The sequence below is a fragment of the Novosphingobium lentum NBRC 107847 genome (assembly GCF_001590965.1).
In the GTDB taxonomy this organism is placed as follows: domain Bacteria; phylum Pseudomonadota; class Alphaproteobacteria; order Sphingomonadales; family Sphingomonadaceae; genus Novosphingobium; species Novosphingobium lentum.
Genome location: NZ_BCTW01000023.1, coordinates 1 through 56,402 on the forward strand (window position 1 = coordinate 1; position 56,402 = coordinate 56,402).

General features: G+C 65.5%; 55 protein-coding genes. 29 read left to right on the top strand and 26 right to left on the bottom strand.

Annotated features, from left to right (window positions below; genetic code table 11):
• Nucleotides 1-72: 72 nt before the first annotated feature.
• From rfbA to ung, 5 genes are all read right to left on the bottom strand, one after another.
• Nucleotides 73-939: a glucose-1-phosphate thymidylyltransferase RfbA gene (gene rfbA, locus NL2_RS17505; RefSeq protein WP_068077154.1), complete on the bottom strand. Its 867-nt coding sequence runs from the start codon at nt 937-939 to the stop codon at nt 73-75.
• 19 nt (nt 940-958) lie between these two features.
• Complete coding sequence (rfbD, locus tag NL2_RS17510) at nt 959-1,849, bottom strand: dTDP-4-dehydrorhamnose reductase (RefSeq protein ID WP_068077156.1); 891 nt, start codon at nt 1,847-1,849, stop codon at nt 959-961.
• A gap of 7 nt (nt 1,850-1,856) precedes the next feature.
• A complete protein-coding gene (gene rfbB, locus NL2_RS17515; RefSeq protein WP_068077158.1) occupies nt 1,857-2,915 on the bottom strand; it encodes a dTDP-glucose 4,6-dehydratase in 1,059 nt (352 codons plus the stop codon).
• Between the two features lie 6 nt (nt 2,916-2,921).
• A complete protein-coding gene (gene rfbC, locus NL2_RS17520; RefSeq protein ID WP_068077160.1) occupies nt 2,922-3,485 on the bottom strand; it encodes a dTDP-4-dehydrorhamnose 3,5-epimerase in 564 nt (187 codons plus the stop codon).
• 153 nt (nt 3,486-3,638) lie between these two features.
• Nucleotides 3,639-4,322, bottom strand: a complete 684-nt coding sequence (ung, locus tag NL2_RS17525; RefSeq protein WP_068077162.1) for a uracil-DNA glycosylase — start codon at nt 4,320-4,322, stop codon at nt 3,639-3,641.
• A 58-nt stretch (nt 4,323-4,380) separates the two neighbouring features.
• On the opposite strand from ung, the gene NL2_RS17530 reads away from it, so the two are divergent.
• The 4 genes from NL2_RS17530 to NL2_RS17545 all read left to right on the top strand — a co-directional run bounded on the left by NL2_RS17530 (nt 4,381) and on the right by NL2_RS17545 (nt 8,707).
• Nucleotides 4,381-4,998 (top strand): ribonuclease D, encoded by a 618-nt coding sequence (locus NL2_RS17530; RefSeq protein ID WP_068077165.1) that lies wholly within the window; start codon nt 4,381-4,383, stop codon nt 4,996-4,998.
• A gap of 10 nt (nt 4,999-5,008) precedes the next feature.
• Nucleotides 5,009-5,650, top strand: coding sequence for an LPS export ABC transporter periplasmic protein LptC (gene lptC, locus NL2_RS17535; RefSeq protein WP_068077167.1), 642 nt, complete (start codon nt 5,009-5,011; stop codon nt 5,648-5,650).
• A 271-nt stretch (nt 5,651-5,921) separates the two neighbouring features.
• Nucleotides 5,922-7,205, top strand: coding sequence for a glycoside hydrolase family 99-like domain-containing protein (locus NL2_RS17540; protein ID WP_068077169.1), 1,284 nt, complete (start codon nt 5,922-5,924; stop codon nt 7,203-7,205).
• 86 nt (nt 7,206-7,291) lie between these two features.
• Entirely contained in the window at nt 7,292-8,707 is a 1,416-nt protein-coding gene (locus tag NL2_RS17545; protein WP_169799538.1) for a lipopolysaccharide biosynthesis protein, read from the top strand.
• A gap of 18 nt (nt 8,708-8,725) precedes the next feature.
• Here the strand turns inward: NL2_RS17545 and NL2_RS17550 are convergent, their stop codons facing one another.
• On the bottom strand, nt 8,726-9,478 hold the full coding sequence (locus tag NL2_RS17550; protein ID WP_084356186.1) for a class I SAM-dependent methyltransferase: 753 nt from the start codon (nt 9,476-9,478) through the stop codon (nt 8,726-8,728).
• A 230-nt stretch (nt 9,479-9,708) separates the two neighbouring features.
• Here NL2_RS17550 and NL2_RS17555 point away from each other — a divergent pair, with 230 nt between their 5' ends.
• The 7 genes from NL2_RS17555 to NL2_RS17585 all read left to right on the top strand — a co-directional run bounded on the left by NL2_RS17555 (nt 9,709) and on the right by NL2_RS17585 (nt 16,761).
• Nucleotides 9,709-10,314, top strand: coding sequence for an LptA/OstA family protein (locus tag NL2_RS17555; RefSeq protein ID WP_068077175.1), 606 nt, complete (start codon nt 9,709-9,711; stop codon nt 10,312-10,314).
• A 222-nt stretch (nt 10,315-10,536) separates the two neighbouring features.
• Complete coding sequence (gmd, locus tag NL2_RS17560; protein ID WP_068077177.1) at nt 10,537-11,616, top strand: GDP-mannose 4,6-dehydratase; 1,080 nt, start codon at nt 10,537-10,539, stop codon at nt 11,614-11,616.
• 123 nt (nt 11,617-11,739) lie between these two features.
• Nucleotides 11,740-12,687, top strand: a complete 948-nt coding sequence (gene fcl, locus NL2_RS17565) for a GDP-L-fucose synthase (protein WP_068077179.1) — start codon at nt 11,740-11,742, stop codon at nt 12,685-12,687.
• Complete coding sequence (locus tag NL2_RS17570) at nt 12,684-13,973, top strand: WcaI family glycosyltransferase (protein WP_174522629.1); 1,290 nt, start codon at nt 12,684-12,686, stop codon at nt 13,971-13,973. Before fcl ends, NL2_RS17570 begins: the two co-directional genes overlap by 4 nt.
• Nucleotides 13,970-15,004: a glycosyltransferase family 2 protein gene (locus tag NL2_RS17575; RefSeq protein ID WP_068077181.1), complete on the top strand. Its 1,035-nt coding sequence runs from the start codon at nt 13,970-13,972 to the stop codon at nt 15,002-15,004. The genes NL2_RS17570 and NL2_RS17575 overlap by 4 nt, the downstream gene beginning before the upstream one ends.
• Before the next feature lie 66 nt (nt 15,005-15,070).
• Nucleotides 15,071-16,003, top strand: coding sequence for a glycosyltransferase family 2 protein (locus NL2_RS17580; protein WP_068077183.1), 933 nt, complete (start codon nt 15,071-15,073; stop codon nt 16,001-16,003).
• Nucleotides 16,004-16,275: 272 nt separating this feature from the next.
• Nucleotides 16,276-16,761 (top strand): hypothetical protein, encoded by a 486-nt coding sequence (locus tag NL2_RS17585; RefSeq protein ID WP_068077185.1) that lies wholly within the window; start codon nt 16,276-16,278, stop codon nt 16,759-16,761.
• A gap of 43 nt (nt 16,762-16,804) precedes the next feature.
• Here the strand turns inward: NL2_RS17585 and NL2_RS17590 are convergent, their stop codons facing one another.
• Together NL2_RS17590 and NL2_RS17595 are read right to left on the bottom strand one after the other, a co-directional pair.
• Nucleotides 16,805-17,092, bottom strand: a complete 288-nt coding sequence (locus tag NL2_RS17590) for a hypothetical protein (RefSeq protein WP_068077187.1) — start codon at nt 17,090-17,092, stop codon at nt 16,805-16,807.
• A 52-nt stretch (nt 17,093-17,144) separates the two neighbouring features.
• Nucleotides 17,145-18,386: a glycosyltransferase family 4 protein gene (locus tag NL2_RS17595; RefSeq protein WP_068077189.1), complete on the bottom strand. Its 1,242-nt coding sequence runs from the start codon at nt 18,384-18,386 to the stop codon at nt 17,145-17,147.
• 146 nt (nt 18,387-18,532) lie between these two features.
• Between NL2_RS17595 and NL2_RS17600 the strand changes: the two genes are divergently transcribed.
• From NL2_RS17600 to NL2_RS17615, 4 genes are all read left to right on the top strand, one after another.
• The gene (locus tag NL2_RS17600) at nt 18,533-18,961 is read left to right on the top strand and encodes a hypothetical protein (RefSeq protein WP_157083232.1); all 429 of its coding nucleotides are present in this window, start codon (nt 18,533-18,535) and stop codon (nt 18,959-18,961) included.
• A complete protein-coding gene (locus NL2_RS17605; protein ID WP_157083233.1) occupies nt 18,877-21,156 on the top strand; it encodes a restriction endonuclease subunit S domain-containing protein in 2,280 nt (759 codons plus the stop codon). Before NL2_RS17600 ends, NL2_RS17605 begins: the two co-directional genes overlap by 85 nt.
• Nucleotides 21,157-21,253: 97 nt before the next feature.
• On the top strand, nt 21,254-22,444 hold the full coding sequence (locus NL2_RS17610; protein WP_157083234.1) for a glycosyltransferase: 1,191 nt from the start codon (nt 21,254-21,256) through the stop codon (nt 22,442-22,444).
• Nucleotides 22,444-23,421, top strand: a complete 978-nt coding sequence (locus tag NL2_RS17615) for a UDP-glucuronic acid decarboxylase family protein (RefSeq protein ID WP_068077198.1) — start codon at nt 22,444-22,446, stop codon at nt 23,419-23,421. Before NL2_RS17610 ends, NL2_RS17615 begins: the two co-directional genes overlap by 1 nt.
• Nucleotides 23,422-23,482: 61 nt before the next feature.
• Here NL2_RS17615 and NL2_RS17620 read toward each other — a convergent pair whose 3' ends face one another.
• Both NL2_RS17620 and NL2_RS17625 read right to left on the bottom strand, forming a co-directional pair.
• The gene (locus tag NL2_RS17620) at nt 23,483-24,157 is read right to left on the bottom strand and encodes a sulfotransferase family 2 domain-containing protein (protein ID WP_068077200.1); all 675 of its coding nucleotides are present in this window, start codon (nt 24,155-24,157) and stop codon (nt 23,483-23,485) included.
• Nucleotides 24,158-24,443: 286 nt separating this feature from the next.
• Nucleotides 24,444-25,673, bottom strand: a complete 1,230-nt coding sequence (locus NL2_RS17625) for an acyltransferase family protein (RefSeq protein ID WP_068077202.1) — start codon at nt 25,671-25,673, stop codon at nt 24,444-24,446.
• Between the two features lie 579 nt (nt 25,674-26,252).
• Here NL2_RS17625 and NL2_RS21265 point away from each other — a divergent pair.
• Genes NL2_RS21265 through NL2_RS17640 form a run of 3 tightly spaced genes read left to right on the top strand, consistent with a single transcriptional unit; the run spans nt 26,253 to nt 29,457 of the window.
• Complete coding sequence (locus NL2_RS21265) at nt 26,253-27,767, top strand: O-antigen polymerase (protein WP_157083236.1); 1,515 nt, start codon at nt 26,253-26,255, stop codon at nt 27,765-27,767.
• Nucleotides 27,764-28,894: a glycosyltransferase gene (locus NL2_RS17635; RefSeq protein WP_068077206.1), complete on the top strand. Its 1,131-nt coding sequence runs from the start codon at nt 27,764-27,766 to the stop codon at nt 28,892-28,894. Before NL2_RS21265 ends, NL2_RS17635 begins: the two co-directional genes overlap by 4 nt.
• Nucleotides 28,891-29,457: an LbetaH domain-containing protein gene (locus NL2_RS17640; RefSeq protein WP_068077208.1), complete on the top strand. Its 567-nt coding sequence runs from the start codon at nt 28,891-28,893 to the stop codon at nt 29,455-29,457. The genes NL2_RS17635 and NL2_RS17640 overlap by 4 nt, the downstream gene beginning before the upstream one ends.
• 44 nt (nt 29,458-29,501) lie before the next feature.
• On the opposite strand, the gene NL2_RS17645 is transcribed toward NL2_RS17640, so the two are convergent.
• Nucleotides 29,502-30,905 (bottom strand): MmgE/PrpD family protein, encoded by a 1,404-nt coding sequence (locus NL2_RS17645; RefSeq protein ID WP_245647744.1) that lies wholly within the window; start codon nt 30,903-30,905, stop codon nt 29,502-29,504.
• Between the two features lie 501 nt (nt 30,906-31,406).
• On the opposite strand from NL2_RS17645, the gene uvrB reads away from it, so the two are divergent.
• The 5 genes from uvrB to NL2_RS17665 all read left to right on the top strand — a co-directional run bounded on the left by uvrB (nt 31,407) and on the right by NL2_RS17665 (nt 34,840).
• Entirely contained in the window at nt 31,407-33,593 is a 2,187-nt protein-coding gene (gene uvrB, locus NL2_RS17650; RefSeq protein WP_068077270.1) for an excinuclease ABC subunit UvrB, read from the top strand.
• An 86-nt stretch (nt 33,594-33,679) separates the two neighbouring features.
• A complete protein-coding gene (locus NL2_RS17655) occupies nt 33,680-33,931 on the top strand; it encodes a type II toxin-antitoxin system HicA family toxin (protein ID WP_068077211.1) in 252 nt (83 codons plus the stop codon).
• Complete coding sequence (locus NL2_RS17660) at nt 33,931-34,152, top strand: type II toxin-antitoxin system HicB family antitoxin (RefSeq protein ID WP_068077213.1); 222 nt, start codon at nt 33,931-33,933, stop codon at nt 34,150-34,152. Before NL2_RS17655 ends, NL2_RS17660 begins: the two co-directional genes overlap by 1 nt.
• 8 nt (nt 34,153-34,160) lie before the next feature.
• The gene (locus tag NL2_RS21270) at nt 34,161-34,310 is read left to right on the top strand and encodes a helix-turn-helix domain-containing protein (RefSeq protein WP_157083238.1); all 150 of its coding nucleotides are present in this window, start codon (nt 34,161-34,163) and stop codon (nt 34,308-34,310) included.
• Nucleotides 34,307-34,840: a hypothetical protein gene (locus NL2_RS17665; RefSeq protein WP_068077215.1), complete on the top strand. Its 534-nt coding sequence runs from the start codon at nt 34,307-34,309 to the stop codon at nt 34,838-34,840. The genes NL2_RS21270 and NL2_RS17665 overlap by 4 nt, the downstream gene beginning before the upstream one ends.
• 4 nt (nt 34,841-34,844) lie before the next feature.
• On the opposite strand, the gene NL2_RS17670 is transcribed toward NL2_RS17665, so the two are convergent.
• From NL2_RS17670 to tsaD, 5 genes are all read right to left on the bottom strand, one after another.
• Nucleotides 34,845-35,435 (bottom strand): helix-hairpin-helix domain-containing protein, encoded by a 591-nt coding sequence (locus NL2_RS17670; protein ID WP_068077217.1) that lies wholly within the window; start codon nt 35,433-35,435, stop codon nt 34,845-34,847.
• A gap of 185 nt (nt 35,436-35,620) precedes the next feature.
• Complete coding sequence (locus NL2_RS17675; RefSeq protein WP_068077219.1) at nt 35,621-36,364, bottom strand: OmpA family protein; 744 nt, start codon at nt 36,362-36,364, stop codon at nt 35,621-35,623.
• 70 nt (nt 36,365-36,434) lie between these two features.
• Nucleotides 36,435-37,901, bottom strand: coding sequence for a lipopolysaccharide biosynthesis protein (locus tag NL2_RS17680; RefSeq protein ID WP_068077272.1), 1,467 nt, complete (start codon nt 37,899-37,901; stop codon nt 36,435-36,437).
• A gap of 10 nt (nt 37,902-37,911) precedes the next feature.
• Nucleotides 37,912-38,910, bottom strand: coding sequence for an NAD(P)H-dependent glycerol-3-phosphate dehydrogenase (locus tag NL2_RS17685; protein WP_068077220.1), 999 nt, complete (start codon nt 38,908-38,910; stop codon nt 37,912-37,914).
• Nucleotides 38,907-39,965: a tRNA (adenosine(37)-N6)-threonylcarbamoyltransferase complex transferase subunit TsaD gene (gene tsaD / locus NL2_RS17690; protein ID WP_068077223.1), complete on the bottom strand. Its 1,059-nt coding sequence runs from the start codon at nt 39,963-39,965 to the stop codon at nt 38,907-38,909. Before tsaD ends, NL2_RS17685 begins: the two co-directional genes overlap by 4 nt.
• Nucleotides 39,966-40,010: 45 nt before the next feature.
• On the opposite strand from tsaD, the gene hemC reads away from it, so the two are divergent.
• Genes hemC through NL2_RS17705 form a run of 3 tightly spaced genes read left to right on the top strand, consistent with a single transcriptional unit; the run spans nt 40,011 to nt 42,580 of the window.
• Complete coding sequence (gene hemC, locus NL2_RS17695) at nt 40,011-40,940, top strand: hydroxymethylbilane synthase (protein WP_068077224.1); 930 nt, start codon at nt 40,011-40,013, stop codon at nt 40,938-40,940.
• Complete coding sequence (locus tag NL2_RS17700) at nt 40,937-41,620, top strand: uroporphyrinogen-III synthase (RefSeq protein WP_068077226.1); 684 nt, start codon at nt 40,937-40,939, stop codon at nt 41,618-41,620. Before hemC ends, NL2_RS17700 begins: the two co-directional genes overlap by 4 nt.
• Before the next feature lie 30 nt (nt 41,621-41,650).
• Nucleotides 41,651-42,580, top strand: a complete 930-nt coding sequence (locus NL2_RS17705) for a hypothetical protein (RefSeq protein WP_157083239.1) — start codon at nt 41,651-41,653, stop codon at nt 42,578-42,580.
• Between the two features lie 39 nt (nt 42,581-42,619).
• Here the strand turns inward: NL2_RS17705 and NL2_RS17710 are convergent, their stop codons facing one another.
• Both NL2_RS17710 and NL2_RS17715 read right to left on the bottom strand, forming a co-directional pair.
• Nucleotides 42,620-43,882 (bottom strand): UbiH/UbiF/VisC/COQ6 family ubiquinone biosynthesis hydroxylase, encoded by a 1,263-nt coding sequence (locus NL2_RS17710; RefSeq protein WP_068077228.1) that lies wholly within the window; start codon nt 43,880-43,882, stop codon nt 42,620-42,622.
• A complete protein-coding gene (locus tag NL2_RS17715) occupies nt 43,882-45,588 on the bottom strand; it encodes an alkaline phosphatase family protein (RefSeq protein WP_068077229.1) in 1,707 nt (568 codons plus the stop codon). Before NL2_RS17715 ends, NL2_RS17710 begins: the two co-directional genes overlap by 1 nt.
• 174 nt (nt 45,589-45,762) lie before the next feature.
• Here NL2_RS17715 and NL2_RS17720 point away from each other — a divergent pair, with 174 nt between their 5' ends.
• Nucleotides 45,763-47,778 (top strand): protein-disulfide reductase DsbD family protein, encoded by a 2,016-nt coding sequence (locus NL2_RS17720; protein WP_369405474.1) that lies wholly within the window; start codon nt 45,763-45,765, stop codon nt 47,776-47,778.
• Nucleotides 47,779-47,833: 55 nt separating this feature from the next.
• On the opposite strand, the gene NL2_RS17725 is transcribed toward NL2_RS17720, so the two are convergent.
• Nucleotides 47,834-48,610 carry an SDR family NAD(P)-dependent oxidoreductase gene (locus NL2_RS17725; protein WP_068077231.1) on the bottom strand — a complete coding sequence of 259 codons (777 nt, stop codon included), beginning with the start codon at nt 48,608-48,610 and terminating at the stop codon, nt 47,834-47,836.
• The gene (gene parC, locus NL2_RS17730; protein ID WP_068077232.1) at nt 48,607-50,937 is read right to left on the bottom strand and encodes a DNA topoisomerase IV subunit A; all 2,331 of its coding nucleotides are present in this window, start codon (nt 50,935-50,937) and stop codon (nt 48,607-48,609) included. The genes NL2_RS17725 and parC overlap by 4 nt, the downstream gene beginning before the upstream one ends.
• Before the next feature lie 108 nt (nt 50,938-51,045).
• On the opposite strand from parC, the gene NL2_RS17735 reads away from it, so the two are divergent.
• Nucleotides 51,046-51,573, top strand: a complete 528-nt coding sequence (locus NL2_RS17735; RefSeq protein ID WP_068077233.1) for a type 1 glutamine amidotransferase domain-containing protein — start codon at nt 51,046-51,048, stop codon at nt 51,571-51,573.
• Between the two features lie 34 nt (nt 51,574-51,607).
• Here NL2_RS17735 and NL2_RS17740 read toward each other — a convergent pair whose 3' ends face one another.
• From NL2_RS17740 to NL2_RS17750, 3 genes are read right to left on the bottom strand one after another with little or no spacing between them, the layout of a single operon-like run.
• Nucleotides 51,608-51,940, bottom strand: a complete 333-nt coding sequence (locus NL2_RS17740; protein WP_068077234.1) for a 2Fe-2S iron-sulfur cluster-binding protein — start codon at nt 51,938-51,940, stop codon at nt 51,608-51,610.
• Nucleotides 51,941-53,023, bottom strand: coding sequence for a cysteine desulfurase family protein (locus NL2_RS17745; RefSeq protein WP_068077236.1), 1,083 nt, complete (start codon nt 53,021-53,023; stop codon nt 51,941-51,943).
• Nucleotides 53,020-54,084, bottom strand: a complete 1,065-nt coding sequence (locus NL2_RS17750) for a cysteine desulfurase family protein (RefSeq protein WP_157083240.1) — start codon at nt 54,082-54,084, stop codon at nt 53,020-53,022. Before NL2_RS17750 ends, NL2_RS17745 begins: the two co-directional genes overlap by 4 nt.
• A 123-nt stretch (nt 54,085-54,207) precedes the next feature.
• Between NL2_RS17750 and NL2_RS17755 the strand changes: the two genes are divergently transcribed.
• Entirely contained in the window at nt 54,208-54,864 is a 657-nt protein-coding gene (locus NL2_RS17755) for an alpha/beta hydrolase (RefSeq protein WP_068077240.1), read from the top strand.
• 193 nt (nt 54,865-55,057) lie between these two features.
• Here NL2_RS17755 and NL2_RS17760 read toward each other — a convergent pair whose 3' ends face one another.
• The 3 genes from NL2_RS17760 to NL2_RS17770 form a co-directional block, all read right to left on the bottom strand.
• Nucleotides 55,058-55,255, bottom strand: coding sequence for a hypothetical protein (locus NL2_RS17760; RefSeq protein WP_068077243.1), 198 nt, complete (start codon nt 55,253-55,255; stop codon nt 55,058-55,060).
• Nucleotides 55,256-55,263: 8 nt separating this feature from the next.
• Nucleotides 55,264-55,824, bottom strand: coding sequence for a DUF937 domain-containing protein (locus NL2_RS17765; protein ID WP_068077245.1), 561 nt, complete (start codon nt 55,822-55,824; stop codon nt 55,264-55,266).
• 85 nt (nt 55,825-55,909) lie between these two features.
• Nucleotides 55,910-56,272 carry a hypothetical protein gene (locus tag NL2_RS17770; protein ID WP_068077247.1) on the bottom strand — a complete coding sequence of 121 codons (363 nt, stop codon included), beginning with the start codon at nt 56,270-56,272 and terminating at the stop codon, nt 55,910-55,912.
• Nucleotides 56,273-56,402: the final 130 nt, after the last annotated feature.

Sequence of the window (56,402 nt, forward strand, 5' to 3'; positions counted from 1 at the left end):
AGGACGGCCCTGATCCAGACGGCCGGGCAAGTCAGGGCAGCGTTATGGTGGCGCTGCCCCCTTGCGTCTGGCTCAATCTTCGGGAAGCTGCCGCAAGTAGCGGGCGTAGTCGCTCTTGCCGAGCCGCACGGTGGCGCGTTCCAGACCCGCATTGTCGATGAAGCCCATGCGCCATGCGATTTCCTCGGGGCAGGCGATCTTCATGCCCTGGCGGCGTTCGAGCGTGGCGACGAACTCGGCCGCTTCGAGCAGGCTGTCGGGCGTGCCGGTATCGAGCCAGGCATAGCCGCGCCCCATGATCTCGACCGACAGCGCGCCGCGTTCGAGATAGACGCGGTTGATGTCGGTGATTTCCAATTCGCCGCGCGCTGATGGCTGCAGGTTGGCGGCGATGTTCACGACATCGGCATCGTAGAAATAAAGACCGGTGACCGCCCAGTGCGACTGGGGCGCAACCGGCTTTTCCTCGATGCTCAATGCGCGCATGGCCTTGTCGAATTCGACCACGCCATAGCGTTCGGGGTCGCTCACGCGGTAGGCGAACACGGTCGCGCCATCTGGCCGGGCCCGCGCGTTGACCATCGTTTCGGACAGGCCGTGGCCGAAGAAGATGTTGTCGCCCAACACCAGGCACGACGGCCCGCCGGCAACGAAATCCGCGCCGATGGTATAGGCCTGTGCCAGCCCTTTGGGCTCGGGTTGCACGGCAAAGCTGATCTCCATCCCCCATTGCGAGCCATCGCCCAGCAAGTTGTGGAAGCTGGCCGCATCGTGCGGCGTGGTGATGACCAGCACCTCGCGGATGCCGGCAAGCATCAGCGTGGTCAGCGGATAATAGATCATCGGCTTGTCGTAGACCGGCATGAGCTGCTTGGAGACCGCCAGCGTCATGGGATACAGGCGCGAGCCGCTGCCTCCGGCCAGGATGATGCCCTTCATGGTTCGGATGCTCCGTAGGTCAGGATGAAGTTGCGGTCAGCCGGGCGACGATCGGTCCGACCGAGCTGTGCCACGCGGGCAGCCGCACGCCGTGCGCGGTCTCGATCAAGCGGCAGTCCAGCCGCGAGTTGGCCGGGCGCGGCGCCGGGGTGGGATATTCAGCGGTGGTGATCGCGCGCACGCCGGCGGTCGGGCCGCCGAGCCGCACCGATTCGGCGAGAATGGCCGACGCGAACTCGGCCCAGCTCGCCTCGCCGGCGCTGGTCATGTGGAATACGCCGCGCAATGCGGGATCGCGGTTCGCCAGGAGGTTGGCCGCCACTGCGATCACGCCATCGGCGATGTCGAGCGCGCTGGTGGGGTTGCCCAGCTGGTCACCCACCACGCCCAGTTCGTCGCGCGTCGCGGCAAGCCGCAGCATCGTCTTGGCGAAGTTTGCGCCGAACGGGCTATAGACCCACGCAGTGCGCAGCACGGCGGCATCGGGCTGCGCGGCCAGCACCGCGTGCTCGCCCGCCAGCTTGGATGCGCCATAGACGCCGACCGGGCCGGTCGCGTCGCTTTCGGCATAAGGTGCGGGTTTGGTCCCGTCGAACACGTAATCGGTCGAAAGATGCACCACCGGCACGCCGAGCGCGCGCGCCGCCTGCGCCACGGCGCCTGCGCCGCTGGCGTTGATCGCGAATGCGAGATCGCGCTCGCTCTCGGCTTTGTCGACCATGGTGTAGGCCGCGGCGGACACGATGGCGTCGGGCCGCGCATCGGCCAGCGCTTTGCCGATGGCGTCCGCGCTGCCGGCAAGGTCGAGTGCTGGCCGCCCGACCGCGACGATGTGATGCCCCGCAGCCGCGCCACGCTCCATCAGCGCGCGCACGACCTGCCCCTCACGCCCGGTGACGACGATTCTCACGCGCGGCTCAAGCGGTCTTCTCGGCGATCAGGCCCAGCCGTCCACCGTCGTAGCTTTCGCGCAGCGGCTGCCACCACCACGCGTTGTCGAGATACCATTGCACGGTCTTTTCGATGCCGCTGTCGAAATCCTCCTGCGCGCGCCAGCCCAGCTCGGTTTCGAGCCGGGTCGCGTCGATGGCATAGCGCGCATCGTGGCCCGGCCGGTCGGTGACGAAGCTGATCAGGCTTTCGCGCGGGGCATCGGCGGGCACCAGCCGGTCGAGCACCTGGCAGATGCGCCGCACCACGTCGATGTTGCGCCGTTCGTTGCGCCCGCCGACGTTGTAGGTTTCCCCCGCGCGCCCGCGTTCCGCGATCAGGTCCAGCGCGCGGGCGTGGTCTTCGACATAGAGCCAGTCGCGCACGTTCTCACCCTTGCCGTAAACCGGCAGCGACTTGCCATCGAGCGCGTTGAGGATGGTCAGCGGGATCAGCTTTTCGGGGAAGTGATACGGTCCGTAGTTGTTCGAGCAGTTCGACACCACCACTGGCAGGCCATACGTGCGGTGCCACGCCTTGGCGAGGTGATCGGACGAGGCTTTCGAGGCGGAATAGGGCGAACTGGGATCGTAGGGGGTGGTTTCCTCGAACAGGCCTTCATCGCCCAGCGATCCGTACACTTCGTCGGTCGAAACGTGGAGGAAGCGGAAACCGTCTTTTGCCGCGCCTTCCAGCCCGGCCCAGTAATGGCGCGCCACTTCCAGCAGGGTGAACGTGCCGATCACGTTGGTCTGGACGAAATCGGCGGCGCCGGTGATCGAGCGGTCGACATGGCTCTCGGCCGCCAGGTGCATGATCCGGTCGGGCCGGAACGTGGCGACGGCCTGATCCATCGCCGCGCGATCGCAGATGTTGGCGTGGAGGAAACTATAGCCGTTGCGGCCCTCGATCGCACGGAGCGACGCCAGGTTGCCCGCATACGTCAGCGCATCGACGTTGAGCACTTCGTAGCCCTTGTCGAGCACGAGGTGGCGGACCAGAGCGGAGCCGATGAAGCCGGCGCCTCCGGTAACCAGAACACGCATCGTCAATCAGTCCTTGGTCGAAAAACAGGCAGGCAGGTCGCGGAACGCAGGTTGCGCGCGGTCCTTGGGCGAAAGCGAATCGGGACTGGCCACATCGGGCCAGACGACCGCGATGTCGGGATCGTCCCAGGCCAGCCCGCGGTCATCGTCGCGGCTGTAGTACGCGGTGACCTTGTAGCTGACGACGGTATCGGGTTCGAGCGTGCAGAAGCCATGCCCGAAGCCGGCCGGGATCCACAACTGGTTGCCCGTCGCGTTGGACAGCGTCGCCGCCACCCATTTGCCGTAGCCGGGCGAATCGCGGCGCAAGTCGACCGCGACGTCGAACATCGAACCGGCGATGCAGCGCACCAGCTTGCCTTGTGCAAACGGATGGGTCTGGAAGTGCAGCCCGCGAATGGTGCCGGCGCGCGTGCTGAGCGACTGGTTGTCCTGCACGAAACCGATCGGCCCGACTTCCTCGCGAAAGCGATCGTCGCGAAAGGTTTCGGAAAAATATCCGCGATCATCGCCGAACCGGCTGGGTATGATCTCGATCGGTCCGGGCAAATCGAAGCGCCGAAATTCCATCTGTCTTCCTGAGCTGATCGACCGACCTGGCCTGAAACGGATCGCGGACGCTCACTAAGCCAAGCACCGGGCCCGTCCAAGCGAAGAATGCCGCAATGCACAAATTCTCGCAAGGAGCCACAGGTCGTGCGGCACGCCAATGTTGCCGGTGCATCACTGCGCCCAGTCGATCAGCGAAACCCCATGCTGCGCCAGGAAGGCATTGGCCTGGCTGAACGGGCGGCTGCCGAAAAAGCCGCCGTGTGCCGACAGCGGGCTGGGGTGCGGCGCGGTCAGCACCAGATGCCGGGGCCCGGCCAGATGCGGTATGCGCTCCGCCTTCTTGCGCGCATGGCTGCCCCACAGCAGGAACACCGTGGGGACGTCGCGGCTTGCCACCGCTTCGACAACGGCGTCGGTGAACGCCTCCCAGCCGCGTTGCTGGTGCGATCCGGCCTTGCCGTCCTCGACCGTCAACGCGTTGTTGAGCAGCAGCACGCCCTGCCGCGCCCAGCCTTCAAGATTGCCGTGGGCGGGGCGGGGCACGCCCAGATCGCTGGCCAGTTCCTTGTGGATGTTGATCAGCGACGGCGGAATGCGGATCCCGGGCGGCACCGAGAACGCGAGGCCATGCGCCTGTCCCGGGCCGTGGTAGGGGTCCTGCCCCAGAATAACCACCTTGACCGCGTCGAGCGGTGTGAGTTCCAGCGCTCGCAACCGGCTGCCGCGCGGCGGATAAATGATCGTCCCGTGGGCTTCCTCGCGCACCAGGAATCCGCCGAGCGCGCGCATGGCGGCGGTGGCGAGAACGGGCTGCAGCGTTGCGCGCCAGCTATCGGGCAAGGTCGGATCGGTCACGTTCCCCGATGGTTAGACGGGTTGCCGCCGCCCGGGCAAGCGCCTAAGCGTCGCCGGTATGGCCGTATATCTCCACGAAGAAGATTTGCCCGAAGGCGCGCTCGCCCCCGGGATCCTCGCAATCGACACCGAAACCATGGGTCTCGTCACCACGCGTGACCGGTTATGCCTGGTGCAGATATCCGATGGCGGCGGCGATGAGCACCTCGTGCGCTTCAACGCCGGCAGCCGCTTTGCCGCGCCCAACCTCAAGGCCGTGCTGGCCGATCCGGCGCGGCTGAAGCTGTACCACTTCGCGCGGTTCGATCTGGCGGCGGTGCATCATTACCTGGGCGTGATGGCGGCGCCCGTGTTCTGCACCAAGATCGCCAGCAAGCTGGTGCGCACCTACACCGATCGCCATGGCCTGAAAGACCTCGTGCGCGAACTGCTGGGCAAGGAGATTTCCAAGCAGCAGCAGTCGAGCGACTGGGGCGCACCGGCGCTGAACGATGCGCAGCAGGAATATGCGGCGTCCGATGTGCGCTATCTCCACGCCATGCACGCCATCCTGGTCGATCGCCTGGCGCGCGAAGGCCGCACCGAGATCGCGCAGGCATGCTTCGATTTCCTGCCGACCCGCGCGCTGCTCGACGTGGCCGGCTGGGCCGACCGCGACATTTTCAGCCACGAGTGACGCCGGCGTCGTGACCGTCCAGGCCGATATCATCCGGACGCGACGGCGGCGGTTTGCTGCCCCCGGCGGTTTTCACGACAAGCTCGTCCGGTTCCTAGCCGCAGCGCTGCCCGCCGGCGTCGGCGTGCTGGCCGCCGTGATGGTGCTGACCCCGCTCGGCCCGCGCGGCGAGATCAGCTTCCTGCTCGATCGCAACAAGGTCGCCATCGTGCAGGACCGGCTGCGCGTGGCCAGCGCGATGTACCGTGGCAAGGACAACGACGGCCGCAACTTTTCGGTCACCGCCGGCAACGCCGTCCAGCATTCCGCCAAAGTTCCCGTGGTGGAGATGAACGACCTCGAAGCCCGGATGATGCTCGACGATGGCCCCGCCGTGCTGACTGCGGGGTCGGGGAACTATGACATGAGCCGGCAACTGGTGGAGGTGCTGGGGCCGGTCAATGTCCAGTCATCGAACGGTTATCGCATGACCGCTACCAACATCAACATCGACATCGGCGCGAAGAAACTGTTCAGCCGCGGACCCGTCGAGGGCCGAATTCCCGCTGGCACATTTTCCGCCGACCGGATACTCGGCGATCTGGCGTCGCGAACGGTTGTCCTTGACGGACACGCACGATTGAGAATGGAGCCGGGGGCCTTGCGGCAATGAAACGCTGCAGCGTCATCGCGGCATATACCGCCGACCTGCGTGTGCGGCAGCGAGGCGCGCGGTGACAAAATTTATCCCTCGCAAGGCTCGCCTTGACCGCTGGGTTGGTCAAGGGATTAGGCGGTTCTTGCCCAGCCGCTGCGCCGGAATATCCGCTAGACAGCGCATGCTGCATCTGCGAAGCGACGAGGCTGCTGGCTTCCAATCGCCTGACATCTAGCATTGGGGACGGCGAAAGCCGGTCCGAAAGCCGCACGAGAGAGACCAGCACATGCGCCTTCTCTACGATCAGTATAAATACAATATCAGCAAGTCGCCCGAATTCGTCGATGAGAGCGCGCTGCCCACCGATCATCCTGCCAAAGTAGATGTGCGCTTCATCGCCTATTACCTGCCGCAGTTTCACGCCATCAAAGAGAATGACGCGTGGTGGGGCGCGGGTTTTACCGAATGGACCAACGTCAGCAAGGCGCTGCCGCGCTACGTCGGCCATGAACAGCCGCGGATGCCCGCAGACCTTGGCTTCTACGACTTGGGGAACGTGGACGTGTTGCGCCGACAGGCCGAACTGGCCAAACGTGGCGGTGTTCATGGATTCTGCATCCATCATTACTGGTTCAGCGGTCGACGCATCCTCGAGACGCCGCTGGAACTGTTGCTCGCTCATCCCGATATCGACCTGCCGTTCTGCCTCAACTGGGCGAACGAAAACTGGACGCGGCGCTGGGACGGCGCAGAGCATGATATCCTGCTCGAGCAGCGTTATGCTCCCGGCGACGATGTCGCTTTTGCCGAATCGTTGCTGCCGGCGCTGCGTGACCCGCGTTACATTCGAATCGGCGGACGTCCGCTGATCATGGTTTATCGTCCCTCGATCGTCCCCGAGATGCTCGACGTGGGCGCGAACTGGCGCACGCATTTGATCGCCGCCGGGGTGGGTGACCCCTATCTGGTCATGTCGCAGGCGTTCGGCGATCAGGATCCGCGGCCCTATGGGCTCGACGCGTCGGCCGGCTTTCCTCCTCACAACGGCGGACTGGGCCTGCCGAACGAAATCCATACGTTGCAGCTGATCGACAAGCAGTTCGATGGGAAGGCCGTGTCCTTTGACAAGATGGTGCGCGCAACTCTTGCCAATGAATCGAGCGCATACCGCAGCTTTCCAGGCGTCTGCCCGCGCTGGGACAATGAACCCCGCAAGCCCGGCCGCAGCGTCAGCGTCTTCGGAACCAGCGCTGCGGGTTACGGCCAATGGCTGCGGGTCGCCGCCGAGCGCGCGATGAAGGCACCGATCGCCGATGAGCGGATCGTGTTCATCAATGCCTGGAACGAATGGGCTGAGGGTGCCTATCTGGAGCCCGACTTGCATCATGGCTATGCGTACCTTGCCGAGACCCGGCGGGTGCTGGATGGCATCGCAGGAAACGTCCGCGCGGCGCCGGCGGTGCACAAAGGCAGCCGGTTGGCTGCGGCCCGACCGTCCAAACTCAACCTTTTATCGAGCCTGGCGCGGCGTGTTCGCGCCAAGATTGCCCGGAAGTTGCTGCGCCGATGACGACATCACCCGGTCCCGCGCCCATCGATCATTTCGGTGTAGCGCTGGACAACGCGGGCCTGAAACATCGATCGATCCGCGGATCGATGGTCACGGCGCTGTCGCAGGTGTTGAAGCTGGTGATCTCGCTGGGTTCGCAAGTCGTCATCGCGCGATTGCTGTTCCCATCGGATTTCGGCCTGCTCGCGATGGTCTATCCGATCATCGGATTCATTCAGGTGTTCAACGACCTTGGGCTGGGGCAGGTAATCATCCAGCGTCCCGCGCTGGAGCAGGCGCAAGTGTCCGCGCTGTTCTGGATCAATATCGCGCTGAGCGGGGCGCTGGCGTTCATCGTCATTCTGCTCTCTCCGCTTGCAGCGTGGGTTTATGGCGAACCGCGCGTTACGGGAATCATGGCATCATTGGCACTGATCCTCCCGATCGCGGCGCTGGGTATCCACCCGGTCGCACTGCTGACACGCCAGATGAAATTCGGTCTGCTGGCTCGCAACGAAGTGGCTGCGGCGCTGATCGGGGTAATCGTCACCATCGCCACAGCCTGGCTTGGCATGAGCTATTGGTCGCTCGTGCTGGGGCAACTATGCTCGACCGTGAGCAGCGATATTCTGGGCTGGGCCGCGTGCAAATGGCGACCGTCGCGGCCTGCGCTTCATAGTGAATCCAAGGCCGATCTCAAATTCGGTGGCAATGTCACCGGCGCCAATCTTGCAAACTACATTACGACGTCCAGCGACAACATCATCATCGGTGTAATGAACGGCAAAGTGCCGCTCGGTCTCTACGATCGGAGCTATCGGCTCGTCGTTCAGCCGGTCAGCCAGATGATCGCACCGATCAGTCGCGTCGCGCTGCCGCTGCTGTCGCGGCTGGCGGACAGCCCGGATGCATATCGAGTAGCCTATCTCCGGATCGCACGTGCGTTGATGCTTTTGACGGTGCCCGGCATGCTGGTATGCATCGCCAACGCCCAGACCATGATCGACGTGTTCCTGGGTGATCGGTGGCACGATGCCGGACCCGTATTCGGGTGGATCTGCGTCGGCGGGCTTACATCGGCAATCTACAGCAGTGCGGTGTGGCTGTTCATCTCACAAGGCCGAACGCGCGACATGCGCAATGTCCTGACCGTGGCATCCGTATTGAATCTGGCGTCATTTCTGGCGGGATCATTCTGGGGTATCGTCACCGTGGCCGCCGCTGCGGCCATCGTCTTCGTGCTGGTGACAACACCCTTGGTTGTGTTCGGAGCCACCCGATCCGGCCCAGTCCGGACCCGCGACATGGCAGCGCTGCTGGCAACTTTCTCGATCGGGGGTGCACTGGTCTATGCGATGCTCTTGGTAGAAGCCCATGCGTTTCCGCTGCGCGGCCTGGCCCAGATCATAGTGGCCACCCTGGTCGCCTATGGTGGGTTCGCGATGCTGACGATGGCGATCCCGGCAGAGCGCCGGGCGGCCTTGTCAGCGATCAATGCGGTCCGGCCTGCGCGCAACAACTGATTCGCGATCATCCTTCCGTCAGGCCGGGGTTCGGGCTTTCACGACGTGTTGGCATCCGAACAGCAGCGGCAACGCCTTCGTACCCGCCTTTATCACTGCGTTCCGCAATGTGCCGGGAATGTGCCGGGCCCGTCCACCCACATAGATGGGTAGCGTAAATCCTGCGGTCTGGGACATTTCGAGCATCGTCAGGTGTTGGTGATCGAGCAATGCTTTCAGCGACTTCTCGGTGAACCAGCGCAAATGCGTCGCGTCCATGATCCCGACAGCCTGATAGTCGAAACGCCCCACGAGCAAGTTGAGACGAACCGTCCAGTGCGCGACGTTCGGGACCGAGAGCAGGATCAGTCCGCCCGGCTTCGCCGCACGGATCATCGCACCGAGAAATTCGGCTGGGGCCGGAGTGTGTTCCAGCACGTCTGACGACATCACGACGTCGAACCGCTCGTGACCAGCCATGAACGTGTCGTTGAGAATGCCGTTGTGCACGATCAGCCCCCGCGAACGGGCGATCGCGGCGCGCTCCGCATCGGGCTCGATCGCCACGACGTCATTGTTCCGGTCACGGTTTGCGATCAGTGTGACGGACCCGGTGCCGCAGCCAACGTCTAGCACGCGCACGGAACTGGGCATCATGGCGTGCAGCTTGCCAGCGACTTCCAGCGGATCGTCCGACTGACCGTCATAGCGCGACGCATCGATCGCCTCTCCGGTCAATCCACCGGCGTGTGTATCGGGATTTAACGCTAACATCCCAGCCGCCGAAACCATTGCTGTTCTCCATTGAGCCCGTGTTGTTGGCCGGTGATTGCAAAAACCAGTCGGGTCCCCAAAAGGTCCCAGAACTTTCAACGTCTCGGCTTGCGATCAGGTGTCTACCGGGCCGTTCGATATAGGTTATCGACCAACGTTGCGACAACTGAATGAGTTGATAGGCCTGCCGGGATAAAACTGCCGACAGGCCTTCCACCGTCGACCCGAACCGAATATGGCGGCAGGCAATGAGCTCCTCTTCCCCGTCTCGCCCGTCGCTGTCTCGCCCTTCGCTGTCCCGCGTTGCCGTGCGCTCGCTCGTGGCCGGCTTCCTCGCTGGCGGGATCGTCGTGTTCGGCTTCAACCCGTTCGCGGCCGCGCAGGCCATCCCGGGCTTCAACAGCAACGCCCCGGTCAACTATGCGGCCGACCGCATCGAATTGCAGGACAAGCAGAACCGTGTCGTCCTGTCGGGCAACGTCGATATCAGCCAGGGCGAGCTCAAGCTGCGCGCGGCGCGCACGACGGTGGCCTATACCAACGCCGGATCGCTCAAGATCCAGCGCATCGATGCCACGGGCGGCGTGTTCGTCTCGCGACCGGGCGAAAACGCCAGCGGCGATGTGGCGGTCTACGATTTCAACCGCCGCGTGATCACCATGCTCGGCAATGTCGCGCTGCGGCGCGGCAGCGACAACCTCAACGGCGGGCGCCTGGTGATTGATCTCGATAGCGGCATTTCGAGCGTTGACGGCCGGGCCGGCGGATCTTCGTCCGCGGTCGGCGGTGGCGTCGTCGGCACAACGTCCGGCGGGCGCGTCAGTGGGACTTTTTCGGTTCCCAAGCGCAACTGATCACCGATCGGCCAAGCGACGGGCCACGGCGCGACCGGCCGATTTCGCAACTTTGTGTGCAGCCGCACAATCGGGATGATCATGCGATCATTGCCGCGCCGCGCCGGTTCTTTTGAGGCTCCTCGGTGTTCAGCCGTTCCGCCGGTCCGAGTTTTGCCTTGCGAAATTCGGGGCGCCCACTAGGAATTGCGGCACTGCAACAAAGAGCGACTTCGGATATTTATGACATCGTTGAACGGTACCGGAAAAGTTGCACTCATAACCGGTGTGACCGGTCAGGATGGAGCCTATCTCTCCCGCCTGCTGCTCGAGAAGGGCTACGAAGTCCACGGCGTGAAGCGGCGGTCATCGTCATTCAACACCGGGCGGATCGAGGAAATCTACGAAGATCCGCACGTCGAACATCAGCGCTATCACCTCCATTACGGTGATCTGACGGACTCGACCAATCTCATCCGGATCATGCAGCAAACCCAGCCCGACGAGGTGTATAACCTTGCGGCGCAAAGCCATGTCGCGGTGAGCTTCGAAACGCCGGAATACACGGCCAACGCCGATGCCATCGGCACCTTGCGGCTGCTCGAGGCGATCCGGATCCTCGGCCTGGAAAAGAAGTCGCGGTTCTACCAGGCTTCAACCAGCGAACTGTACGGCCTGGTGCAGGAAGTTCCCCAGCGCGAGACGACGCCGTTCTATCCGCGCTCGCCCTATGGCGTGGCCAAGCTTTATGGGTACTGGATCACGGTCAACTACCGCGAGGCCTATGGCATTCACGCCTCCAACGGCATCCTGTTCAACCACGAAAGCCCGCTGCGCGGCGAGACGTTCGTCACGCGCAAGATCACGCGCGCGGCGGCGGCGATTTCGCTGGGCCGGCAGGACAAGCTGTTCCTCGGCAACCTCGATGCCAAGCGCGACTGGGGCCATGCCCGCGAATATGTCGAAGGCATGTGGCTGATGATGCAGCAGGACGAGCCGGACGATTACGTGCTGGCCACCGGCGAAACCACCGAAGTGCGCCAGTTCGTGTCGTGGGCTTTCGAAGATGCCGGAATCGACCTCGAATTCCGTGGCACCGGGGTCGAGGAAAAGGGTTTCTGTCGCAAGACCGGCAAGTGCCTGGTCGAGGTCGATCCCCGGTATTTCCGCCCGACCGAAGTGGAACTGCTGATCGGCGATCCTTCGAAAGCCAACCAGAAGCTGGGATGGCGCCACACCACGACCGTACGCGAACTCGCGCGCGAGATGCTGGAAGCCGATCTGGCCGTCATGCGCGACGCGCCGATCGCAAAGGATAATTGATCGGATGGAGCCCGCGCAGGTTGGCGCCATGGCCGTAGGCCGCTGCGGAGTGCTGCGAAACTCGCTGGGCAAGAAGGCCCGTGACGGCATCCGCCGGGCGACCGCCAAACCTGGATTGAGAACATGAACGCGCCGATTTTCTCGCTCAAGGACAAGCGCGTCTACGTCGCGGGCGACCGCGGCATGGTCGGCTCGGCGGTGGTTCGCCGGCTGGCGCGCGAGGGTTGCACCATGGTGTCTGCCCCGCGCGGGGTGGACTTGCGCGAACAGGCGGCGGTGCGCGCATGGTTCGCGGCCAACCCGGTGGACGTGGTCGTGGTGGCCGCAGCCAAAGTCGGCGGGATTCTGGCCAACGACAGCTACCCGGCTGACTTCCTCTACGACAACCTGATGATCGAGGCGAACCTGATCGAGGCGTCGCGGGTGGCAGGCGTGGCCAAGCTGCTGTTCCTGGGATCATCGTGCATCTATCCCAAGTTCGCGCCCCAGCCGATCCACGAGGATGCGCTGCTGACCGGCCCGCTGGAACCGACCAACGAATGGTACGCGATCGCCAAGATCGCCGGGATCAAGCTGTGCCAGGCCTATCGCCGCCAGCACGGCTGCGACTTCATCAGCGCGATGCCGACCAACCTTTACGGGCCGGGCGACAACTTCGACCTGCAGTCGAGCCACGTCATGCCCGCGCTGATCCGCAAGGCGCACGAAGCCAAGACGGCCGGCGCGGAGTCGATCACGATCTGGGGCAGCGGATCGCCCCGGCGCGAATTCCTCCACGTCGACGATCTGGCCGACGCCTGCGTGTTCCTGCTCCAGCACTATTCAGCCGAAGAACACGTCAATGTCGGCTTCGGTGACGATCTCACGATCGCGGACCTGACCGCGCTGGTGGCCGATGTGGTGGGGTTTGCCGGCCGCATCGAAAAGGACGCGTCAAAGCCCGACGGCACCCCGCGCAAGCTGATGGACAGCGCGCGATTGCGTTCGCTCGGCTGGGCGCCGCGCATCCCGCTGCGCGAAGGGGTGGCAGACGCCTATGCCTGGTTCTGTGCGCATCACGCGAATACATGACCGACGCCGTGTCGCGTAACGGTACGGCCTTGCAGGTCTGCATCGTCGGGCTCAATTACGCGCCCGAACCTGTGGGCATCGGGCCTTTTACGACCGGCATGGCCCGGGGCCTTGTCGAGCAGGGTTTTGGCGTTTCGGTGATCACCGGCAATCCCTATTATCCGCAATGGCGTGCGGTGCCGGGCTATACCATGCCGTGGAAACGGACCGACGAGCACGGCGTGGAGGTTGTCCGCTGCCCGCACTACATCCCGGCAAAGCCAAGCGGACCGAAGCGGATCATGCATCTCGCCAGCTTTGCGCTGGCGGCGCTGCCGGTCGCCCTGCGCCAGGCTTTGCGTCCACGCGGCCAGCGGCCCGACGTGGTCATCTGCATCGCGCCGGCGCTGTTGAGCGTGCCGGTCGCTTGGCTGGCCGCCAAGCTTGCGGGCGCGCAGTTGTGGCTGCACATCCAGGACTTCGAGATCGAGGCCGCGTTCGCTACCGGGCTGGTCGACGCGACCAGCCTGCCCGCCCGGTTTGCACGCTGGCTCGAACGGCGTCTGTTGCACCTGGCGGATCGCATTTCGACGATCAGTCCGCAGATGTGTGCCAAGTTGGTGGCCAAAGGCATCGCGCCCGACCGCGTGCTCGAAATACGCAACTGGGCCAACGCGCCGCCCCCCGATCCTTCGGGCGGTGCGGCCTATCGCGAACAATGGGCGCTCGGCAATCGGCACGTCGCGCTCTATTCGGGCAATATCGCCAACAAGCAGGGCATCGAGATCATTCCGGCGACGGCCCGTCTGCTCAAAGATCGCGACGACCTGATGTTCGTGATCTGCGGCGAGGGGCCCAATCGCGCCGCGCTGGAAGCGTTGAACACGGATCTGCCGAACATCCGCTTCTACGATTTGCAACCTGCAGCCCGGATGGGTGAATTGCAGAGCCTGGCCAGTGTTCACCTGCTGCCGCAGATCGCCGGGGCAGCGGACCTCGTGCTGCCTTCGAAGCTGTGCAACATGCTGGCATCGGGCCGCCCGGTCGTCGCTACGGCACTGCCCGGCACGGGGCTTTACGATGAAGTCGATGGCTGCGGGCTGTGCGTCGCGCCGGGAGACGCCGCCGCGATCGCTGGCGCCATCGAGCAACTGATCGGCAATCCGGCACAGTCGGCGCAATTCGGGCAGGCGGCCGTTGTGCGCAGCATCGAGCGTTGGTCGATGGGCAGCATTCTTGCGCGACTGGCAGGCGAGCTGGCATCGTTGGCTGATCGGCCCGCGTCGGCGAATCGGGACAGGCCATGAGCGAATCGCTCAACTCCGCACAGCCAAAGCAACCGCCGCAGCGGGTGTCGATCGCGCTTGCGACCTATAACGGCGCGCGGTTTCTGCGTGAGCAGCTCGACAGCTTTGCGACGCAAACGCATCAGCCCGACGAGCTTGTGGTCGGCGACGATGGATCGAGCGACGAGACTCTGGCCATCCTCGAACAATTCGCCGCTACCGTCGCCTTTCCGGTCAGGATCACGGTCAACGCTCCCAACCTCGGCCCGTACGTCAATTTTGCCAGAACCATCCAGCGCTGCAGCGGCGACGTCGTCATGCTCAGCGACCAGGACGATCGCTGGCATCCCGACAAGATCGGGCGGATGCTGGATTTCCTTGTCATGCATCCGCGCTGCTGGCTGGCCGTCCATGATGCCACTCTGGTCGATGACACGGGGCGACCCTTGGGTGCCACCTTGGCAGACCAAATTCGGTCGGCCGGCGACAATCCGGCCCACGGCCTCATTCACGGTTGCTGCATGGCGATCGATGCCCGTTTGTCCAGGCTGTTTGATCCCGTCCCCGCAATGCGATCGCACGATTCGTGGATCGCGCTGGTGGCTGTTGCGCTTGGACTGCGGTGTTACCTCGATCAGCCGCTGATTGATCACCGCCGTCACGGCAGCAATGCTTCCCGCTCCTACATGGGCGATCTGGCCAAGGCATCGCGGTGGTCGCGGTTTCGCCATCGCGCCGTCAATGCCTTTACCGAGCCTGTTACCACGTCGTTGCGCTCCACTATGGCGGGGCTCCAATCGGGTATCGATGCGCTGACGGTGCATCGCGCGTTGCTATTGCAAGTCGTCCCGGCGGAGCAGCTTGACGGTGCCATCGCCGGCTTCGCAGCCAACCTGGCGCACCACCGACGGCGCCTTGCCGTGAACGAGGCCCGGGGGACAGACCGCGTCCGGCTGGTGCTGCGCGGACTTGGCAACGGCGATTACAAGGGTGGGAGCGGCGCGCTGAGCATGTTGCGCGATTTGGTGCCCGCCCGCACACAACCGGATTGAGCAGGACATGACGACAGCAATCCACCATATCGCCTTCGGGCACGAAGCGTTCCGGAGCAGCGCAACATGACGCACGACACAGGCTTCGCGCTCGATCAGCATGGCCGGCTTGCCGACAAGCCGGCGCTCGCAACGGTCCTGTTCACCGCGCACAACCGCAAGGACATGGTACTGCGCGCGATCGAACTGGCCCTGCAGCAGACGATCCCGGTGCACATCATCGTCGCCGACGATGCCTCCACCGATGGCACGCAGGACGCCGTCAAGGCGGCTTTTCCCGGTGTAACCTACTTGCGGACCGAGCAATCGCGCGGGCCGTGCCATCAGCGTAACAACGGTCTCGCCGTCGCGACGACCGACATCGTCTTTCCGCTCGACGACGATTCGATGCTGGTGTCACCGCAGACACTCGCCCAGGCCATGGGCGCATTTGCCGCAGCTGACGTGGCGATCGTGGCGATGCCGTTCCAGAACATCCTGCAGGAAACGCGCGTGTTACAGGCTCCCGATTGGGGCAAAGGCGTACAGTTCTTCGATTTCGTCGCCTGCGCACACGGACTGCGGCGCGCGCCCGTGGTTGAGGCCGGGGGGTTCTTCGAAGGTTATTTCTACATGGGCGAGGAAACCGACCTGGCTCTGCGGATGCAGGATCGCGGATGGCGTACGGTGATCGTCGATTCGGATCCGATTCATCACATGCAGCCGCCTGCGCGGCGCAGCTATCGCCCTGATTTCTATGGCCGCCGCAACGATATTCTGTTCACATGGCTGCGCGCGCCGATGCCTGGTCTGCCATGGGAACTGGCCCGGGCGCTTGTCAGGGGGCTGTTGTTCGGCGCACGCACCGGGCGGTTGAAGGCTGCATTCCACGGCTATCGCGCGGCCGTTCGCGAGATTTTCAGTGGCCGGTATGCCCGGCAGCCGGTCAAGCGCGAGGTTTACCGCGCACTGATGGCGTCGCGGCGACGGCGGCGGGCAATTCCCGCAGAATATGGATGAGCGGGCTTCGGCGCCTGTGCCGAGACGGCGTTGGGACCGTCCTATCGCGCGAGACGGCCGGCGGCTTGGTCCAAATTCCGCTTGAGTGCGCGCGCAGTGCGATTATCCGGGCACAGGAAGCTATTTGATGCACACCGGTGGGGGATGGCGCCGTGTCGGCAACAGTTGAATCCTCCGGTCCAGCGGAAAGGCGTCGCCGGCGCCGGCGAGGCCGAGCCAAAAACAAGGGCTTGCGCGGTTATATGCGGAGCGTCGCAGCAGGGTCGCATCTGATGCTGCTCATGCTGGGCTTGCTGGCACTTTTCATTGTAGTACAATACCGGCGCCTTGAGGCGACTACGCTGGCCTACGGCGGGGTGGTCTTGGGCGCGAATACCGAAGAATTGCGTTCGCTGCTGGGCGACCCGCAGCGGATAGAACGGCGGCGGTGGATCTACGACATCGGCGGTGCTCGACTGTACGTGGATTTCGACGGGAGCGCGCGTGTGGCTTCGGTGACCTGCAGCCGCGATACGTCGACCCTGGGATCGTGTCCTTACGCTTTTGGTCGCACGGTTGGCGCCAAGGAAACGGATCTGACCAGCCGGGTGGGGCACCCGCAGATTGAACATGCCACGGCGCGGACGAAGCTGATGATATATACTGGCGTCGGATTCACCTTTCTACTGCGGGATGGGCGGATCGACGCCATCAGGCACACTGCACCACGAGGCGGCGCAGCTTATTGGCAGGTGTTTGCGCTTCAGGCCTTGCCTTGAGCGTAGCGAACCCAAGCTCGCCATCGACGACAGTCATCAGGCACTAGGCCTCGGCCGCGGTACCCGGCAGATTGCGACGAATACGATCTATCAACAGCCAGAAAAGTTGTGCAGAAACAAGAAAAATAATCCGACCCAGCGTGAAATCGGCGAGTGGGGCACGAAGCATGCCAATCCCGACCAATATGATGGTCGCGGAAATTGCGTGTGCCTGAAGTAGCCCGGCAAAGTTCGCTCGCAGCAACGGAAAGCGCATCGTGAGCCGGCTGACGAAGTACGTCGCCAACAATCCGGCGAATAGCTGATAGAGGATCGGCAGCAGGGTCATCATGCTGGGTCGGGACCTTTCCAAATCAACGCAGGTTGACTTTAGCGACGCTGTCTCAAATTCCAAGCTCACCAAGCATCGCCGCGATATTATCGCGGTAGCGCCCGAACGTGTAATTCTGCGCTTCGACCGGTGCCGCAGCGCGCCAGCAATCCAGCCGGTCCCGGTCTTCGATTGCCGCCATCATTGCCGCGTAAACCGATTCGGTATCGATAGAATCGAGCATGATGCCCGTTCCGGGGGTAACAGCCTCGGCGCAATTGCGTGACTGGATCAGTGCGCAGCCTGAGGCCAATGCCTCGTAAAGCACGATCCCCGCGCCCTCGAAGTAGCTGGGGAGCATCAGCACGTGGTGGTCGTGCATGATCTTGGGCACGTCGGCCCGGGCGACGGTGGGGATGTGGGTGACGCGATCGGCGTAGGGCGCGAATGTCTTGCGGGGGATCATCATGTCGCCAACGATGGTCAAATGGGCTGCCGACGGCGGAATCCTGGCAATCGCCTCGAGCACATGCTGGATGCCCTTGCGCGGAATCACCAGTCCCATGAACAGGAATTTGACCGGCCCGGACCGGTCGACGGGACGGGGCGGCGTCAGATTCGCGAACAGCGCTTCATCATAACAGTAGTTGAGCACCCGCAGCTTGGCGGCGGTGACCGGATCATCGACTGCCTCGCGGATGGTTGCTGCGGCGAAGGGGCTGCCGACCAGGATCGTGTCAGCCAGTTCGTATTCGCGGCGGCCGTGCGCGATGGTGGAAGCGGCAATTTCAAGTTCAGTCGGCAGAAACCATGCGCCATAAGCGTCGCGGATCTGCGCCATCTTTTGGTTATATATTGCGAAATCGCCATTGGTGCGGTCGAGGATGCAGCGCCGCCCATTCGCACGGGCAAGCTCGAACGATTCGAGCGAGCTGCCGTTGTAGCCCCACATCGCGAACGGCCTGGATGACGTCAGATCGGCGGCGATAGAGGCTGAAAAGCGCTTGTTGCCCAGTTCATCCAACTGCACCGCCAGCCCGCGCAGGTTGGCGCGTCGGGCGATGCGCTCGATCCATTCGATCACACCGGCTGTGCGGACGAGCGCCGGATCCAGTTGCGGATGGCTGAAGCGCCGAAACTCCTGGTGAAGGCGAGGACCGATCGGCGCGGGCAGGATGCGTTCAAGCCGGTAGGGCAACCGATTCGGCTGGTAAAAAATCGACGTGGCGTACCATTCTAGCCGCTGCAACTGCTGGAGGGCGAGCGCGGTCTGCCAGCTGTGCTGGGTTCCCGGGTGAAAGACGGCAACGTTCATGCCGCCGTGGGTAGCCGATGGTCGTTGGCCTGCCACCCAAAAAAGGCTGGGGCGCGCCGAAATCTCGACCGCAACAAAACTGCTTTCCTACAAATAACCGTATAGGTTAGTGTATCAGAATAAATAGCCCTGATAGGAGATTCGCCTTGACTGCATTTCCCCCGAAATCTCCGGCAGGTTATGTTCCCGAAATGGCGGTGGCCTTCGCCAATGCCAATGGCGATGCCGACCTAGTGGCGGTTGGCAATCCGCTACCCGTCGCGTTGCAGGCCTTCGCCGCGTCTCCGCCGGTGACCGGATCCACCGCTACCTCCACCGTTATTGGCCCCTTTGTCGCATTGCCGGGCCGACCGGTGATCATCACGCTGACGGGCACGTGGTCGGGCCAGGTCCGGCTGACCCGATCGACCGACGGCGGCGCCACGCGCCAGCCGCTCACCGCCAACGGTGCTGCATACGGTGTCTTCAGCGCCAACATCTGCGAACCTGTTTGGGAAGAAAGCGAAGCAGCCGCAAAACTTTATCTCGACATCACGGTGGCGACCGGAACGCTTGGCTACAGGATGGGGCAATAACCATGGGCTTTGACCTGATCGCCAGAGCGACTGCCTCCGCAGCCCGCACCGACGCCGACAGCGCGCTTGCGCGGATCACCACCGTCGACTTGTTCGCGAACCTTTCAAGCCGCACAATCGCCCCCTCCGTCACCTGCGTCCATACATCGGGCCATGCCGCCGGCACGGCCGGCGCCGGCACATATGCCAGCGATGCGCTTGCGACACCGGCGCTGGCGACGGCGTACCCGGCATTCTGCAAGGCGACCGCGAACGGCCGCTATTTTCGGCTGATCGCGGTCAATGGTGCGATCACGGTGGAGCAGGGCGGCGCGGTCGGGATTGTCGGCGTCAACGACCAGCCTGCATTCCAGGCCACACTGGACTATGCCAATGCGACGGGCGTCCGCACCGTGCAGCTGACGCTGCCAGCTTACGAATTGTGGGCCCCGCAGCGTACCGCGACGGGCCTCGATCTCACCGACGACGGGCACCTTGTGGCGCTCAAGGGCAGCGTGACACTGGAAGGTGTCGGGCTCAGACCCGTGCTGACGCGCAAGGGTTTCGGCGGGGTTGTGCCATCCGATTCGCTGTCGAGCGTGCAGCAGGTCCCGGTGTCGGGCAATTACTGGCGCGGTGGCGGGATCTACTGGTCCAACAACTCGGCCGGGATCAACCAGAACACCGTCGTGATCCTGCGCAACTTCGTCCTCGACGGCGGTCTCGAGCGTACGGCCGATCATTCGCCGATTTATCCGCCGGGTACGCTGACGGGATGGGACATCACCGACAAGGGCATCTGGATTCAGGATGTCCGCAGCGGCACGCTGGTCATGGAACACGTCACCATCAAGCGGTTCCGCGGTGAAATAATCTACTTCGCCGGCATCAAGGATGCGACGAGCACGAATACACTCATCATGGATCACTGCCACGTCCACACGACGTGTGGCGACGTGCTGAATGTTCAGGGCGGCGAGCGCTATATCGCCAATTCGCGCTTCGGCAATGGCTTCCAGGCGGGAGAAGAGCTTGGTCGCGGCGGCGGACGGTATTCCAACTGCGAATTCTACGATTGCGTGTCGATCGGCTTCCAGGGGGGCCCCGACATCGGCTTCACGCCGGGCAACTACTTTGTGTCAACGCGGCAGGCGACGGTTGCGCCGTTCATCGAACTCGACAACTGCACATTCCGCAATTGTGGCAACGTGCTGGTGGGATCCTGGCTGCGCGGCAATATCCGCACGGTCGATACCAACGTCTACGCCGATTCCTCGACCGGCTACATGCAGGATATCAGCCTGACGATCGACGCCTGGGCCGATCAGAACAACTTCAACATCGGGTTCAACTTGCGCGGCCCGCAAACCCTGACGCAACAGATTAGTGGACTTCCCGCCGGAACGTATTTCGATCGACCTCGCTCGATCAATGTGAAAGTGACGGCGCAGAGAACTGCCGTGGCGGCAGCCAACGGTCGATCACTCGCTTCGGTCTTCGCGTTTTCGGGCTACGTCGATGCGACTTCGTGCATGCTGGAGGCCGGACCGTCGATCGCGCAGCGCGTTACGGGTTCCGCAGGCGGACTGCAGCCCACGTTGCCGTTCATCGTGCGGTCCCGGTTCGACACCACCAACCTGCTCCGCGGCGGCCTAGTGCAAGCGATTGCTGTCAACACCGCCATTTCGCCATTGCACATCGACTATGCGCTCGATCCATCAACGGCCGGGCCTTGGGACATCACCTTCGGCACCGCCGTGGAATTCGCGCACGAGCAGGAAGTCACGTTCACCTTCTATGATTTCGGGACGGAGGACCGCCGGGTTCGCTTCCCGGTGGGGGGTGCGAACCTGAAGGTGCCGTGCGGGCTGGTACTGTCGCGCAAGAACGAATTCGTGACGTTCCGGTACAACAAGTATCTCGGGACCGGAACGTGGGTGGCGGTGGCCCACAACGTCTTCCGGCTTACCGGATCAATCGCCTATGATGCGCCGGTTATCGCCGCGGGTGCCTCTACGACGACAAACGTCACCGTCGCTGGCGCCCAGTTCGGGGACAAAGTGGAGGATATCGCGCTAGGATTGGATGCCGCCGGCCTGACCATCACCGGGTACGTCTCCGCACCAAACACGGTCACGGTCGTGCTCGCGAACCTGACCGGTGGTGCCGTTGACCTTGCTTCGACGACACTGGCTGTGGAAGTTGTGAAACGATGAACCTCGACCGCCACAGGCCCGGAATTCCTTGTAAAAGCATAATGGCGCGTTAAGGCAAGCAGCTTGTGCTGCAGTGCGGTAGCGCGCGAGGGAACGAGTGGCGTCGGACAAATCACCTTCAGTCGGTCTCGTCTGGGCGCAGTTCGCGGCCTACCACGTCGATCGTTGCGAAGCCGTTGCCCGACGATTGGCCGGACGCGTGGAGGTGGTCGCGGTGGAAGTCGCGACAACGTCCGAGGCTTATGCTTGGGAACCTTCGGGTGATGTGCCCGGCGCGCGCAAGGTCACCCTGTTTCCGGGCCAGTCGTACGATTCGGTAAGCGCATTTCGCCGATTTCGCGCCTTGTTCGCGGCGCTGCGCCGATGCGACATGGTGCTGGTCGGCGTGAGTTATTCGAACTGGGATGCGATCATGCTGTCGTGGCTGTTGCGCGTGATTGGCGTGCGCGTGGTCGTGATGAGCGAATCCAAGTTCGACGATTTTCCGCGTTCATCCGGGTTCGAACTGCTCAAGTCGGTCGTTCTGTGGGCTTACGGTGCCGCGATCGTGGGATCGCGCCGTCATATGGAGTATTTCCGCTTCCTGCGCTTCCGGCGCCGGCGAGTCCTGCCAGGCTACGATTGCGTGGGTGTCGAGCGTGTCCGCACGCAGGGCGGTGGCGTGCTGGCACCGGATGGGCGCGCATTCGCCGAACGCCCGTTCACCTATGTCGGACGTTTCGTCGCGAAGAAAAACCTGCTCTGTCTGGTCGAAGGCTATGCCGCCTATGTTGCGCTGGCAGGCAAGGACGCGCGGCGGCTGCTACTGATCGGGTCGGGCGCGGAAGAACCCGCGCTGCGCGCCCGCATTGCGGAACTGGGCGTCACCGATCTGGTCGATCTGCCTGGCTTCCTGCCCGCGCACGAAGTGTCGCACATGCTGGCGGGATCGCTCGCGCTGCTGCTGGTCAGCACCGAGGAGCAGTGGGGCCTGGTGGTGAACGAGGCGCTTGCGTTCGGCTTGCCCGCGATCGTCTCGACTGCGGTCGGGTCGCGCGACGCGCTGGTCCGCAATCTGGTCAACGGTTACGTGATCGAGCCTGAATCGGTGGATGGCATCGCCCGGGCCATGTTCGAGCTGTCGGATGAGCCGACCTGGACGCGCATGGTGGCCGCATCGCACGAACGCGCCTGGATGGGCGATACCGAACGGCTTGCCGATGCGGTGGAACTGCTGCTGTACCCCGACAACGACGCGGCCAAGCGCCGCATTACCGATTTCCTGGCACAAATGGAGCTGCACGGCTGATGGCGACGCAACATATTTCCCGGTATTCGACGCGCAAGCGGGTTCTGGTCACCGGTGGCGCCGGGTTCATCGGCTCGCACTTGTGCGCGCGGCTGATCGAACAGGGTCACGAAGTGCTGTGCGTCGACAACTTCTTCACCGGCACGCGCGCCAATATTGCGCCGCTGCTCGATCACGACAGCTTCGAGCTGATGCGCCACGACGTGACGTTCCCGCTCTATGTCGAGGTGGACGAGATCTACAACCTCGCCTGCCCGGCCTCGCCCGTGCACTACCAGTTCGATCCGGTGCAGACGACCAAGACCAGCGTCGTCGGCGCGGTCAACATGCTGGGCCTGGCCAAGCGGCTGCGCGCGCCGATCCTGCAAGCCTCCACCAGCGAGGTCTACGGCGATCCCTCGGTCCATCCGCAAGTCGAATCGTACTGGGGCAACGTCAACCCGATCGGCCCGCGCAGCTGCTATGACGAAGGCAAGCGCTGCGCCGAGACGCTGTTCTTCGATTACAACCGTCAGCACGGCATCCCGATCAAGGTGATCCGGATTTTCAACACCTATGGCCCGCACATGCACCCCAACGACGGGCGGGTGGTGTCCAACTTCATCGTCCAGGCCCTGCGCGGACAAGACATCACCATTTACGGCGATGGCCAGCAGACGCGCTCGTTCTGCTATGTCGATGATCTGGTGCGCGGGTTCATGGCGATGATGGCCACCCCCAACGAGGTGACCGGGCCGATCAACCTGGGCAACCCGGGCGAGTTCACCATGCTCGAACTGGCGCAGATCGTGATCGAGCTGACCGGCAGCACATCCAGGCTGGAACATCGCCCGCTGCCGCAGGACGATCCCAAGCAGCGCCGGCCCGACATCAGCAAGGCCAAGGAAACGCTGGGCTGGGACGTGACGATCCCGCTACGCGAAGGTCTGGTCAAGACGATCGACTATTTCCGCGGTGTCGTCGCCCGCGAGGGGTGACGACACCCGGCCCGCCTGCGAACTGAAGCTGGAGCCTGATGGCTCCAGCAAGTGGACCGGCTCAGAATGAGTAGTCGAGCAGTGCGATGTCTCTCGCATAGATCCGGCCGATCTCATCTCTGAGTTCGGGGGTGTAGTATGACTGGTAGTCAGTGCGGTCGGTCCGGTTCTGCCATGAAAATTTGATCGGGCGCGCCAGTGTTGCGGACAGCCAATCGCTGGTCAGGTCCAGGTTTTCGAGACGACCAATGTGATCGAACGATAGCTCGCCGTTCATGTCGAGCATGTATTCGAATTGCGGCCTGAAAATGCCATCCGCTCGACTGAGGTTCTGGCGGGCCAGCCATTCGAGCACGAACGTGTCGAATCGGTCGAACGCGGGAACCGCGTAACGCGCCGGATTGAGCACCTTGACGGTGTTGCGCGAATTGCGGATCTTGCCGACTTTGGCAAAATGCCACGCCGATACCGCCCTGTCCCATGGATTGCGCGCAATTGTGAACCGGGGCAGGTGCCAGGCCTCTTTTGATGCGACGGCCTGAAAATCCGCGAGGCCGAAATGGCCGATAAAACGGCCAAAAATGTCATCGCAGATGCTGGTGCCCGCGGTCCGCGGCACATGCACGAACACGACGCCCTTGTTGATGAACAGCGAACTGCGGCGGCGCGCACGGATTTTCTGTAGAATGTGCTCGGGGGTTATCTTGACGACGGATTGACGGAACAGGTCAGTCATGCGCACAGGTACACGCGCAAACCAGATCGACGCAGGCCGGATTGAAACAATTCCACTGACGCGACCCCCACTAACTTTCGATAAAATCATGACAGGTCTGTAATTATTGGTCCACCGAAATGGTGCGGATTTTTGAGAAATCTGCGATTTTTGGGGCATCTGAAATGAAACAGGCGCCAGATAAGCCACTGTCGGATCGCACGCGACCGAAGCGCCTGAACACAATGCCCTACCAGCTAAAGGCAGGCCATCGACGGCGGCGCGAGTGATCGCCCCGCATGCGGGGTCAGTCCGCAGGTGCGACTGCGATGATGCCTGATGGCGCGATAGTGGCCTTGGGCTCCGCTTCCTCAACGACGGGCTTCGTTTTGGCAAAAACCGTCCGAAGCGACAGGGCCGGTTTTTCGATGAAGCGCCATGATGCGGCGGCAAATGCCAGAGTGGTCGACAAGCCGAGCACGACAATCGTGACAAACTGCACAATCAGCGGCACGCCTTTGAACACGGGGCCAAGGAAGTACATGTACGCCTGCAGGATCGGGAAATGGTACAGGAACAGTCCATACGAATAGTCCGACTTGACGAGACGATCCCACCACGGGAACCGAACGAATCCGATGTAGACCATGCAATACGTCAAAAATATGCCTGCCAGTGGAGTGAGCACACCGAAAAATACTATTGCCCAATAAATGACAATTGACGCCAAGAACATCCACAATCGCAGCTTTACTTTGTCAGCATGCAGGAAAAATATGACGCCGAACCAGAATATCACGACAATATACCACGGTGTGAAGAAATTTTGGTGCTTGGGATTGTAGTGAACGGGATCGTGATAAAACAGCACGACCATCAATATCACGCCCGCGATCCCGATGCCGAGAAACAGATTTCTGCGGTTGATGATACCTGTCGCCAGGCAAACCAGCATGATCAGATAGCAATAGAATTCCGACGGCAGCGTCCAGAGCTGACCATTGACCACCCTCGGATCAGGATTGTTGAGGAACACACCAGGCAGATAAAAATACACCCAACCGACGATGTTGCCAAAATAGCGGAAGAATTCCGGGTCGGTGAAATAGGCGCCTAGCGGCAAGGCCGTAACGAGCGGGCCGAGGATGAACGCCGACAGCAAGGTTTCCACCGACAATGCCGGAAAGATCCGCAGCACGCGGTTGGCAAAAAACTTAGGAATGCTGCCGGTGCGAAGGGCACTGCCGGCGATCAGGAAGCCACTGAGCGCAAAAAACAGGCCCACCATCGAATGGAATGCCGGGCGTATCATTTCCTGAAGCGTGAAATGCACTGGCCCGGCCTGGGATGCTTCTGCAGCGGCGCCGGCAGCACCAGCATTGGTGATGCCGGCCGCGGCCAGCAGGTCTGCGCTGTGCGCCCAGTAGACCACCTGGCGGCAGTGAAACAGAACGATGGCGATCGAAAGCGCGTGCCTCAGAAAATGGAAGCCGGGCCCAATGCCCCTGTTCTGGTCGAGAGCATTCTTCAAAGTCATTGAGCTTCCCTCGACGTTCGCAGATGCAATAGCAAGCTACGGCAACCAAGGTCAACCGAAGGCCGGACCCGTCCGGCCCTCGTCATCCGGCGCTCCCTTCTGGCAAGACCCTCGGCCGATGGTGCAGATTTCCTTGCCTGCAGCAAACCGTCCGCATAAAGGTTTCGCATGCGCACAACCCCGCTCGAGGATGATCGTGGCCGACCACCGCCTCGGATGGGTAAAATGGTGGCGCACCCTTTTTGAACACCGCTGCAATTGGGAAGTTGGCGGCTGGGCAGTTGTGGGAATGGTTTGATGACGAATGGGGCGACAGGCACTCGGATGGCAAACCCCGTGCGATGGGATGGATCCCCCACACATGGCACATTTGTAGCGATCACCGGGGTTTCAATGGCAGCAATTGAGCGCGGGATATCTCGACGTGTACAGCCATATCCTCGCGGTATCCAGGCGTGGCCGACGACGGCCCGAAGCGTCTCCGTCGGGTTTTTGTCGGACGAGCAATGATGGAACAGTGCATTTCCGTGTTGGTGACGGCGTCGCCACTGTGCGATCTAGGACGCTGAAAGGTCAGCTATGTATTTCGTCACGATGTGCCTGTCCTTGCTGACATTTATTTTGGTTTCAGCCTATTTTTTAAAATCCGACGCCTTTTCCCTGCATCACCCGTTGACGTTTTATACCGCATTTCATGGGCTGACCTTTGTAATAAGGCCATTTCTGGCTTATTTTTATGACTATAGTATGCTGTACTATGCCTATGGCTTTCACCCCACTATCGACGACAAGATAACTGTCATTTTGGCATCGAACCTTGGCTACATATCTTTTGCATTTTTCTGCCTCAGGTCCGGGTCATTGAAACTTCAGTTTAAACAAGATGAGTTCGCCGAGGAAGAAAAACGACGTTTGGCGAGCTCTTTTATTTGGGTTCTCGCCATTTGTGGGCCATTTGCGGTATATTCAGCTGTTCACCTCTACTCTTATGGTTTTGAAAACATGGTACTCGATAGAGGTACCGGTATATCGATCAACACAACAGGGAATGGTTATCTCACGGATGGGCAGCTTATGCTTATCCCACTTTGTGCCATTTTTGCCTGGGTAAATCGATTTAGGCTTTATTCGCTGATTCCACTGATCATCTACATTGCTTTGCTGGGAGGGACCGGTCAACGGGGTCCGTTCGTCGCCGCAATGGCAACGACCGGACTGCTGTTCCTCTATGAGAAACAGCTGCGATTTCCCGGCATTCGGCTAATTCTCCTGTTGATACCGATTGTCGTGCTCTTTCGCGTCGTAGGCGATGATCGCGGCGCATCGATCAAAGCGTATTTGACGCTGGACAGTCGCGAGATTTCCGCAGTTGCGGCAGAACGTCAGGATAAAGGCCTGCGTCCGCTCGAGAGCATGGACTACGCGAACATGGAGTTTTTCGAATACCTCGTGTACGCTATTCCCCAGCGGACCAAGACCTACGGCTACTTCCTCGACAATCTGCAGATTTTCACCGAGCCAATCCCGCGGAAATTCTGGACGGGAAAGCCGATTGGTGAGCCGATCAAACTCTTCGACCTCTTGGACTATGGTTATCCGATTGGCATGACACGATCGCTTCCCGGCGAAGGCTGGTATGCGTTTGGCTGGGCCGGTGTGGTGATCTGGTGCGGGTTGTTCGGCCATGTCCTCGGCCTGTTCTACCGCAAATTCGTCGAAGGATCGCAATCGACGATGGTAGTGGCAACGTACATGGTGTTCGTTACCAGTTTGATTGTGGGCTTTCGCGATGGCGTTCTTCTCACCATTATTCGTCAGACGGCATTTTTCTTGCTCCCGATCGCGGTGTGGTATGCTCTGGCGAAGACGCTGCAAATTCCCAGCGCCGGGGAAATGCGCCGTCGCGCCGTGTTGAAGATGCGGCGGACCTTCGTGACGAATGGCGCAGAGGCGGCGCAGTCTGCGCAACCGCTGCTGCCGGGGACGGCCGCATCGACCGTCCCGCAAACCGCCCAGGTCGTGTTCGTGCCACCAGCCGTGCGCCGCCGGCGCGAGGCGCTGCGGCGGATGAAGCTGGAACAGGGCCCGACGTGAGCGGACCGCTTGCGGGGCGCCGCGTCGGGCTGCTGACAGCATCGGCCTCGCGATCGGGCGGCGGCGTGTTCGAAGCGGTCGTGGCGCACGCCGCGCTGATCCGGTCGCTGGGCGGAGAGGTGCGGGTGTTTGCACTCGACGATGCCGACGCCGCCCATGACAAGGACCGGCTCCAGGGGTGCGCGGTTGATCTGCTGCGCATCGTCGGCCCGCGCCAGGTCGGATATGCCCCGGACATGGTCAAGGCGCTGTGCGCCGCCAACCTCGATATCCTGCACCTGCACGGGATCTGGATGTACCCGTCGCGCGCGGGCGCCGCATGGGCGGCGCGCACCGGGCGGCCCTATTTTGTCTCGCCGCACGGCATGCTCGACCCGTGGATCACCGCGCGGGGGCGCTGGAAGAAGCGGATCGCGCGGATCGGCTATGAGCGCGCAAGCTGGGCCCGCGCCGCCGCGCTGCATGCGCTGACCGCGCGCGAGGCGACCGACATCGCGCGCGAGAGCGGGCGCAGCGACAGCCTGGTGATCCCCAATGCCGGGCCGGCGCTGGCCCCTGCCACCGCCGCGCCGGCCGGCCGGAACGTCGTCTACATCGGCCGCGTGCATCCCAAGAAGAACCTGGTGGCGCTGGCCCAGGGCTGGCTGCAGGCCAACCGACCCGCTGGCGCGCGGCTGCTGATCGCTGGCTGGGGCGATCCCGCCGACGTCGCCGAGCTGGAAGCGGCGATCGCCACCGCCGACGGCTCGGTCGAATTCCTCGGGCCGGTGTTCGGCGAGCGCAAGGCGAAGTTGCTGGCCGAAGCGCGGCTGGTGGTGCTGCCGTCGCACAGCGAAGGCCTGCCGATGGCGATGCTCGAAGCCTGGGCCAGCGGCGTGCCGACGGTGATGACCGAGGAATGCAATCTGGCCATCGGGTTCGATGCCGGTGCCGCGATCCGCTGCGGCTACGATGCGCCCGCCATCGCCGCCGCGCTTACCGCGGGGCTGGGACTGAACGATGCGGGCTGGAGCCGCATGTCGGACGCGGCCCGCGCGTTGGCCGATACGCAGTTTTCGCAGGCCGCCGTCGCGGCGCAATGGGCGCAGGCCTATGGCGCGGCGCTGAAGGCGCAGGCGGCGGCATGACGCTGCTCGACGCGCAGGCGACACGCCCGCTTGAGGGCGGCGCCAGCTTTTCGCTGCGCAACAGGATGCTGCGCGTGGTGTGGATGGCGACGTGGCTGGTGCTGGCGCGGTTCACCCCGCCGCCGCTGCACCGCTGGCGCCGCCGGATCCTGCGCCTGTTCGGCGCGCGGATCGCACCCGGCGCGCGCGTGCATGCCAGCGTCATGATCTGGCTGCCCGCCAACCTGACGCTGGGCGAGCATGCGCTGATCGGGCCGGGCGTGCGGATCTACAACCAGGGCCACATCGCGATCGGTGCGCGCACGGTCATCTCGCAGCGCGCGCACATCTGCGCCAGCACCCACGACGTGCGCGATCCCGCGTTCCAGCTGGTGCTGCGCCCGGTCACGATCGGCGAACGCTGCTGGGTCGCGGCCGAGGCGTTCGTCGGCCCCGGCGTGATGATGGCCGACCGCGCGGTGCTGGGCGCACGCGCGGCCCTGTTCACCGACGTGCCCGAAGACGCCGTGTTTTCGGGCAATCCGGCGGTGTTCGTGAAGCAGCGCGGGTTGCGGGCCGAGTAACCCGCCGTCGGGCCGTCCGCCGCAGTCGGGTCTGTCCGCCTGCGTCAGGCCCCGCGACCGGGCGTGAGCACGTCGACCACCGCCTGCATGTCGGGCACGTGTTCCAGGTCGCCGCACAACCGCACCAGTTCCGCGAGGCGTTCGTCCGCAAACGGCACGGCGGCGAACCGGGCGCAGGCCGCCAGCTTGGCGATCTGGTCTTGCGTGCTGAACGGATTGTCCGTGTGGCCCTTGGTGAACGGCGTCGTGCAGCGGTGCACGGTGCCGTCGCGCAAGGTGATCGCCACGGGAAAGCCCTCGAACTCCTGCGGATTGGCGGCATCGAACGTGATGTGGATGCGCTCCATCAGCGCGCGCTTGTCGGCGCGGGCGATCTCGGCGGGATGCAGGTCATCAAGGAAGAAGCGTTGCTCGATCGCGGCAGTGGCGATCGCATAGGGCGCGCTGAACATCGCTTCGGGCACGGTCACCGGGTGCCACTTGGCCTGCGCCGGCTCGAACGTCATGCGGGCGCCGTTGCTGCCCACGGCATCGATCCGCGCGATCATGCGGTGGTCGATGGCGTGGCGCTGCATCAGCGTGATCGTGCTGGCGATGAACGAGTGGGTGAATTTGCACGCCGGGTACGGCTTCATCGACAGCCCTTCGGCCAGGTGCCAGCGCGTGCCCAGCCCATCGGTCAGGCGTTCCGGATTGACGTCGTCCCAGCCGACGTGGCGCAGGATGCCCGCCGGTTCGCCGCGAAAGATGCCGCGCGGTCCGGTGACGCCGCGCCGGGTCAGCAACACCGCCTTGATCGCGGTATCGCCCGCGAACGAATGTTGCACCCGCGCCATCTGCGTGCCCTCGGCATACTTGGAGTGTTCCGACAGGCTGTGCACCGAATAACAGATGCCCAGCGCATTCCACGTCTCGTCCACGCTGCGGCCCAGCATGCGTGAGACCGACGCGGCGCTGCACAGCGATCCGTACCATTCGCCCGGAATGCCCGCGACGGGCTGGTAGCGCGGCATGTTCAGCGCCGCGCTGCACCGCACGCTCAGCTCCGCGCCGGTGACATAGGCGGCGAGGAATTCGCGCCCGGTCACCGGCCGGTCGGCCAGCCCCAGTGCGGACAGCATGGTCGGCACATTCCATTCGGTGACATGCCCGCCGGTTTCGTGGACATCGCCCATGTCGATCGCGCGCGCCATCACCCCGTTGGCGAACGCGGCCATCGGCGCGGGCACGCGGTGGCCGTAGACCAGCACCGTGCCCTGCTCTGCACCGCCCCATTCGGCGACCAGATCGACGATGCCGGGCACCACTTCCCAGCTCGACCCCGCGATCAGCACCGACAGCGTATCGAGGATCGCGCGCTTGGCCAGCGCGATCACGGCTGCGGGAATGGCCTCATACGGCGTCTCGATGACCATCCGCGCCAACGCTCCCGCCGGATCGTCGGCCACGCCGGCCGTCACAGGAACGGGGGATGTCACAGGAAAGGGGGATGTCACAGGAATCGGGGATGGCGCGGGCGCGGGGATCGCACCGGCCGGAGCCTCGCCCGCAAGGATCAGATTGTCGGTCATGGCAAAGCCCTCCGCAAGATGGCCGGCTTCCCGCCCGCTCGCGGGCCAGTGTGGCACAATTCGCGGCAGAAGCCAGCAGGCCCGGTTCGACACATGCGATCGCCCCGCCACCAACCTCGCATCGCACAAGTCGCGCTGTGCAATCGGGCAGGGACGAGCCACAATTTCCCCTGTCCTACACGCCCCGTCCGCGTCTAGACTCGCCGGGTTCTTTGCCATCGTTGCAACCTGTTGAAACGCCACGGCATTTCCGCCGCCTGCGCGACTCGCGCTCGAAACCATTCGCAGGCCACTCGGGCAAAGTTAGTGAAGCTGGCGAAGGCCGATTGTGCCCGCCAGCGCATTGCGCCGGGGCGCGATGTTCCCCATATGTCGCGGATGGCCGAACTCGTTATCCGCCGCGGGCTGGCAGAGCCCGATACTTCCGGCGCCTTCACCCCGCACAAGCCGGCGCGCCCCGACAAGTCGGACGGCGGCAAGCCGTTCGTCATCAGTTCAGAATACGAGCCGGCGGGCGACCAGCCGACCGCGATCGCCGATCTCGTCGCCGCCGCGCGCGAGGGCGATATGACCCAGGTGCTGCTGGGCGTGACCGGATCGGGCAAGACCTTCACCATGGCCAAGGTGATCGAGGAACTGCAGCGACCCGCGCTGATCCTGGCGCCGAACAAGATCCTCGCCGCGCAGCTTTATGGCGAGTTCAAGAGCTTTTTCCCCGACAACGCGGTGGAATATTTCGTCTCGTACTACGATTACTACCAGCCCGAAGCCTACGTCCCCCGCTCCGACACCTACATCGAGAAGGAAAGCTCGGTGAACGAGGCGATCGACCGGATGCGCCATTCGGCCACCCGCGCGCTGCTGGAGCGGGATGACGTGATCATCGTCGCCTCGGTCTCGTGCCTGTACGGCATCGGCTCGGTCGAGACGTATTCGGCGATGATCTTCGACTTGAAGAAGGGCGACACGGTCGATCAGCGCGAGATCATCCGCAAGCTGGTGGCGCTGCAGTACAAGCGCAACGATGCGGCGTTCCAGCGCGGCAACTTCCGCGTGCGCGGCGACAGCCTGGAAATCTACCCGTCGCATTATGAAGACCGGGCCTGGCGCATCTCGTTCTTCGGCGACGAGATCGAGGACATCGCCGAGTTCGATCCGCTGACCGGCAAGGCGGGTACGCACCTTGCCACCGTGCGCGTCTATGCCAACTCGCACTACGTCACCCCCGGCCCGACGATGCAGCAGGCCGCGCAGGCGATCCGCTTCGAACTGGCCGAGCGGCTGAAAGAGCTGGAGATCGAGGGCAAGCTGCTGGAAGCGCAGCGGCTGGAACAGCGCACCAACTTCGACCTGGAGATGATCGCCGCCACCGGCAGCTGCGCCGGGATCGAGAACTACAGCCGGTTCCTCACCGGGCGGCTGCCGGGCGAACCGCCACCGACATTGTTCGAATACCTGCCCGAAAACGCGCTGCTGTTCGTCGATGAAAGCCACCAGACGGTGCCGCAAGTGGGTGCGATGGCCAAGGGCGATCACCGCCGCAAGATCACGCTGGCCGAATACGGCTTCCGCCTGCCCAGCTGCATCGACAACCGCCCGCTGCGCTTCAACGAATGGGACGCGATGCGCCCGCAGACGATCGCGGTGTCGGCCACGCCGGGCAGCTGGGAGATGGAGCAATCGGGCGGCGTGTTCGCCGAACAGGTGATCCGCCCCACCGGGCTGATCGATCCGCCGGTGCTGATCCGCCCGGTCGAGGACCAGGTGCAGGACTGCATCGAGGAATGCCGCAAGGTGGCCGCCGTCGGCTACCGCACGCTGGTCACCACGCTGACCAAGCGCATGGCCGAGGACCTGACCGAGTTCATGCACGAGGCGGGCCTGCGGGTGCGTTACATGCACTCCGACGTGGAAACGCTCGAACGCATCGAGCTGATCCGCGATCTGCGGCTGGGGGTGTACGACGTGCTGGTGGGCATCAACCTGCTGCGCGAAGGGCTCGACATCCCCGAATGCGGGCTGGTGTGCATCCTCGATGCCGACAAGGAAGGCTTCCTGCGCAGCGAAACCAGCCTCATCCAGACCATCGGCCGCGCCGCGCGCAACATCGACGGCCGGGTGATCCTTTACGCCGACCGCATGACCGGCAGCATGGAACGCGCGATCGCCGAAACCGACCGCCGCCGCGCCAAGCAGGTCGAGTACAACGAAGAACACAACATCACCCCGGCCTCGATCAAGCGCGGCATCCAGGATATCGTCGCCCACTCCGCCAGCCGCGACGGCGTGCTGATCGAGATCGGCGATCCGGAACGCAACAACCTGGTTGGCCACAACTTGCGCGGCTACATCGAGGACCTTGAAAAGCGCATGCGCAACGCTGCCGCCGACCTGGAATTCGAGGAAGCCGGCCGCCTGCGCGACGAGATCCGCCGGCTGGAAGCCGACGAGCTCGGCATCCCGGACGGCGAGAAGAAAGCGCCACTGGTGGGCCGGAGCAACGAGGGCAAGCCGGGCACGCGGAAGACGCGGTACGGCAAATCGCAGAAGAAGTGGGGGCGGTGAGGTTCGCCCTTAAAGCGTAATGCTTAAACCGACGGCGGTAACCGGCGCGATTCAAATCACTCACGGGTCATGGCAAGGAGACTGCCATGACCCAGATTGAAAAACTCTTTAGCCAGCTTGTTGCGACCCGTGCCGCGATGCGGTTCGCGGATTTCGAGCGCATCCTGAAGGCCTTCGGCTTCACGCTTGATCGCATCAACGGCAGCCACCATATTTACAAGCACCCGGTCGTGCCTCGTCGGCTCAGCATTCAGCCGCGAGGCGGCAAGGCAAAGCCCTATCAAATCGACCAGTTCCTTGATATGGTCGAGGAGTTCGGGCTTGAAATGAAAAAGTGATGCAACACCGCTACCATATCAATGTGTTCTGGTCCCAGCGCGATGAATGCTGGGTTGCGGACGTACCCGATCTCAAGTCGTGCGCGGCCTTTGGCGAATCGCCGGAGGAAGCCATTGCCGAAGCAAGCCTTGCCATCGATGGTTGGCTGGATTCGGCGCGGGCTGGCGGCCTCCCCATTCCCGACCCACGCTACCGCCCGGCGATCTACGCGGCGGCGTAAGGCTGGTAATGGCATTGAAGGTCTTTCCGTTTGATCCCGCCCGGCACCTCGAAACCGAGGAGGATATCCTCTTTTTTCTCGAGGAGACGCTGGAAACGCTCACGTCCGTTCTGGGTGCGCTGGGGCTTGAATTGACCGTGCAAAAGAAGGTTGCGTGACACGCACTGCGACGGGCGTGCTGGTGGGCCTGCTGGCGCTGGGTGGCTGCCATGATAGCGCTGCGGCGCCCGAGCGCATCGACACGACTTCGACCGCTGCGCCGTCGTCGCCGCTGGAGACGCCGACCGCCCATGCACCGGGGGCAACTGCCGCCTGGACTGCGGGAGCCGACGGACGTTCGGCGGACTTCGGCTATGGCGGCGAGGCGCCGCTGCTGTCGCTGGCTTGTGCAAACGGCGCCGTCGTCGTGACGCGCCACGCGCCCGCCGATGCCGGGGCGCAGGCGTTGTTCGCGCTGGTGGGGAACGGGCGGATCGTGCGGCTGCCGGTCGATGCGGTTGCGGTTCCCGGCGGCAAGGGATCGGACTGGCAGGGCGTTCTGCCCGGCGGCGATGCGCCAACCGCGATCTTTTCAGGCGGCTCGATCGATGCAACCTTGCCCGGCGGTGGCAAGATCACGTTTCCGGGCGGCGCCATACTGCAAAGCGTGATCGCTGCGTGTCGCGGTCCAGCGGGACCGGCCCGCTAACCCGTCATACTTTGCCGAAGCGGCCTTCGAACCCGGCGATGTCGCCCCGGGCGAGGTAGCCGCACTGCTCCACCCACCCGTCGCGCACCGGTCGCCCGGCAAAAGCGCCGAGCCTGGCGTCGATGGCCGCAACATCGGCATCGCTCCACGCCGCGATCTGATCGTAGCGGGTGATGCCCAGTTGCCCCAGCAGCGCGACGAGCTTCGGGCCCACGCCCTTGATCCGCGACAGATCATCGGCCTCCCCCGCTGTCGGTGCGATGGCGGGTTGGTCGGCAACATGCGCTTGCGCCGCCGCAGCCGCCTCGTCGATTTCCTGCGCTGCGGCCGCCGCGATGACCTCTCCGATCCCCGCCATCGTGCCAGCAGACGGCGGGGGGGTGAGCATGACCGCAGGCGCCGTCATCGCCGCGGCCGGCGGCGCGTCGATCAGGGCGTTGTTGCGCTGCGCCGGGGCCGCGCCATCGGACAGCACATCGTGCGTTTCGCGGCGTGGCGCGGGCCGTTCCTTGCCCCACACCCACCACGCGACGAACAGGCCGAGCAGCAATACGACACCGAACGCGATCCCGTTCGCCTGCAGAAGTTCCATCATCGCCCCATCCTCAATTCCGCACCCTCAATTCCGCATCCTCGATCCGGCTGGCACCTCAGCGCGCCCGCAGACCCCAGATCATCCAGCCGATGGCGAGGCCGAACGCGTAAGCCAGCAGCGCCAGCAGCGCGGTTTCCATCATCAACGGCATGTTTGCCCGCTCCACCTTATATCGTGTCGCATCGTCATTGCGCCACCGGCGTATCGACCGGCGTTGGGCGCAATGGCGCGACCGCAATCACCGAAAATTCGATCCGGCGGTTGGCCGGGTCCTGCGGCGAGGTGCCTGCCAGCGGCTGGCTCGATCCGAAGCCCCGGGCCACCAGCTGATCGGGCAACAGGCCGCGCCGCACCAGTTCGTCACGCACCGCCTGCGCGCGGCGCTGTGACAGGGCGAGGTTGGCGGGCTCGTCGCCCATCGCATCGGTATGGCCCGAAATGGCGATGCGGTTGCCCGCGCACGGCAGCAGCGCCGTGGTCACTTCGTCGATCAGTTCGCTGCTGGCGGGATCGATCCCCGCGCTGCCCTCGGCAAAGCGGATGGTGCGCACGCGCAGCAGCCCTTCGACGTCCTTCTGGCAGTGATCGGGCGCGATCGCGGCATGCGGCGTCGCGCGCGCCTGCAGCAGGCCGGGCGCGCTGGCCCAGGTCACCGCGCCCACGCCGGGCACATGCGCCACCGCGCGCGCCAGCCGCGAGCGCTCGCCCTCGGTCAGTTCGCGGGCCGTCGAAAGGCGCGGATGGCGGGTGTAGAGTCCCCCGATCGTGGTGAAGTCGGCGGTCACGCCCTCACCCCCCGCCCGCGCCAGCGCGGTCCGCGCGCCGCGTTCGAGCGAGACGGCCAGGCGCGGTCCGGTCGCCACATGGCTGGCAAAGGCCACCGCGAGCGCCGCCGCCACGCCTATCCCATGTTTGGTGCCCGGGGTCATCCGCGCCGCTTTTCCATGGCGCGGCGCGCTTGCCAAGGCTCAACCTCGGTTGCGGGCCGAATTCGGCGGTTCAGGCCGGCTGGCGACGGAACAGCACGCGGTCTTCGGGCCCGAACCCGCGCCGCCAGATGACGAGGCCGTAAATGCCCAGGATCGCCGGAATGCCGAGTACGAGCTCCAGCCACTCGGGCAGGAACTGCGCCAGCCAGCCCACGGTCACCGCTGGCCCGGCCGCCCAGATCAGCGCCCAGCGCCAGTTGTTGATCGGACGTTCGAGCACGCGCGACAGCAGCCGCGACTTGAACAGCGACGACAGTCCCAGCGTCAGCGCCAGCGCGGCGGCGGCAGCGGCCGCCTCGTACATCTGGTTGAAGCCCCAGCGGCTGGCGGTCTCGATCAGGCCGATGGTCAGTACCCATTGCAGCGCGATCGTGCCCAGGCTGATCCACAAGTTGCGCAGCGGCGCGACATAGATCAGCGCGGCCTCGCTGACGACGGCGGTGGCCGCGACCACTTCGGCGGCCAGCAGCAGCGCCAGCGCGCCGGTCCCGCCGACGAAGTTGGGCCCGACCAGGCCCATCACCGCGGTGCCCGGAATGCCGAGCGCCAGCGCGATCCCGGCTTGCGCGGCGGTGATCCAGAAGCCGACCTGGCAGACCTGCCGGGCAATCGCGGCATAGTTGTGTTCCTGCAGGTTGCGCGTGATCACCGGCCCCAGGATCGGCTCGAAGCTGGTCTTGAGCTTTTGCGGCAGGCTGGCGACCTGTTGCGCGACGTAATAGACGCCGACCACTGCGGGCGAGGCATAGTGCCCCAGGATCGCGATATCGAGCTTGCGCGTGCCCCACTCCACCGCGTCGGCACCGGCCAGCGGCAGGTTGGCCAGCGCCAGCTGCGCCAGCGGCAGCGGCTTGGGCTTCCAGTGGTGCGGCAGGCCATAGCTTTTGAACAGCGGCACGAACGCGGTGAACATCGCGCCGAAGATCGACAGCACATACGCCACGATCAGCCCGCCATCGGGCAGCACGAACCACAGCACGCCCGCCGCGATCGACAGCGTCCACGGCTCGACGATGGCGCGCGCCCGCACCGTGGCGCCGACGTCGAACCGGTAGGCCAGCGCGGCCAGCGCGATGTCGCCCATCGCCAGCGGGAACACCGTGAGCGGGATCAGGCGCTCCAGCGGCGTGTAGTGGCCGCTGGGGAACATCGGTTCGGGAAACAGGTAGAGCAGCAGCGCCAGCACCAGCGACACCAGCGTCGACAGCAGCAGCGCATCGGCCACCACGCACGCGCCGGGGCGGTCGTCTTCCGCCAGTTGCTGGGCAAGGCCGCGCTTTTGCCCCAGCGTGGCCAGTTGCGCGGCGAGTTCGACCAGGATGATCGCCGACGCGAACCGCCCCAGCGCATCTGCACCGTACAGCCGTCCGGCGATGAACAGGAACGGCAGGCGCGCGGCCAGGCGCAGCAGGAAGCCGAAGAAGTTCGTCCGCCCCCCTTTGGCGAGCGCGGCGATATCGGTCTGTTCGTCGGCGATGGCCAAGCCGCTATTCCGCGCGCAACGGGCGCGACAGCAGCCGCGCCACGACGTCGCGCGCAGGCACCGTGCCCGCGATCAGTGCGGCGACCGCCTCGACAATGGGCATCGACACGCCGCGCGCCCGTGCGATTTCGGCCAGCACCGGCGCGGTGAATGCGCCTTCGGCCACGGTCGACTGGTCGGCCAGGATCGCGGCGGCGTTGCCGCCCTCGCCCAGCGCCTTGCCCAGCGAGAAGTTGCGGCTCGAGGTGGAGGAACACGTCAGCACGAGGTCGCCCAGCCCCGAAAGGCCCGAAAGGGTTTCCGCCTGCGCGCCCATCGCCAGCCCGAACCGCAGCATTTCGGCAAACCCCCGGCTGATCAGCGCCGCACGCGCGTTCTGTCCCAGCGCCAAGCCTTCCACGACGCCGCAGGCAATGGCCAGCACGTTTTTCACCGCGCCGCCGATTTCGGCACCGGTCACATCGTCGGAATAATAGGGCCGGAACGCAGGCCGCGCGATCGCTGCCGACAGCCGCTGCCACTGTTCTTCACCCTCTGCGCAAGCGAGCGTGACCGCCGTGGGCAGTCCGGCGGCGACTTCGTGCGCGAACGTCGGCCCGGACAGCACCGCCAGCCGACACCCCGGCGCGGCATCGCGCGCGACATCGGCCATCAGTCGACCGCTGCCCGCCTCGATCCCCTTGGCGCACAGCACCAGGTCGCAATCGTTGCCGCGCGGGATGCTGCCCAGCACCGCGCCCAGATGCTGCGCGGGCGTGACCACCAGCAGCACTGCACGATCGCCCAATTCTGAAAGATCGCCGGTCGCGCGGATGCCGGGGTTGAGCGTGGCCGATGGCAGGAACAGGCCATTGCGGCGCTCACCGTTGATCTGCGCGACTAGGTCCGGCTCGCGCGCCCACAGCAGCACGTCGCGCCCGTCGCTGCTCAGCATCTGCGCCAGCGCGGTGCCCCAGGCGCCCGCGCCAACCACGCCGATGCGCGCTGCGTTCGCTGCCGTCATCCCTTCACTCCCGCCCCGCGCACCGGCGCCGCCTGTTCATCGAGCGGCCAGCGCGGCCGTGCGGGCAGGTCAAGCGGATCGCCGACCCGGCCGTTTTCCATGTGCCAGCGTTCCACCCCCGCCCAGCCGATCATCGCCGCGTTGTCGGTACACAGCACCGGCGGCGGCGCGACGAGGCGCAGGCCATGATCCGCAGCCAGTGTCGCCAGCGCCCTGCGCAAGGCAGCGTTGGCGGCAACCCCGCCGGCCACAACCAGCGCGGAGACTTCGCCCGCCGCACCCAGCGCAATGCGCGTGCGGTCGATCACGCAGTCGATCGCGGCCTGCTGGAACGATGCGGCGAGATCGGCCTTGCCATGCTGCCCCGCAAGCTGCGCGCGCATGACCGCGCTTTTCAGCCCGGCGAACGAGAAGTGCGGTTCCCCGCTGCCCACCAGCGGGCGCGGCAGCGGCACGGCGCGCGGATCGCCCTCGCGCGCCAGCCGCTCCACCGCCGGGCCGCCGGGATAGCCCAGCCCGAGGATCTTGGCGGTCTTGTCGAACGCTTCGCCCAGCGCATCGTCGATCGTTGTCGCCAGTCGCCGGTATTGCCCGACCCCGCCCACTTCAAGCAGCTGGCAATGCCCGCCAGAGACCAGCAGCAGCAGATAGGGGAATTCCAGCGTGGGATCGGCAAGGCGCGGTGACAACGCGTGGCCTTCAAGATGGTTGATCGCCAGCAGTGGCTTGCCCGTGGCCATCGCCAGCGCCTTGCCCGTGACCAGCCCGACCATCACGCCGCCGATCAGTCCGGGCCCGGCGGTCGCCGCGATCGCGTCCATCGCGTCGAGCGAAAGGCCCGCATCGGCAAGCACTTGCGCGATCAGCGGGCTGAGGATTTCGGCATGCGCGCGCGCCGCGATTTCGGGGACCACGCCGCCGTAAGGGCGGTGCGCGGCATCCTGCGAAGCGATGCGCTGCGCCACGATGCGCGTGTCGAGCCGATCCCCATCGCTGTCGACGATCGCCGCAGCGGTTTCGTCGCAACTGGATTCTATGCCGAGGATCAGCGCCATGCGAGGGTTTCCCTGAAGGAGATTGCCGATTAGGGCAAGCATCGCATGGTCACGCTTCGTCTCGGAACCCGCCGCTCGCCGCTCGCCCTCGCCCAGGCGGAGGAAGCGCGCGCGCGCCTGTGCGCCGCGCACGGCTGGCCGGTCGATGCCATCGAACTGGTCACGGTGATCGCCAGCGGCGACCGCGTGCAGGATCGCCCGCTGGCCGAAATCGGCGGCAAGGCGTTGTGGACCAAGGAACTGGACGAAGCGCTGCGCGATCATCGCATCGATTTCGCGGTCCATTCGATGAAGGATGTCGAGACGATCCGGCCCGACGATTTCGCGATAGCCGCCGTGCTGCCGCGCGCCGACGTGCGCGATGTGCTGGTGGGCGCGGCCAGCGTCGCCGCGATACCGCCGGGCAGCCGGGTGGGGACCAGCGCACCGCGCCGCGCCGCGCAGATGCTCCATGCGCGGCCCGACCTGACCATCGTCGGGTTTCGCGGCAACGTCGCCACGCGGCTGGCCAAGCTGCAGGCGGGCGAGGCCGACGTGACGTTGCTGGCCGCTGCCGGGCTGGAACGGCTGGGCGAGACGGGGGTCGGCACGCCGCTGCACGCCGGGGACTGGCTGCCTGCGCCCGCCCAAGGTGCGATCGGGATCGAATGCCTGGCCGGGCGAACCGACGTGCGCGACTTGCTCACCGCAATCGACCACGCCCCCAGCCACGCCGCGATCCGCGCCGAGCGTGCGCTGCTTGCCGCGTTGGGCGGGAACTGCCACAGCCCGATTGCGGTGCTGACTCATGCCGATGGCGATACGCTGACACTGCGCGCCGCGCTGTTCAGCCCCGACGGCAGCTTGCGCACCGAGGCACAGAGCACGTTCGCGCTGTCCGATGGCGAAGCGCCCGCACGGCTGGCCGCCGACCTGCTCGAACAGGCGCCCGAGGGTATCCGCATCCACTTCGCAGGCCCCGCGCTGACCGGATGAGCGATCGCCCGCTGATCGTCGTGCGGCCCGAACCGGGATTTGCGACCACGCTCGCCGCCGCGCGCGAAGCCGGGCTTGCCGCATACGGCCAGCCGCTTTTCCGCATCGAGCCGGTTCTCTGGCAAGCGCCGCCGCCGTCCGGATATGCCGGGCTGCTGGTCGGCAGCGCGAACGTGTTCCGGCATGGCGGGAAGCAGCTGGCCGGTCTCGCCTCCCTGCCGGTCATGGCGGTGGGGGATACGACTGCGCAGGCCGCGCGCGACGCCGGGTTCGTCGTGACACGGACCGGCAACGGCGGCCTCGACGCGCTGGCAGGCACTCTGCCGCCGGGTCATTATGTGCGGCTGGCCGGAGAGCGCCACGTCGCGCTGGTGCTGCCCGAGGGCGTCACGGTCGATACCCTGATCGTCTATGCGGCGCGCCCCGTCGCCATCGCGGCGCCCCTGGCAGCGCTGCTGGCCGCCCCGTGCGTGGTGCTGCTGCATTCGGCCGAGGCGGCGCGGCACGTTGCGCACGAGTGCGATCGCATCGGCATCGCGCGCGCCAATGTGCAACTGGCCTGCCTCGCGCCGCGCATTGCCGCAGCGGCCGGAACCGGCTGGCATACCGTTGCCAGTGCCGGCCGGCGCGACGATGCCGCACTGCTGGCGCTCGCCCGGCAAATGTGCCAGACACCGTGACACGGGCCCCCACGGATAACACGAACAACGATGCAGGATGATCGATACAGCCAACCGGCGCGGGTGCCATCGCGCGGAAAAGGCGGACGCTCCCTGGCAGCGATCATCGCCGCTGTGCTTGTGCTGGGCGCAGCCGGGCTGGCCTATTCGGGCTGGCGCAACGGATGGATCGCGTTCGACCAGCCCAAGGCCGGGCCGCCTGCCGTGCAGCAACTGGCGACGACGCCCGTACCGGCTTCCCCCGCCGTCGCAGCCAGCACCGCCGCCGCCACCCCGGCACTCGACGACATGACCGCACGCGTCGCAGTGCTCGAACAGCGCCTGGCCAATCTCAATCTTCAGGCCAGCACGGCCGAAGGTCAGGCGGGCCATGCCGAAGCGCTGCTGATCGCTTTCGCCACGCGCCGTGCCATCGAACGCGGCCAGCCGCTGGGCTACCTGACCGACCAGTTGCGCCTGCGCTTCGGCAATGCCCAGCCCGCTGCGGTCGATCGGTTGCTGCAGGCGGCAAACCGACCGCAGACGCTCGACATGCTGCGCGAGGATCTGACCCGGATCGGGCCCGACCTTGTCGGAAGCTCGGCGCAGGAAAGCGGTCTCGGCTGGATCAGGCAGCAAGTGAGCGAACTGTTCGTGATCCGCCGCGACGATGCCGCAGCGGCCGCCCCCGCAGCCCGGCTCGAACGCGCGCTGCAGTTCGTCGGCGGCAATCGCATCGATGCGGCGATCGACGAAGTCACGCGGCTTCCCGGCCATGTCGCAGCGCAAGCGTGGCTGACCCGCGCGCGCGATTACGTGACGACGCAGAAGGCGCTCGACCAGATCGAGACCGTGGCGCTGCTCGCACCGCAAGCCGCGCCGGCAGCGGCCGCGCCACCGGCACCGGCGCCAGTTCCGGAAGCCGCGCCGTCCGCTGCGCCAACGACGGCCCCGACCGACGGGGCTTCTGGCACCACCTGATCGCAGGGTTGTCCGCAGTCTGGCTTGCGAGAGTGGCCGTCAGCTCTTGAGCAGTTCGGGCAAAGCCCCGCTCATGCCGCGCGCCTCGTCCATGAACCAGCGTTTGAGCGGCGGCATGCGCTGCACGCCCGCCATGCCCAGCCGCCGGATCGCCGAGGGCAGCTTCCCCGGCAGGCCGAACAGCCGGGTCAGGCTGTCGGTCGCGGCGGCGACCATGAATGTATCGGCCGCGCGCCAGCGTTCATAACGCGCCAGCACCTGCGCATCGCCGGGGTCGAGGCCCAGCCGCGCGCCATCCGACAGCACCTCGACCAGCGCCGCCACATCGCGCAGGCCCACGTTGAGGCCCTGCCCCGCGATCGGGTGCAGCCCGTGCGCGGCATCGCCAACCAGCGCCAGCCGGTCCTCGGTCAGCTTGACCGTGTGATGGAAATTGAGCGGGTACGACGACCGCGGCGCGGCCAGCCGGATTTCGCCGAACACGCTGCCCATGCGCTTTTCGATTTCGGCCAGGAACGCGCGGTCGGACATCGCAAGTACACCCGCTGCATCCTTTTCCGCCACGGTCCACACCAGCGCGGAACGGTGCGATCCGTCCGCATCGTCGAGCAAGGGCAGCAGCGCAAACGGCCCGGCAGGATAGAAGATTTCCCACGCCACGTTGTCATGCGGCTGTTCGTGGAACAGCCCGCCGATGATCGCGCGGTGGCCGTAACCCCAGCGCGCCGGGTGGAACCCCGCCTCGTCGCGCGTGGGCGAGGCGCGGCCTTCGGCGCCCACCAGCAAGCGGCCCTTCAGCACCCGGCCATCGGCCAGCGAGGCGCTGACGCCATGCGCGCCGCGTTCGCGCGCGACGACGCGGGCGTTGGGGTGGAACGTGATCGCCGGTTCGCGCGCGGCGGCGGCGTACATCGCGATGCGCAAATCGCGGTTGGCGTACATCCGGCCAAGCGAGCCGTCCTCGGGCCCCGGGCGGAAATCGATCCGGCCCGGCTTCATCGCGTCGGTCACCGCGATGGCGTCGATCGGGCAGCCCTTGGGCGCCAGTTCGTCGGCCATGCCGAAATGCGTGTACAGGTTCCAGCTCGCGGTCGAGATGGCTGAGGCGCGCCCATCGAAGCCATCGGCGGTGACCGAAGCCGGGTCGGCGGAATCGACCACGTGGCTGGTGAGCCCCGCCTTGGCGAGCCCGATCGCCAGTGTCATGCCGACCAACCCGCCACCCAGGATCACCACGTCGGCGATGGCGGTCGGGTGGTCGGCGGCGTCAGCCGGTTCGGTCGTTTCGGTTGTTACGTTCATCAGCTACCCTTGCAGCTGTCTTCTGCACCCGCGTCAAGATCGAGGCAACGTCCGTCGAACGAACCGGCGACAACTGGCAGTCCGATCTGTGCCGCGAGCGTGGGGGCAATGTCCACCGTCTCGACCGCGCTGGGCTGTTCGAACCCGGCCATGCCCTTGCGCCAGAACAGCATCGGCACGCGGCGATCGTAGTCCCACGGGCTGCCGTGCGTCGCGACGTAACCCGGCCGGGCCTGCGGGATCGGCACGATGCCGCGCTTCAGCAGCACCACGAAGTCGCCCGAACGCGGCGCATAGTACGAAGCGCGCGCGCGCTGAATCAGCGACCAGGTTTCGGGCGAACCCGTCGGCATCGGTTCCGCCGCCAGCTCTTCGGCAGACAGCACGGCGGCGACTTGCGGCTGCGCGGCCAGTTCGCGCTTCGCCTCGACGATCACGTCGTGCTTCTGCGCGGGCGTCAGCGTCCGGTCGATCCAGTAGTCGCCCGCCGGGCCTTCGGCGAGCAGCAGCGGCGCGGTCGTCGCCATCCCCAGCCGGGTCGCGATCGCCTTGCCCAGCGCATCGGGCACCAGCGCGGCATCGGCGCGCGCGGCGATGGGCAGCGCCTGCTGGTCGAGCCGTTCGGGCAAGTCGAACCCGCCATGATCGGCCGTCAGCACCACGAGGTAGTCGACCCCGCGCTTGTCGAGCTGCGTGAAAAAGTCACCCAGCGCAAGATCGAGCTGGGTCAGCTGGATGCACATTTCCGCGCCCTCGGTGCCGGTGGCGTGGCCGATGTAATCGGTGGCGGACAGGCTTACCGCCAGCAGATCGGGCGCGGTGCCCTGGCCCAGCTTCTGCTCGTCGACCAGCCGCGTCGCCAGTTCGAGCGTCGCGCGATCGAGCCGGGGCGAGACGCGGTACGACGTCGCATCGCCCTTCGCCATCGGCAGGTGGGTGTTGCCCACGGTCACCCCGTTGGCCACGACGGGACGATCGAATGCACCGCACCACCCCGGCACCGGGTACCCCGGAGAACCGGCGCCGAGCTGCTTGGCGATCACCGCGTTTTCCGCCACGGCGGTCGGCCCGAGCACCTTGCCGTCGAGCGTGGTGAACGCATTGCTCTTCCACCAGTAGACCTGATCGATGTTGTGGCCGCCCATCATCAGCGCGGCGCGATCCTTGCCCGACACGGCGATGTTGCGGCTGGCCGGATTGGCCTGCTTCATCCGCTCGCCCAGCGTGGGCACGAGCAGATGCCCGACCGAGGCGACATAGTCCTTGGGATCGGCGGCGGCGCGCGTCTCGTCTTCGGCGCAATAGACCGACTTCTTGGCGCGCGCGACCGACTGGTCGAACCAGTTGTTGGCAATGATGCCGGTGCGCGCGGGATGGTCGCCGGTGAGAATCGTGGAGTGGCCCGGGCACGTCTCGGTCGCGGCATGGCTCTGGTATCCGGCGGGGAACACCGCGCCGGTCAGCAGGCGGGCAAAGCCGCCGGTGAAGTGCGTGCGGTATTGCGCGAACAGGTCGGCCGAGAACTGGTCGATGGCGATCGCCACCACCAGCCGGGGGGCACCGTGCGGGGTGGCGGCAGATGGTGCCGATGCCGGGTGCGACGCGGGTCTCGTCGCCGATTTCGCCATGGCGGGTGCGAGGAACAGCATGGAGGCCGCCGCAGCGACCGGCGCGGCCAGCAGCATGGCGCGTTTGCGAAGGATCATGGTGCGACTGTCTCCGATACGGGCGAACTGGACTTGGGTCCCGGCCGCTTCTAGATGCCGTGCATGGCCTTGCCGTGTTGCACGCGCAAGACCCGCGCCGCTCTCTTTTTTCCGGGTCGATCCATGCGCTTCACCACGGTTTCGTCATGCTGGCGCAAGCTTGTTGTCTTGGTTGTGGCAATAGCCTGCGGGCTCGGCGCGGCCAGCCCCGCCAGCGCCAACCACATCCGCGCCAGCCTGATCGCGGAGAAGCCCGCCGCGCCCGGCGGGGCGGTCACACTGGCGCTGCTGATGCAACCCGAACCGGGCTGGCACGGCTACTGGTTGAACCCCGGTGACGCCGGATACGGCCTCGCGCTCGACTGGACCCTGCCGGCCGGAGCGAAAACGGGTACGCCGCAATTCCCGGTCCCGCAGACGCTGCTGATCGCCGGGCTGATGAACCATGTCTACGAGCACGATTATGCCGTGCTCGTGCCGCTGACGCTGCCGGCCGATGCCGCACCGGGCACCGTGTTGCCGCTGCACGTCAAGGCGCGGTGGCTGGCCTGCACGCGGGAAGTGTGCGTGCCCGAACAGGCGGACCTCGCGGGATCGGTTGCGGTTGGCGGCGGGACCATTGCTGCGGATGCCCGGTTCACCGGCTGGCGCACCGCGCTGCCTGCGCCGATCGACCGCAAGGGTGCGTTCGCGCTGACACCGCAAGCGCTGCGACTGGCCATTCCGTTTCCCGCCGCCTCGCGGATCGAAGCGCCGCACCTGTTCGTCGCGACCGAAAACATCGTGTCCTACGCCGCGCCGCAGCGCTTCTGGCGCAAGGGCGATACGCTGATCGTCGAACTGGCGCGCGCGCCCGGCGTGGCGACACCGCCACCACCGATCGTGTCGGGCGTGCTCGCCATCGGCGGCGCGGCGGGCGGGCTGGCGATCGACGCGCAACCCGGCGTGGTCCCTACCGATGGCACCCCGCTCGACACCACTGCTGCGCGCGCCACGCCGCTGGGCCTGCTGGCGGTGATCGGCGCCGCGCTGCTCGGCGGACTGATCCTCAACGTGATGCCCTGCGTGTTCCCGATCCTGAGCCTGAAAGCGCTGGCACTGGCGCGGAGCAACGCGGGTGAGGCAGCCGCCCGGCGCGAAGGGCTGGCTTATGCCGCCGGCGTGATCTGCGCCTGCCTCGCGCTGGGCGGAACGCTGCTCGCGCTGCGCGGGGCAGGCGCGCAGGTTGGCTGGGCATTCCAGTTGCAGGAACCGGGCGTGGTCGCCGTGCTGCTGCTGCTGGCGGTGGCGATCACGGCCAATTTCATGGGTGTGTTCGAGGTTCCCGGCCTGTCGTTCGAGCGCGGCGGGCACACCACTGGCGGCGCGTTTGCGACTGGGCTGCTGGCCGCATTCGTCGCCACCCCCTGCACCGGCCCGTTCATGGCCGCCGCGATCGGCGCCGCCCTGGTGCTGCCGTTATGGGCCGCGCTGGCGACGTTCGCCGCGCTGGGACTGGGCATTGCGCTGCCGTTCGTCGCACTGGGCTTCGTCCCCGCGCTGCGCCGCCTGCTGCCGCGCCCGGGCGCATGGATGGAACGCTTCCGCCGCGCGATGGCGGTCCCGATGGGGCTGACCGCGCTGGCGCTGGCATGGCTGGCGTGGCGGCTGGGCGGGCAGGCGTTCGCCGGGCTGGCGATCCTGTCGGCCGTGGCGCTGGTGCTGGTCCTTTTTGCCGTGGGCCGGGCGCAGCGCGCGGCCGGATCATCGCCGCGCTGGGTCCTGCCCGCCGCGGCGCTGATCGTGGTCGCGGCCGCAGCCGGTGTGCCGCTCGCCGCCGTCGCGCCGCCTGCCGAAGGCCCCGGCCTGCTCGACGCGCAGGCTTTCAGCGAGCTTGCGCTCACCCGCGCGCGCGCCGGGGGCAAGCCGGTGTTCGTCTATTTCACCGCCGACTGGTGCCTGTCGTGCAAGGTCAACGAAAGCGTCGCGATCGAGCGCGAGGGCACCCGCGACGCGTTCCGCAAGGCCGGTGTCACCGTGCTGCGCGGCGACTGGACGCGGCGCGACGAGGCGATCACCCGCTTCCTCACCGCCCAGGGCGCGGCGGGGGTGCCGCTGTACTTGTGGTATCCCAAGGGCGGCGACGAACCCCGGCAGCTACCGCAAGTGCTCGGCCCCGATACACTGGCTGCGCTCGCCCGCGCGGGGTGAGGTCTGTAGCCTTTTTCCAGCCTGACGGCTGGGTTCGGCCTCGCTGAAACAGCAACTAAAGCGATTGCCCGTCGTCGATCGAGATCGTGGTGCCCGTCACCTGCCGCGAGGCGTCGCTGGCGAAGAACAGCATCATGTCGTCGAGCGCCGAAATCTCGGTCATGCGCCGGCGCGGCCAGCTGGCGACTTGCGCCTTGCCGCCCTCGGTGGCGAACCATCCGCCGTTGATTTCGGTGGCAATATAGCCGGGCTGCACGGTGTTGACGTTGATGCCCGCGCGGATCCACTCGCGCGCGAACTGGCGGCCGAGGTGCGCGACCCCGGCTTTCAGCGCGCCATAGGCAGCATCGCCCTGCTGGGTCATTTCGGCGGTGACCGAGCCCATCAGGATGATCCGCCCCGCCTCGCTGTCACGGCTGCCCGCCGCGATCATCCGCTTGGCACCCTCGCGCGCGGTGAGGTACAGCCCGGTGAAATTGGTATCGACGACGGTGCGCAAGTCATCGGCCGGAACGTGGGTCGAGCGGCCTTCGCGCACCACCCCGGCATTGGCCACGACCACATCGGGTACGCCAAGGTGCGCTTCGGCGCTGTCGAATGCGGCGACCAGCGACGCCTCGTCGGTCACGTCGAGCGACACGGCCAGCGCCCGACCGCCACCCGCCTCGATTTCGGCTGCCAGCGCCTCGACTTGTGCCACGCGCCGCGCGCCGATCACCACCGCCGCTCCGGCTGCGGCAAAAAGCCGGGCAAAATGTGCACCGAGACCCGACGATGCGCCCGAGATGAACACGATCCGCCCAGCTAAAGAATAACGAGGTGTATCGGTCATGCGCCCCCCTGGAACTTGTTGTCGCGCGGGAAGCCCTGCGGCGGCAGGCGTCCCGCTGCGCCGCGCGCGACCTTCCACAACCGCATGTCCTTTTCGGTGCGGGTGCGCCCGCTGTCGCCGCCCATCGTCCAGCTCAGGCCTTCGTCGAGCGCCAGCGTCACCACATCAGCCATTCCGCCGTCGCGATAGCGCTGCAGCTGCACGCCCTGCCCCTTCGCCAGCACCGGAAGCTCGCTGAGCGCGAACACCACCAGCTTGCGGTTATCACCCATCACCGCGACGTGATCGTGCGCCGGCGCGATTTCGCGCACCACGCTAAGTTTCACACCGGGCTTGGTGGTGACCACGCCGCGCCCCTTGCGCGTTTCGGCGAGCAGTTCGTCCGCCACCGCCGCAAAGCCACGGCCGTTGGTGGCGGCCAGCAGCAGTTGCGCCTTGGGCCGATAGACCAGCAGCGCGACGACCTGCGCCTCGGAATCGATGTCCACCATCGTGCGCAGCGGTTCGCCGAACCCGCGCGCGCCGGGCAGCTTGTCGGCCCCCAGCGTATAGAACCGGCCATTGTCTGCGGCGATCAGCAGCTTGTCGGTGGTCTGCGCGTGGAACGCGAACGCTGGCCCGTCGCCTTCCTTGAACTTGAAATCGCTGCCCTTTTCATTTTGGCCAAGCGGCAGATGCCCGCGCGCGCCGCGAATCCAGCCGCGCTGTGACAGGATCACCGTGACCGGCTCTTTCTCGATCATCGCGTCCATGTTGAATTCGCGCGTCGGCGCGGCTTCGGCAATGGTGGTGCGGCGGCGGCCGAGCAGGGTGTCCTCGGCATAGTCCTTGCGCAGCGACGCGAGGTCGCGCTTCAACCGCGTGCGCTGGCGGGCGGGGCTGTCGAGCAGCTTGTGCAGCTCCTCCTGCTCCTGCAGCAGCTCGGCGTGCTCCTTGCGCAGCTCCATTTCCTCGAGCTTACGCAAACTGCGCAGCCGCATGTTGAGGATCGCCTCGGCCTGGCGGTCGTTCAGGGCGAACTCGGCCATCATCAGCACTTTGGGCTCGTCCTCGGTGCGGATGATCTCGATGATCCGGTCGAGGTTGAGGAAGGCGATGATGTAGCCTTCGAGCAGTTCCAGCCGCCCGGCGATCTTGTCCAGCCGGTGCTGGCTGCGGCGCAGCAGGATGTCGATCTGCGCGATCACCCACTGCTGCAGCAGCAGCTTCAGGCCCATCACCCCCGGCGTGCGATTGGCGTCGAGCACGTTGAGGTTGAGGCTGAACCGGCTTTCGAGGTCTGTCAGCCGGTACAGGCTTTCCTTGAGCAGGTCGGGATCGACGTTGCGGCTTTTGGGCACGAGCACGATGCGGATCGCCTCGTCGCTTTCGTCGCGCACGTCCTCCAGGATCGGCAGCTTCTTGTCGGCGATCGCTTGCGCGATCTGTTCGATCAGCTTGCCCTTGGGTACCATGTAGGGGATTTCGGAGATCACCAGCTGCCAGGTGCCATTGCCCAGCCGCTCGATCCCGGCCTGTTGATCGGCCTCGTCCTTCGCCTCGTCGGCGTGGAACCGCCCGCGCACGCGGAACGATCCGCGCCCGGTGTCGTAAGCCGCCGAGATTGCCGCCGCGCTGTCCACGATCACGCCACCGGTCGGCAGGTCGGGACCATGGAACACCTGCATCAGCTCGGCATGTTCGGCCGCCGGGTTGTCGATCAGCAGCAGCGTGGCATCGACGATTTCGGCCACGTTGTGGCTGGGGATCGAGGTCGCCATGCCCACCGCGATGCCGGTGGCGCCGTTGGCCAGCAGGTTGGGGAACATCCCCGGGAAGATCTCGGGCTCTTCCTCCTCGCCGTTGTAGGTCGGGTGGAAATCGACCGTGCCGTCTTCCAGCCCGGCCATCAGCCGCATCGCGGTCTTGGTCAGCCGGGCCTCGGTGTAGCGGTAGGCGGCGGCGTTATCACCGTCGATGTTGCCGAAGTTGCCCTGCCCGTCGACCAGCGGATAGCGCAGCGCAAAGTTCTGCGCGAGCCGGACCATCGCATCATAGACCGACTGGTCGCCGTGCGGATGGTACTTGCCGATCACGTCGCCGACCACGCGCGCCGACTTCTTGTAGGCGTTGGCCGGATCAAGCTTGAGCTGCCGCATTGCCCACAGCAGGCGGCGATGGACCGGCTTCAGTCCGTCGCGCAGATCGGGCAGCGACCGCGCGGTGATCGTCGACATCGCATAGACGAGATAGCGTTCGGACAGCGCCGAATCGAACGGCGCATCGACGATCGCATCGAACGGATCGGGCCCATCGCTCGAACCCGGAGGAGTGGTGACATTGGCCATGGTGCGCACCGCCCTAGCAATGCGGTGAACGCGGCGGAAGATGCGGAACCGTTCCTGTCCCCAGCGCTTGTTGAGGCATCTTTCCTACATCACTGCATGGAGCGCCTCATGGCCGACCAGAAACGCGTCCTCATCCTCGCCACCAACGGTTTCGAGCAATCCGAACTCCTCGGGCCCAAGCAGGCGCTCGAGGATGCCGGCTTTTCCACCACCGTCGCCAGCCCCGAAGGCGGCACGATCAAGGGCTGGAACCACAGCGACTGGGGCCAGACGGTTCCGGTCGACGCGCTGTTGAGCGACGTGTCCGAAGTCGATTTCGATGCGCTGCTGCTGCCCGGCGGCCAGATGAACCCCGACATCCTGCGCATGAACGACGATGCCGTCGATCTGGTCGAGGCGTTCAACGACGCCGGCAAGCCGATCGCCGCGATCTGCCACGGCCCATGGCTGATGGTCGAGGCCGACATCGTCGAGGGGCGGACCGTCACCGGCTGGCCCTCGATCCGCACCGATCTGGCCAACGCCGGAGCGGATGTGGTTGATCGGGAAGTGGCGATCGACGGCAATTTCATCACCAGCCGCAAGCCCGACGACATTCCGGCCTTTTCCAAAGCACTGATTGCCGCACTGGCCTGATCGACGACAGTAGCGGGGTTGGGTCCGAAGTGGCTCAGCCCCGCTGCATGTCGCGCGCTTCTTCGGGGATGCGCACTTCCAGCCCGTCGAGCGCGGGAGTGAGCACGATCTGGCACGACAGGCGGCTGGTGCGGGCGACGCCGGCGGCAAGATCGAGCATGTCCTCCTCGTCCTCGACCGCAGGCGGCAGCTTGTCGAACCATTCGGGCGCGACGATGACGTGGCAGGTGGAACAGGCCATCTGGGCTTCGCAGGTTCCTTCGAGCGGCATGCCGCTGGCTTGCGCCAGTTCGAGCAGGCTCTGCCCGTCCTCACCCTCGGCGGCGACGCGCTCACCCTTGGCGGTAAGGAACGTGACCCGGACCATTCAGCAAACTCCCTGGCTGTTGGCGGCGGCGATGATCGCCGCGGCCGCCTCCCCGATCTCCTCACCCGTCGAATAGCGCCCGAATCCCAGCCGGATCGCCGTTTTTGCCTCCGCAGTGGACAGACCGATCGCGCGCAGCACGTGGCTCGGTCGGCCCGAACCGCTGGCGCAGGCAGACCCCGCCGAAAAAGCAATGTGACGACAATCGGACATCAGCCTTGCAACGTCCAGCCCTTCCTTGCGCAAATTGAGGTTGCCGTGCCAGCGCGCGGTGGCGCTGCCGTTGAGCAGCCATCCGGCGAACCGCGCGCGCAAGTCTGCCCACAGGTTTTCCACATGGGCCGCATCGGTTGTCCGCAAGGTTGTGCACAGGGCTGCCGCCGCGCCGAAGCCCGCGCACAGCGCCGGGCTCAAGGTGCCCGAACGCAACCCGCCCTCCTGCCCGCCGCCGTGGATGATCGGCGCCAGCGCGATCCCGTCGCGGATCCACAGCGCGCCGATGCCTTTCGGCCCGTACAGCTTGTGGGCAGATACCGCGATCAGGTCGGCCTCGTCCGGCGGCGCGAATTTGCCCGCGCCCTGCACCGCATCGCACAGGAACAGCGCGCCGGCGGCATGGGCGGCGCGCGCCAGATCGGCCACCGGTTGCACCGTGCCGATCTCGTTGTTGACCTGCATCACCGCGACCAGCCCGGTGCCCGCCGGAATGGCCGCAGCGGGCTCGACCAGCCCTTGCCCATCCACTGGCAGCAGCGTGACAGCGGGATCCGCCGCCCGCGCTGTGTCCAACACGGCGGCGTGTTCGATGGCGGACACCGCCAGCCGCTTGGCGCCGCTGCCCAGGATCGCCAGGTTGAGCGCCTCGGTCGCGCCCGAGGTGAACACGATCCGCCCCCCCGGCGGGAACAGCGCGGCGACCTGATCGCGTGCCACCTCGATCGCGGCGGCGGCGGCGCGGCCCGGCCGGTGCGGGCTGTGCGGATTGGCAAAGCCCGAGCTTTCAGGCCCGCCCAGCCATGGCAGCATCGCCTCGCGCGCTTCGGGCGCAAGCGGGGTGGTCGCCTGGTAATCGAGGTAGATCATCGCCCGGCACCTTGCGCCATCAAGCGCCATAGCGACAGGAACCGTTCGATATCGGCCTCACCCGTTTCGCGCCCGATGCTGACCCGGATCACTTCGCCTACCGTCTTGGGATCAAGCCCCATCGCCGACAGCACGTGGCTGGGCTTGAGGCTGCCCGACGAGCAGGCGCTGCCTGCCGACACCGCGATGCCCGCCGCATCGAACCGGATAAGCTGCGCTGCGGCGCTGATGCCGGGCATGCGGACAGAGCCGATCGTCGGGCAACGCGGCGCGGTGCCAGCGACGATGCTGCCCCCTGCGGCGATCACGCCAGCGTCGAGGTGGCTGCGCAACTGCGCTGCCTGGTCCATCCAGCCGTCGCCCGCTTCCAGAGCGGCGGCCATCGCCAGCGCGCCGGGCATGTTCTCGGTCCCCGCGCGATAGCCGCGTTCCTGCCCTCCCGGCGCGCGCAGCAGCGCGAAGTCCCGCACCAGCAGCGCGCCGATGCCGATCGGTCCGCCGAACTTGTGCGCCGACAGGGCGATGAGATCGGCATCGGGCAGGGCGATCTTGCCCGCCGCTTGCGCGCAATCGGCCAGCAGCACGCCGCCGGCCTCGCGCACCCGCGCGGCGATGCGGTCGAGGGGCTGGATCACGCCGGTTTCGCTGTTGACCTGCTGCACCGCAATCAGCGCGGTCGGTCCTTCCAGCGCCCGGTCGAGTGCGGCAAGGTCGATCACGCCGTTGCCATCCACCACCAAGCGAGGCGCGGCCTCCCCCGCAGGACGCAGCACCGCGTCGTGCTCCACCGCGCCGACCAGCACCCGGTCGGCTTTGGCGTGGGCAATCGCCAGCGCCAGCGCCTCGCTCGCGCCCGAGGTGAACACCACCTCGCCCGGCCAGCCCAGCGCCGCCTTGACCCGGGCGCGCGCATCTTCGAGCAGCGCCCGCGCCGCGCGGCCCTGCCGGTGCGGGCTCGACGGGTTGGCCCACGCGGCAAACCCTTGCGCCAGCGCATCGCGCGCAACGTCGAGCAGCGGCGTGCTGGCGGCGTGATCGAGATAGAGCGGAGGTTGCGCCAAAGGGTTCGGTTTCCAACTTGCCGCAAACATTGCTTTTGCGGGGATGATTTCTATATAGCGCTTCGCTTCAATTCCCAGCCCCGGCGCGTTTCGTCGCCGTCGCGACAGCCAGGTGCGTTCTTCATGCCCGCAGTTATCTTTCCCGGCCCAGAAGGTCGCCTAGAAGGCCGTTTCCAGCCCGCCCCACGTCCGCGCGCGCCGGTGGCGATGATCCTGCACCCGCATCCGCAAAGCGGCGGCACGATGAACGATCGCATCACCCAGGCGATGTACAAGACGTTCGTCGCGCGCGGGTTTGCCGTGTTGCGCTTCAACTTTCGCGGGGTCGGGCGCAGCCAGGGCAGCTTCGACAACGGCATCGGCGAACTGTCGGACGCCGCCGCCGCGCTCGACTGGGTGCAGTCGATCCACCCCGAAGCGCAGACCACGTGGATCGCGGGCTACAGCTTCGGCGCGCTGATCGGCATGCAGCTGCTGATGCGCCGCCCGGAAATCCGCGGCTTCATCTCGGTCGCCCCGCCCGCCAACATGTATGACTTCAGCTTCCTTGCGCCGTGCCCGTCATCGGGCATCATCGTGCAGGGCGCGGCCGATACGGTGGTGACGCCCAATGCCGTGCAAAAGCTGGTCGACAAGCTGCGCACGCAAAAGCACATCACGATCCATCACGACGAGATCCCGCGCGCCAACCATTTCTTCGAGCACGAGCTCGACGACATGATGCACTCGGTCGATAACTACCTCGACATGCGCCTCTCGCCGGATTCGCCGATCAAGTAAGGGTGAGGGAGTCATTTTCCAGCCTCACGGCTGGAAGCGGCACCAGCCCGACCCCCTGCCCGACCACCCGACAGTATACCTTGGGGTGGTCGGGCAGGGGGAGTGCGCCTGTGCCGCGCGAGGGAAAAGCGTAGCTGGTTCCGGTCAACGCATTCTGAACTCTTCCGCGCGAGATCGTGCGCAAGCGTGACCGTTAACGCACCAGTACTCGATCGGTCGGCGCGTTCCCGGTCGCGTCGGGGACGGTCCAGATGGCGACGTTGATCGCCATGATCAGCGCCAGCAGCAGCATCAGGCCGGGCCGCATGCGCTCACCGCGCCGGAACAGGAACACCGCCCCGGCCACCAGCGCCAACGCGGCCAACACCAGCAGCGACAGGGTCAGTCCCATCGGTGGCGCTAAAGCTTTCCGCCCAGCACGCTGCCGAGAATGCTGCCCAGCAACCCGCCGCCGATTCCGCCGCCGCCCGCCTGATTTCCGGCCATGCTGCCCAGCACCGAGCCGATGATCGAGCTGAGCCCGCCGCCACCGCCGTTTGCGCTGTTGCGCGACGACAGGTAGCCGCCCACCAGCATTGCCAGGATCGGCAGCATCTTGCGCAAGGTCGCGGCATCGACGCCGCTCTGCTGCGCCGCTTCGCCCGCGACGCTGCGGCTGACGTCCTTCGAGCCGAAGATGTGGCCCAGGATGGTATCGCCCTTGCCCGTGTCGGTCGGTTCGGGCGCAACGACGTTGTCCGCCAGCTGACCGCCGCCGAGCGAGGCGAGAATGTCGGCCAAGCCGCCGCCACCGCTGGGTGATCCTGCAGGCGCAGCGCCTTGTTCATGGAGCTGGAAGCCGTGGATGAGCGAGGGCAGCAGCGCACCCGCGCCCGCTTCGGCCTGCTGCGGGGTGATCCCCAGCTGTCCGGCAATCGCGGCGATGCCGCCCGTGTCGCGAAGAATCGAGGCGAGGTCCATGGAGTTGCTCCAGACAGTTTACGCGAACCGGCGCCGGACCCTCATACACGGGGTCCGACGCCGGGTCGTTGTGCGTTAAATGCGTTCAGTTCTTGCCGAACAGGCCCTTGGCCATGCCCAGCAGATCGTTGACCGGGCTGCCGTCGCCGTCCTTGTCGAGGAAGCCGGTGACTTTCGACATGACATCGGGGTGCGCGCTCATCATCGACGCGAACTGGCCCAGCGCGCCTTCGCCGCCGATATGGCCGACGATCTGCTGCAGCACATCGGGGCTGAGGCCGGTGTTGGCGGCGGCGACTTCCACCGTATCGCCTTCGGCAGGATGCGCGGCAGCCAGCGCGGCAACGGCACTTTCGGCCTGTTCAGGATCGATGCCGACCTTGGTCGCAAGGTTCTTGATGTCGACGTTGCTGCTGATCTGACCCAGAATACTGTCGAAGATGCTCACGTTGGAACTCCCGTGTTGTGTTGACCCGCTCGTCTCTTGCGACGGCGACCGGCGGTGCGCCAGTGAATTCTATGCAACAGTCAGATGTCGAGTGCGTGAATTTGGGCAAACCGGCGTGCGCCGTCGCGCC

Excerpts from the sequence above, each read along its gene's own strand:
- rfbA (WP_068077154.1), bottom strand. The coding sequence starts at position 939 with ATGAAGGGCATCATCCTGGCCGGAGGCAGCGGCTCGCGCCTGTATCCC.
- rfbB (WP_068077158.1), bottom strand. The coding sequence starts at position 2,915 with ATGCGTGTTCTGGTTACCGGAGGCGCCGGCTTCATCGGCTCCGCTCTG.
- rfbC (WP_068077160.1), bottom strand. The coding sequence starts at position 3,485 with ATGGAATTTCGGCGCTTCGATTTGCCCGGACCGATCGAGATCATACCC.
- NL2_RS17530 (WP_068077165.1), top strand. The coding sequence starts at position 4,381 with ATGGCCGTATATCTCCACGAAGAAGATTTGCCCGAAGGCGCGCTCGCC.
- NL2_RS17540 (WP_068077169.1), top strand. The coding sequence starts at position 5,922 with ATGCGCCTTCTCTACGATCAGTATAAATACAATATCAGCAAGTCGCCC.
- NL2_RS17545 (WP_169799538.1), top strand. The coding sequence starts at position 7,292 with ATGGTCACGGCGCTGTCGCAGGTGTTGAAGCTGGTGATCTCGCTGGGT.
- NL2_RS17550 (WP_084356186.1), bottom strand. The coding sequence starts at position 9,478 with ATGGTTTCGGCGGCTGGGATGTTAGCGTTAAATCCCGATACACACGCC.
- NL2_RS17555 (WP_068077175.1), top strand. The coding sequence starts at position 9,709 with ATGAGCTCCTCTTCCCCGTCTCGCCCGTCGCTGTCTCGCCCTTCGCTG.
- gmd (WP_068077177.1), top strand. The coding sequence starts at position 10,537 with ATGACATCGTTGAACGGTACCGGAAAAGTTGCACTCATAACCGGTGTG.
- fcl (WP_068077179.1), top strand. The coding sequence starts at position 11,740 with ATGAACGCGCCGATTTTCTCGCTCAAGGACAAGCGCGTCTACGTCGCG.
- NL2_RS17570 (WP_174522629.1), top strand. The coding sequence starts at position 12,684 with ATGACCGACGCCGTGTCGCGTAACGGTACGGCCTTGCAGGTCTGCATC.
- NL2_RS17575 (WP_068077181.1), top strand. The coding sequence starts at position 13,970 with ATGAGCGAATCGCTCAACTCCGCACAGCCAAAGCAACCGCCGCAGCGG.
- NL2_RS17580 (WP_068077183.1), top strand. The coding sequence starts at position 15,071 with ATGACGCACGACACAGGCTTCGCGCTCGATCAGCATGGCCGGCTTGCC.
- NL2_RS17585 (WP_068077185.1), top strand. The coding sequence starts at position 16,276 with ATGCTGCTCATGCTGGGCTTGCTGGCACTTTTCATTGTAGTACAATAC.
- NL2_RS17590 (WP_068077187.1), bottom strand. The coding sequence starts at position 17,092 with ATGATGACCCTGCTGCCGATCCTCTATCAGCTATTCGCCGGATTGTTG.
- NL2_RS17595 (WP_068077189.1), bottom strand. The coding sequence starts at position 18,386 with ATGAACGTTGCCGTCTTTCACCCGGGAACCCAGCACAGCTGGCAGACC.
- NL2_RS17615 (WP_068077198.1), top strand. The coding sequence starts at position 22,444 with ATGGCGACGCAACATATTTCCCGGTATTCGACGCGCAAGCGGGTTCTG.
- NL2_RS17620 (WP_068077200.1), bottom strand. The coding sequence starts at position 24,157 with ATGACTGACCTGTTCCGTCAATCCGTCGTCAAGATAACCCCCGAGCAC.
- NL2_RS17625 (WP_068077202.1), bottom strand. The coding sequence starts at position 25,673 with ATGACTTTGAAGAATGCTCTCGACCAGAACAGGGGCATTGGGCCCGGC.
- NL2_RS21265 (WP_157083236.1), top strand. The coding sequence starts at position 26,253 with ATGTATTTCGTCACGATGTGCCTGTCCTTGCTGACATTTATTTTGGTT.
- NL2_RS17640 (WP_068077208.1), top strand. The coding sequence starts at position 28,891 with ATGACGCTGCTCGACGCGCAGGCGACACGCCCGCTTGAGGGCGGCGCC.
- uvrB (WP_068077270.1), top strand. The coding sequence starts at position 31,407 with ATGGCCGAACTCGTTATCCGCCGCGGGCTGGCAGAGCCCGATACTTCC.
- NL2_RS17655 (WP_068077211.1), top strand. The coding sequence starts at position 33,680 with ATGACCCAGATTGAAAAACTCTTTAGCCAGCTTGTTGCGACCCGTGCC.
- NL2_RS17660 (WP_068077213.1), top strand. The coding sequence starts at position 33,931 with ATGCAACACCGCTACCATATCAATGTGTTCTGGTCCCAGCGCGATGAA.
- NL2_RS21270 (WP_157083238.1), top strand. The coding sequence starts at position 34,161 with ATGGCATTGAAGGTCTTTCCGTTTGATCCCGCCCGGCACCTCGAAACC.
- NL2_RS17670 (WP_068077217.1), bottom strand. The coding sequence starts at position 35,435 with ATGATGGAACTTCTGCAGGCGAACGGGATCGCGTTCGGTGTCGTATTG.
- NL2_RS17675 (WP_068077219.1), bottom strand. The coding sequence starts at position 36,364 with ATGACCCCGGGCACCAAACATGGGATAGGCGTGGCGGCGGCGCTCGCG.
- NL2_RS17685 (WP_068077220.1), bottom strand. The coding sequence starts at position 38,910 with ATGACGGCAGCGAACGCAGCGCGCATCGGCGTGGTTGGCGCGGGCGCC.
- tsaD (WP_068077223.1), bottom strand. The coding sequence starts at position 39,965 with ATGGCGCTGATCCTCGGCATAGAATCCAGTTGCGACGAAACCGCTGCG.
- hemC (WP_068077224.1), top strand. The coding sequence starts at position 40,011 with ATGGTCACGCTTCGTCTCGGAACCCGCCGCTCGCCGCTCGCCCTCGCC.
- NL2_RS17700 (WP_068077226.1), top strand. The coding sequence starts at position 40,937 with ATGAGCGATCGCCCGCTGATCGTCGTGCGGCCCGAACCGGGATTTGCG.
- NL2_RS17705 (WP_157083239.1), top strand. The coding sequence starts at position 41,651 with ATGCAGGATGATCGATACAGCCAACCGGCGCGGGTGCCATCGCGCGGA.
- NL2_RS17710 (WP_068077228.1), bottom strand. The coding sequence starts at position 43,882 with ATGAACGTAACAACCGAAACGACCGAACCGGCTGACGCCGCCGACCAC.
- NL2_RS17715 (WP_068077229.1), bottom strand. The coding sequence starts at position 45,588 with ATGATCCTTCGCAAACGCGCCATGCTGCTGGCCGCGCCGGTCGCTGCG.
- NL2_RS17725 (WP_068077231.1), bottom strand. The coding sequence starts at position 48,610 with ATGACCGATACACCTCGTTATTCTTTAGCTGGGCGGATCGTGTTCATC.
- parC (WP_068077232.1), bottom strand. The coding sequence starts at position 50,937 with ATGGCCAATGTCACCACTCCTCCGGGTTCGAGCGATGGGCCCGATCCG.
- NL2_RS17735 (WP_068077233.1), top strand. The coding sequence starts at position 51,046 with ATGGCCGACCAGAAACGCGTCCTCATCCTCGCCACCAACGGTTTCGAG.
- NL2_RS17740 (WP_068077234.1), bottom strand. The coding sequence starts at position 51,940 with ATGGTCCGGGTCACGTTCCTTACCGCCAAGGGTGAGCGCGTCGCCGCC.
- NL2_RS17745 (WP_068077236.1), bottom strand. The coding sequence starts at position 53,023 with ATGATCTACCTCGATTACCAGGCGACCACCCCGCTTGCGCCCGAAGCG.
- NL2_RS17755 (WP_068077240.1), top strand. The coding sequence starts at position 54,208 with ATGCCCGCAGTTATCTTTCCCGGCCCAGAAGGTCGCCTAGAAGGCCGT.
- NL2_RS17760 (WP_068077243.1), bottom strand. The coding sequence starts at position 55,255 with ATGGGACTGACCCTGTCGCTGCTGGTGTTGGCCGCGTTGGCGCTGGTG.
- NL2_RS17765 (WP_068077245.1), bottom strand. The coding sequence starts at position 55,824 with ATGGACCTCGCCTCGATTCTTCGCGACACGGGCGGCATCGCCGCGATT.